At 62.5% G+C, this 53239-nt stretch carries 62 protein-coding genes and 2 pseudogenes (2 of these 64 running past the window's edge); 18 read left to right on the top strand and 46 right to left on the bottom strand.

The window, feature by feature from the left end; translation table 11 throughout:
* Together ABE459_RS04205 and ABE459_RS04200 are read right to left on the bottom strand one after the other, a co-directional pair.
* A protein-coding gene (locus ABE459_RS04205) for an efflux RND transporter permease subunit (protein ID WP_323830986.1) crosses the window boundary here: on the bottom strand, nt 1–2292 show its 5' portion. Its footprint begins 831 nt before the window's first position; only the first 2292 of its 3123 coding nucleotides appear in the window; its start codon is at nt 2290–2292; its stop codon lies off the left edge, out of view.
* Nucleotides 2293–2303: 11 nt separating this feature from the next.
* Entirely contained in the window at nt 2304–3479 is a 1176-nt protein-coding gene (locus tag ABE459_RS04200) for an efflux RND transporter periplasmic adaptor subunit (RefSeq protein ID WP_323830987.1), read from the bottom strand.
* 158 nt (nt 3480–3637) lie between these two features.
* Between ABE459_RS04200 and ABE459_RS04195 the strand changes: the two genes are divergently transcribed.
* Nucleotides 3638–4339: a response regulator transcription factor gene (locus ABE459_RS04195; protein WP_125464189.1), complete on the top strand. Its 702-nt coding sequence runs from the start codon at nt 3638–3640 to the stop codon at nt 4337–4339.
* A 6-nt stretch (nt 4340–4345) separates the two neighbouring features.
* Nucleotides 4346–5644, top strand: a complete 1299-nt coding sequence (locus tag ABE459_RS04190; RefSeq protein ID WP_125464188.1) for an ATP-binding protein — start codon at nt 4346–4348, stop codon at nt 5642–5644.
* Between the two features lie 38 nt (nt 5645–5682).
* Here ABE459_RS04190 and ABE459_RS04185 read toward each other — a convergent pair whose 3' ends face one another.
* The 5 genes from ABE459_RS04185 to wecB form a co-directional block, all read right to left on the bottom strand.
* Nucleotides 5683–6771, bottom strand: coding sequence for a GGDEF domain-containing protein (locus ABE459_RS04185; protein ID WP_125464187.1), 1089 nt, complete (start codon nt 6769–6771; stop codon nt 5683–5685).
* A gap of 159 nt (nt 6772–6930) precedes the next feature.
* Nucleotides 6931–7770, bottom strand: coding sequence for a DUF4434 family protein (locus tag ABE459_RS04180; RefSeq protein ID WP_323830988.1), 840 nt, complete (start codon nt 7768–7770; stop codon nt 6931–6933).
* Nucleotides 7770–10772: a phage receptor gene (locus ABE459_RS04175; RefSeq protein WP_323830989.1), complete on the bottom strand. Its 3003-nt coding sequence runs from the start codon at nt 10770–10772 to the stop codon at nt 7770–7772. Before ABE459_RS04175 ends, ABE459_RS04180 begins: the two co-directional genes overlap by 1 nt.
* Nucleotides 10769–12943, bottom strand: a complete 2175-nt coding sequence (nrfB, locus tag ABE459_RS04170) for a cyclic di-3',5'-guanylate-activated glycosyltransferase NrfB (RefSeq protein WP_323830990.1) — start codon at nt 12941–12943, stop codon at nt 10769–10771. The genes ABE459_RS04175 and nrfB overlap by 4 nt, the downstream gene beginning before the upstream one ends.
* A complete protein-coding gene (wecB, locus tag ABE459_RS04165; protein ID WP_323830991.1) occupies nt 12940–14094 on the bottom strand; it encodes a UDP-N-acetylglucosamine 2-epimerase (non-hydrolyzing) in 1155 nt (384 codons plus the stop codon). The genes nrfB and wecB overlap by 4 nt, the downstream gene beginning before the upstream one ends.
* Before the next feature lie 251 nt (nt 14095–14345).
* Between wecB and ABE459_RS04160 the strand changes: the two genes are divergently transcribed.
* Nucleotides 14346–14783: a PACE efflux transporter gene (locus tag ABE459_RS04160; RefSeq protein WP_110994504.1), complete on the top strand. Its 438-nt coding sequence runs from the start codon at nt 14346–14348 to the stop codon at nt 14781–14783.
* A gap of 186 nt (nt 14784–14969) precedes the next feature.
* Entirely contained in the window at nt 14970–16526 is a 1557-nt protein-coding gene (gene ilvA / locus ABE459_RS04155; protein ID WP_323830992.1) for a threonine ammonia-lyase, biosynthetic, read from the top strand.
* A gap of 18 nt (nt 16527–16544) precedes the next feature.
* Here the strand turns inward: ilvA and ABE459_RS04150 are convergent, their stop codons facing one another.
* The 10 genes from ABE459_RS04150 to ABE459_RS04105 form a co-directional block, all read right to left on the bottom strand.
* Complete coding sequence (locus ABE459_RS04150) at nt 16545–18746, bottom strand: LTA synthase family protein (protein ID WP_323830993.1); 2202 nt, start codon at nt 18744–18746, stop codon at nt 16545–16547.
* Between the two features lie 136 nt (nt 18747–18882).
* The gene (locus ABE459_RS04145; protein WP_125858763.1) at nt 18883–20160 is read right to left on the bottom strand and encodes a hypothetical protein; all 1278 of its coding nucleotides are present in this window, start codon (nt 20158–20160) and stop codon (nt 18883–18885) included.
* A gap of 46 nt (nt 20161–20206) precedes the next feature.
* On the bottom strand, nt 20207–20950 hold the full coding sequence (locus tag ABE459_RS04140) for a hypothetical protein (RefSeq protein ID WP_323830994.1): 744 nt from the start codon (nt 20948–20950) through the stop codon (nt 20207–20209).
* A 32-nt stretch (nt 20951–20982) separates the two neighbouring features.
* Entirely contained in the window at nt 20983–21663 is a 681-nt protein-coding gene (locus ABE459_RS04135) for a C39 family peptidase (RefSeq protein ID WP_125858761.1), read from the bottom strand.
* Nucleotides 21664–21729: 66 nt separating this feature from the next.
* A complete protein-coding gene (locus ABE459_RS04130; RefSeq protein WP_110994510.1) occupies nt 21730–23181 on the bottom strand; it encodes a heme utilization protein in 1452 nt (483 codons plus the stop codon).
* Between the two features lie 48 nt (nt 23182–23229).
* On the bottom strand, nt 23230–23802 hold the full coding sequence (locus tag ABE459_RS04125) for an adhesin (protein ID WP_323830995.1): 573 nt from the start codon (nt 23800–23802) through the stop codon (nt 23230–23232).
* A gap of 1 nt (nt 23803) precedes the next feature.
* Entirely contained in the window at nt 23804–24241 is a 438-nt protein-coding gene (locus ABE459_RS04120; protein ID WP_258704343.1) for a hypothetical protein, read from the bottom strand.
* 297 nt (nt 24242–24538) lie between these two features.
* Nucleotides 24539–25090 carry an AAA family ATPase gene (locus tag ABE459_RS04115; protein ID WP_125464173.1) on the bottom strand — a complete coding sequence of 184 codons (552 nt, stop codon included), beginning with the start codon at nt 25088–25090 and terminating at the stop codon, nt 24539–24541.
* On the bottom strand, nt 25087–25653 hold the full coding sequence (pnuC, locus tag ABE459_RS04110) for a nicotinamide riboside transporter PnuC (RefSeq protein ID WP_125858758.1): 567 nt from the start codon (nt 25651–25653) through the stop codon (nt 25087–25089). Before pnuC ends, ABE459_RS04115 begins: the two co-directional genes overlap by 4 nt.
* Nucleotides 25654–25895: 242 nt before the next feature.
* On the bottom strand, nt 25896–27530 hold the full coding sequence (locus ABE459_RS04105; RefSeq protein WP_323830996.1) for a methyl-accepting chemotaxis protein: 1635 nt from the start codon (nt 27528–27530) through the stop codon (nt 25896–25898).
* A gap of 297 nt (nt 27531–27827) precedes the next feature.
* Here ABE459_RS04105 and ABE459_RS04100 point away from each other — a divergent pair, with 297 nt between their 5' ends.
* Together ABE459_RS04100 and ABE459_RS04095 are read left to right on the top strand one after the other, a co-directional pair.
* A complete protein-coding gene (locus tag ABE459_RS04100) occupies nt 27828–28658 on the top strand; it encodes an undecaprenyl-diphosphate phosphatase (protein ID WP_125466206.1) in 831 nt (276 codons plus the stop codon).
* Nucleotides 28658–29080, top strand: a complete 423-nt coding sequence (locus ABE459_RS04095; protein ID WP_323830997.1) for a DUF1294 domain-containing protein — start codon at nt 28658–28660, stop codon at nt 29078–29080. Before ABE459_RS04100 ends, ABE459_RS04095 begins: the two co-directional genes overlap by 1 nt.
* Nucleotides 29081–29113: 33 nt before the next feature.
* Here ABE459_RS04095 and ABE459_RS04090 read toward each other — a convergent pair whose 3' ends face one another.
* Together ABE459_RS04090 and ABE459_RS04085 are read right to left on the bottom strand one after the other, a co-directional pair.
* Nucleotides 29114–29476, bottom strand: a complete 363-nt coding sequence (locus ABE459_RS04090; RefSeq protein WP_323830998.1) for an MmcQ/YjbR family DNA-binding protein — start codon at nt 29474–29476, stop codon at nt 29114–29116.
* A complete protein-coding gene (locus ABE459_RS04085) occupies nt 29469–30371 on the bottom strand; it encodes a LysR substrate-binding domain-containing protein (protein ID WP_125466205.1) in 903 nt (300 codons plus the stop codon). The genes ABE459_RS04090 and ABE459_RS04085 overlap by 8 nt, the downstream gene beginning before the upstream one ends.
* A gap of 132 nt (nt 30372–30503) precedes the next feature.
* Here ABE459_RS04085 and ABE459_RS04080 point away from each other — a divergent pair, with 132 nt between their 5' ends.
* The gene (locus tag ABE459_RS04080) at nt 30504–31115 is read left to right on the top strand and encodes an FMN-dependent NADH-azoreductase (protein WP_110994519.1); all 612 of its coding nucleotides are present in this window, start codon (nt 30504–30506) and stop codon (nt 31113–31115) included.
* A gap of 135 nt (nt 31116–31250) precedes the next feature.
* A complete protein-coding gene (locus ABE459_RS04075; RefSeq protein WP_125464167.1) occupies nt 31251–32309 on the top strand; it encodes a dienelactone hydrolase family protein in 1059 nt (352 codons plus the stop codon).
* Here ABE459_RS04075 and ABE459_RS04070 read toward each other — a convergent pair.
* The 5 genes from ABE459_RS04070 to ABE459_RS04050 form a co-directional block, all read right to left on the bottom strand.
* Nucleotides 32259–33449: an MFS transporter gene (locus ABE459_RS04070; RefSeq protein WP_323830999.1), complete on the bottom strand. Its 1191-nt coding sequence runs from the start codon at nt 33447–33449 to the stop codon at nt 32259–32261. The genes ABE459_RS04075 and ABE459_RS04070 overlap by 51 nt on opposite strands.
* 202 nt (nt 33450–33651) lie before the next feature.
* Nucleotides 33652–35238 carry an ABC-F family ATPase gene (locus ABE459_RS04065; RefSeq protein WP_125464165.1) on the bottom strand — a complete coding sequence of 529 codons (1587 nt, stop codon included), beginning with the start codon at nt 35236–35238 and terminating at the stop codon, nt 33652–33654.
* Between the two features lie 20 nt (nt 35239–35258).
* A complete protein-coding gene (locus ABE459_RS04060) occupies nt 35259–36383 on the bottom strand; it encodes a tyrosine-type recombinase/integrase (protein ID WP_346647981.1) in 1125 nt (374 codons plus the stop codon).
* Nucleotides 36293–36625 (bottom strand): hypothetical protein, encoded by a 333-nt coding sequence (locus tag ABE459_RS04055; RefSeq protein WP_223811820.1) that lies wholly within the window; start codon nt 36623–36625, stop codon nt 36293–36295. The genes ABE459_RS04060 and ABE459_RS04055 overlap by 91 nt, the downstream gene beginning before the upstream one ends.
* A 38-nt stretch (nt 36626–36663) precedes the next feature.
* On the bottom strand, nt 36664–36987 hold the full coding sequence (locus tag ABE459_RS04050; RefSeq protein ID WP_346647980.1) for a hypothetical protein: 324 nt from the start codon (nt 36985–36987) through the stop codon (nt 36664–36666).
* 149 nt (nt 36988–37136) lie between these two features.
* Here ABE459_RS04050 and ABE459_RS04045 point away from each other — a divergent pair, with 149 nt between their 5' ends.
* A complete protein-coding gene (locus ABE459_RS04045; protein ID WP_346647979.1) occupies nt 37137–37382 on the top strand; it encodes a hypothetical protein in 246 nt (81 codons plus the stop codon).
* A gap of 106 nt (nt 37383–37488) precedes the next feature.
* On the opposite strand, the gene ABE459_RS04040 is transcribed toward ABE459_RS04045, so the two are convergent.
* Both ABE459_RS04040 and ABE459_RS04035 read right to left on the bottom strand, forming a co-directional pair.
* Complete coding sequence (locus ABE459_RS04040; RefSeq protein ID WP_346647984.1) at nt 37489–37686, bottom strand: hypothetical protein; 198 nt, start codon at nt 37684–37686, stop codon at nt 37489–37491.
* The gene (locus ABE459_RS04035) at nt 37683–38009 is read right to left on the bottom strand and encodes a hypothetical protein (RefSeq protein ID WP_346647978.1); all 327 of its coding nucleotides are present in this window, start codon (nt 38007–38009) and stop codon (nt 37683–37685) included. The genes ABE459_RS04040 and ABE459_RS04035 overlap by 4 nt, the downstream gene beginning before the upstream one ends.
* Nucleotides 38010–38132: 123 nt before the next feature.
* On the opposite strand from ABE459_RS04035, the gene ABE459_RS04030 reads away from it, so the two are divergent.
* Together ABE459_RS04030 and ABE459_RS04025 are read left to right on the top strand one after the other, a co-directional pair.
* A complete protein-coding gene (locus ABE459_RS04030; protein WP_346647977.1) occupies nt 38133–38360 on the top strand; it encodes a hypothetical protein in 228 nt (75 codons plus the stop codon).
* A 130-nt stretch (nt 38361–38490) separates the two neighbouring features.
* Complete coding sequence (locus ABE459_RS04025) at nt 38491–38790, top strand: hypothetical protein (protein ID WP_258704330.1); 300 nt, start codon at nt 38491–38493, stop codon at nt 38788–38790.
* 466 nt (nt 38791–39256) lie between these two features.
* Here ABE459_RS04025 and ABE459_RS04020 read toward each other — a convergent pair.
* From ABE459_RS04020 to ABE459_RS04000, 5 genes and pseudogenes are all read right to left on the bottom strand, one after another.
* Nucleotides 39257–39343 (bottom strand): annotated as a pseudogene (locus tag ABE459_RS04020) (DUF2591 domain-containing protein); the annotation flags it as partial.
* Nucleotides 39340–39552, bottom strand: coding sequence for a hypothetical protein (locus ABE459_RS04015; protein WP_346647976.1), 213 nt, complete (start codon nt 39550–39552; stop codon nt 39340–39342). The pseudogene ABE459_RS04020 and the gene ABE459_RS04015, both read right to left, overlap by 4 nt.
* Nucleotides 39549–39743: pseudogene (locus tag ABE459_RS04010) on the bottom strand (hypothetical protein); the annotation flags it as partial. The pseudogene ABE459_RS04010 and the gene ABE459_RS04015, both read right to left, overlap by 4 nt.
* 170 nt (nt 39744–39913) lie before the next feature.
* Nucleotides 39914–40273, bottom strand: a complete 360-nt coding sequence (locus ABE459_RS04005) for a hypothetical protein (protein WP_346647975.1) — start codon at nt 40271–40273, stop codon at nt 39914–39916.
* Entirely contained in the window at nt 40270–40701 is a 432-nt protein-coding gene (locus ABE459_RS04000) for a hypothetical protein (RefSeq protein ID WP_346647974.1), read from the bottom strand. The genes ABE459_RS04005 and ABE459_RS04000 overlap by 4 nt, the downstream gene beginning before the upstream one ends.
* Before the next feature lie 177 nt (nt 40702–40878).
* Here ABE459_RS04000 and ABE459_RS03995 point away from each other — a divergent pair, with 177 nt between their 5' ends.
* Nucleotides 40879–41178 (top strand): hypothetical protein, encoded by a 300-nt coding sequence (locus ABE459_RS03995; RefSeq protein WP_258704328.1) that lies wholly within the window; start codon nt 40879–40881, stop codon nt 41176–41178.
* A gap of 20 nt (nt 41179–41198) precedes the next feature.
* Nucleotides 41199–41444, top strand: a complete 246-nt coding sequence (locus ABE459_RS03990) for a hypothetical protein (RefSeq protein ID WP_258704327.1) — start codon at nt 41199–41201, stop codon at nt 41442–41444.
* 24 nt (nt 41445–41468) lie between these two features.
* On the opposite strand, the gene ABE459_RS03985 is transcribed toward ABE459_RS03990, so the two are convergent.
* On the bottom strand, nt 41469–42188 hold the full coding sequence (locus ABE459_RS03985; protein ID WP_346647973.1) for a hypothetical protein: 720 nt from the start codon (nt 42186–42188) through the stop codon (nt 41469–41471).
* 75 nt (nt 42189–42263) lie between these two features.
* Between ABE459_RS03985 and ABE459_RS03980 the strand changes: the two genes are divergently transcribed.
* Entirely contained in the window at nt 42264–42512 is a 249-nt protein-coding gene (locus tag ABE459_RS03980) for a hypothetical protein (RefSeq protein WP_346647972.1), read from the top strand.
* A gap of 69 nt (nt 42513–42581) precedes the next feature.
* Here the strand turns inward: ABE459_RS03980 and ABE459_RS03975 are convergent, their stop codons facing one another.
* Nucleotides 42582–42830: a hypothetical protein gene (locus tag ABE459_RS03975; protein ID WP_346647971.1), complete on the bottom strand. Its 249-nt coding sequence runs from the start codon at nt 42828–42830 to the stop codon at nt 42582–42584.
* A gap of 281 nt (nt 42831–43111) precedes the next feature.
* Here ABE459_RS03975 and ABE459_RS03970 point away from each other — a divergent pair, with 281 nt between their 5' ends.
* A complete protein-coding gene (locus tag ABE459_RS03970) occupies nt 43112–43780 on the top strand; it encodes a hypothetical protein (RefSeq protein WP_346647970.1) in 669 nt (222 codons plus the stop codon).
* Nucleotides 43781–43822: 42 nt separating this feature from the next.
* On the opposite strand, the gene ABE459_RS03965 is transcribed toward ABE459_RS03970, so the two are convergent.
* On the bottom strand, nt 43823–44461 hold the full coding sequence (locus ABE459_RS03965; protein WP_346647969.1) for a hypothetical protein: 639 nt from the start codon (nt 44459–44461) through the stop codon (nt 43823–43825).
* A 102-nt stretch (nt 44462–44563) separates the two neighbouring features.
* Between ABE459_RS03965 and ABE459_RS03960 the strand changes: the two genes are divergently transcribed.
* On the top strand, nt 44564–44794 hold the full coding sequence (locus tag ABE459_RS03960) for a hypothetical protein (protein ID WP_346647968.1): 231 nt from the start codon (nt 44564–44566) through the stop codon (nt 44792–44794).
* A gap of 25 nt (nt 44795–44819) precedes the next feature.
* Here the strand turns inward: ABE459_RS03960 and ABE459_RS03955 are convergent, their stop codons facing one another.
* Together ABE459_RS03955 and ABE459_RS03950 are read right to left on the bottom strand one after the other, a co-directional pair.
* On the bottom strand, nt 44820–45233 hold the full coding sequence (locus tag ABE459_RS03955) for a hypothetical protein (protein ID WP_346647967.1): 414 nt from the start codon (nt 45231–45233) through the stop codon (nt 44820–44822).
* 175 nt (nt 45234–45408) lie between these two features.
* Nucleotides 45409–45960 carry a hypothetical protein gene (locus tag ABE459_RS03950; RefSeq protein ID WP_346647966.1) on the bottom strand — a complete coding sequence of 184 codons (552 nt, stop codon included), beginning with the start codon at nt 45958–45960 and terminating at the stop codon, nt 45409–45411.
* Between the two features lie 111 nt (nt 45961–46071).
* Between ABE459_RS03950 and ABE459_RS03945 the strand changes: the two genes are divergently transcribed.
* A complete protein-coding gene (locus tag ABE459_RS03945; protein ID WP_346647965.1) occupies nt 46072–46566 on the top strand; it encodes a hypothetical protein in 495 nt (164 codons plus the stop codon).
* On the opposite strand, the gene ABE459_RS03940 is transcribed toward ABE459_RS03945, so the two are convergent.
* The 7 genes from ABE459_RS03940 to ABE459_RS03910 all read right to left on the bottom strand — a co-directional run bounded on the left by ABE459_RS03940 (nt 46547) and on the right by ABE459_RS03910 (nt 50064).
* Nucleotides 46547–46915, bottom strand: a complete 369-nt coding sequence (locus ABE459_RS03940; RefSeq protein ID WP_346647964.1) for a hypothetical protein — start codon at nt 46913–46915, stop codon at nt 46547–46549. The genes ABE459_RS03945 and ABE459_RS03940 overlap by 20 nt on opposite strands.
* A gap of 81 nt (nt 46916–46996) precedes the next feature.
* Nucleotides 46997–47164: a hypothetical protein gene (locus ABE459_RS03935; protein WP_346647963.1), complete on the bottom strand. Its 168-nt coding sequence runs from the start codon at nt 47162–47164 to the stop codon at nt 46997–46999.
* A gap of 2 nt (nt 47165–47166) precedes the next feature.
* On the bottom strand, nt 47167–47652 hold the full coding sequence (locus tag ABE459_RS03930; protein ID WP_346647962.1) for a single-stranded DNA-binding protein: 486 nt from the start codon (nt 47650–47652) through the stop codon (nt 47167–47169).
* Nucleotides 47649–47987, bottom strand: a complete 339-nt coding sequence (locus ABE459_RS03925; protein WP_346647961.1) for a hypothetical protein — start codon at nt 47985–47987, stop codon at nt 47649–47651. Before ABE459_RS03925 ends, ABE459_RS03930 begins: the two co-directional genes overlap by 4 nt.
* Nucleotides 47988–48008: 21 nt before the next feature.
* Nucleotides 48009–48392: a helix-turn-helix transcriptional regulator gene (locus ABE459_RS03920; protein WP_346647960.1), complete on the bottom strand. Its 384-nt coding sequence runs from the start codon at nt 48390–48392 to the stop codon at nt 48009–48011.
* A 3-nt stretch (nt 48393–48395) separates the two neighbouring features.
* On the bottom strand, nt 48396–49244 hold the full coding sequence (locus ABE459_RS03915; protein ID WP_346647959.1) for a ParB N-terminal domain-containing protein: 849 nt from the start codon (nt 49242–49244) through the stop codon (nt 48396–48398).
* Between the two features lie 145 nt (nt 49245–49389).
* Nucleotides 49390–50064, bottom strand: coding sequence for a polysaccharide lyase family 7 protein (locus ABE459_RS03910; protein WP_346647958.1), 675 nt, complete (start codon nt 50062–50064; stop codon nt 49390–49392).
* A 486-nt stretch (nt 50065–50550) separates the two neighbouring features.
* On the opposite strand from ABE459_RS03910, the gene ABE459_RS03905 reads away from it, so the two are divergent.
* Nucleotides 50551–50856 (top strand): DUF1654 domain-containing protein, encoded by a 306-nt coding sequence (locus ABE459_RS03905; protein ID WP_346647957.1) that lies wholly within the window; start codon nt 50551–50553, stop codon nt 50854–50856.
* A gap of 14 nt (nt 50857–50870) precedes the next feature.
* Here the strand turns inward: ABE459_RS03905 and ABE459_RS03900 are convergent, their stop codons facing one another.
* The 3 genes in view from ABE459_RS03900 to ABE459_RS03890 are tightly spaced (at most 24 nt apart) and all read right to left on the bottom strand, a layout consistent with a single transcriptional unit that may run on beyond the window.
* Nucleotides 50871–51836, bottom strand: coding sequence for a RelA/SpoT domain-containing protein (locus ABE459_RS03900; protein ID WP_346647956.1), 966 nt, complete (start codon nt 51834–51836; stop codon nt 50871–50873).
* Nucleotides 51836–52912: a nucleoid-associated protein gene (locus ABE459_RS03895; RefSeq protein WP_346647955.1), complete on the bottom strand. Its 1077-nt coding sequence runs from the start codon at nt 52910–52912 to the stop codon at nt 51836–51838. Before ABE459_RS03895 ends, ABE459_RS03900 begins: the two co-directional genes overlap by 1 nt.
* A gap of 24 nt (nt 52913–52936) precedes the next feature.
* Nucleotides 52937–53239, bottom strand: partial view of a LexA family transcriptional regulator gene (locus ABE459_RS03890; RefSeq protein ID WP_346647954.1) — the 3' end only. The gene runs 585 nt beyond the window's last position; only the last 303 of its 888 coding nucleotides appear in the window; its start codon lies beyond the right edge, outside the window; it ends in the stop codon at nt 52937–52939.

Raw genomic sequence — 53239 nt, 5'->3', positions numbered from 1 at the left:
CCGCTGCATGCGGCCCTGGTTGGGGAAGTCGTTGACGTAGTTGGAGCCCACTGCGGTGTTGAGTACCTCGCCGATGGCGGCGAACGACACGCCCAGCGCGTTGGCCTGGCGGCGGTCCACTTCCAGCGCCACCTGCGGGCTTTCGGCCAGCGAGGCTTCGCGCACGTTGACCAGCAGCTTGCTCTTGCGCGCCTGTTCCAGCAGCTGGTCGCGGGCCTGCATCAGTTCGCTGTAGCCCATGCCGCCGCGGTCCTGCAGGCGGAACTCGAAGCCGCTCGACTCACCCAGGCCGTCGACCGGCGGCGGCAGCACCGAGTAGGCGATGGCGTCCTTGAGCTGGGTGAAAGCCATGGTCGCGCGGTCGGCGATGGACTGAGCGCTGTCGTCGCTGCCGCGCTCGGACCAGTCCTTGAGCGTGGTGAAGGCCAGCGCCGCGTTCTGCCCGCTACCCGAGAAACTGAAGCCCAGGATCAGCGTGGTGTTGGCCACGCCCGGCTCTTCGGCGTTGTGCGCCTCGATCTGCCGTGCCACTTCGATGGTGCGTGCCTGGCTGGCGCCCGGCGGCAACTGGATATCGGTGATGGTGTAGCCCTGGTCTTCGGTGGGCAGGAACGCACTGGGCAACTGGCTGAAGCCATACACCAGCACCCCCACCAGCGCGGCATAAACCAGCAGGTAGCGGCCACTGCGCGCCAGGGCGTGGGTGACCCAGCGCTGGTAGCCGTTGCTCATGCCGTCGAAGCGGCGGTTGAACCAGCCGAAGAAGCCTTTGCGTTGGTGGTGCTCGCCTTTGCCAATGGGCTTGAGCAGGGTGGCGCACAGCGCCGGGGTGAGGCTCAGGGCGAGGAACGCCGAGAACAGGATCGACACCGCCATCGACACCGAGAACTGCTGGTAGATGACCCCCACCGAGCCTTTCATGAAGGCCATCGGCAGGAACACCGCCACCAGCACCAGGGTGATGCCGACGATGGCGCCGCTGATCTGGCCCATGGCCTTGCGCGTGGCCTCCCTGGGCGGCAGGCCTTCCTCGGCCATGATCCGCTCGACGTTCTCCACCACCACGATGGCGTCGTCCACCAGGATGCCGATGGCCAGCACCATGCCGAACAGGGTCAGCACGTTGACCGAGAAGCCCAGTGCGTTCATCACCGCGAAGGTGCCCATCAGCGCCACCGGCACCACCAGTGTCGGGATCAGGGTGTAGCGCAAGTTCTGCAGGAACAGGAACATCACCGCGAACACCAGCACCATGGCTTCGACCAGGGTGTTGATCACTTGCTTGATCGACACTTTGACGAACGGCGAGGTGTCGTAGGGGATGTCGTATTTCACCCCGGCCGGGAAGTAGCGCGACAGTTCATCGAGCTTCTGCTTGACCAGGGTGGCGGTTTCCATGGCGTTGGCGCCTGGCGCCAGCTTGACGCTGAAGGCGCTGGTGGCCTTGCCATTGAGGCGGGTGCCGTACTGATATTCCTGGGCGCCGATCTCGACCCGGGCGACATCGCCGACGGTCACCGCCGAGCCATCGCGGTTGGCCCGCAGCACGATGGCGGCGAACTCTTCGGGGGTGCTCAGCTGGCCCTTGACCAGCACGTTGGCGGTGATTTCCTGGGTCGGCCGGGTGGGCAGGTCGCCGATGCTGCCCGGCGCCACCTGGGCGTTCTGCGCGGCAATGGCCTCGGCCACATCGTTGGGCGTGAGGCTGAAACCGACCAGCTTGGCCGGGTCGATCCAGATCCGCATGGCCCGTTCCGAGCCATACAGCTGCGCCTTGCCCACGCCCTTGACCCGGCGAATCTCGTTCATCACGTTGCGCGCGAGGATATCCGACAGGGCGATCTCGTCGAGGCTGCCGTCCTCGGAGGTCAGGGTGGCCAGCAGCAGGAAACCGGTGGACACCTTTTCCACCTGCAGGCCCTGCTGGGTGACCGGGCGCGGCAGGCGCGACTCGATCACCTTGAGGCGGTTCTGCACGTCCACCTGGGCAAGGTCCGGGTTGGTGCCGGGCTGGAAGCTGGCGGTGATGGTGGCGCTGCCCAGGCTGCTTTGCGAGGCGAAATACAGCAGGTTGTCGGCGCCATTGAGCTCCTGCTCGATGATGCTGACCACGCTTTCGTCCATGGTCGCCGCCGAGGCGCCCGGGTACACGGCGTAGATTTCCACCTGCGGCGGCGCCACATCGGGGTACTGGGCTACCGGCAACTGCGGTAGGGCCAGGCCGCCGAGCAGCAGGATGAACAGCGCGACCACCCAGGCGAAGACCGGGCGGTCAATGAAGAACTGCGGCATGGATCAGGCCCTCACTGGCCGTTGTGCTGGACGATGGGGAGTGCGTCCGGTTGTTCGTCGATCTGCACCTGGTCACCGGCCTTGACGTGCTGCAGGCCTTCGACCACGACGCGTTCGCCCGGCTTGAGGCCGTCGTTGACGATCCAGCGGTCGCCCTGGGCGCTGCCCAGTTGCACCTGGCGCTCGCTGATACGGTCCTGTTGGTCGACCACCAGCACCTTGGGAACGCCGGCGCTGTCACGCAGGATCGCCCGTTGCGGCACGCTGATGCCCTGGGGTTGCACGGCCTGGTCCAGGCGCACGCGCACGTAGCTGCCGGGCAACAGGTCGAGGTCGGGGTTGGGGAACTCGCTGCGCAGGGTGATCTGGTTGGTGCTTGGGTCCACGCTGAGGTCAGAGAACAGCAGCTTGCCGGGCAGCGGGTAGGCGCTGCCATCGTCCTGGATCAAGGTGGCCTTGACCTGGCCCTGGCCGACCTGTTGCAGCTCGCCGGCCCGCAGCGCGCGGCGCAGGGTGTTGAGCTCGCGAGTCGATTGGGTGACGTCGGCGTGGATCGGGTTCAGCTGCTGGATGGTCGCCAGTGGCGTGGTCTCGTTCTGGCCGACCAGTGCGCCTTCGGTCACCAGCGCCCGGCCAATGCGCCCGGAGATCGGCGCGGTGACGGTGGCGTAGCCGAGGTTGAGGCGGGCGCGCTCGAGGGCGGCCTTGGCTTCGGCCACCGCGGCGTCGGCCTGCAGGAAGCTGGCGCGGGCATTGTCGTACTCCTGGCGGCTGACCGCTTTGTCGTCGACCAGCTGGCGATAGCGCTGCTCTTGCAGGCGGGCCTGGTACACCGTGGCTTCGGCCTTGGCCAGGGTGGCGCGGGCGCTGTCGAGGTCGGCCTTGAACGGCGCCGGGTCGATCAGGAACAGCACATCGCCCTGCTTGACGTCGCTGCCTTCGCGGTACACCCGCTTGAGCACCACCCCGGCGACCCGGGCGCGGACCTCGGCGGTGCGCGGGGCGAGGATGCGCCCGCTGAGTTCGCTGCTGATGGCCAGCGCCTGCAACTGCAGGGTTTCGACCCGCACCTGCGACACAGGCGCCTGGTCTTCCTGCTCGGCGGCGTCATCGCAACCGGCAAGCGAGAGGGTTAACAGCGCCAATAGCGCCAAGGGGCGCAGGCGCGAAGTGCTCAGAATGGACATACGGATCTTCCAGGGTTGATCGGGCCTATGCTAAGGCAAGCGTTCGCGGGGGCGCTGTTAAGCTCTGTAGGGGGTATGTGAAAAAGTGTGAAGCAGCGGCGGCACCCGGCGCAGGATTCGATATCCTGCCTCCCTTCACTCCTTCGTCAAAGCCCTTTATGCCGAACCTTCTCCTGGTCGAGGACGACAGCGCACTGTCCGAGCTGATCGCCAGTTACCTGCAACGCAACGACTTCCATGTCCGGGTGATCGCCCGTGGCGACCATGTGCTGGATGCGTTCCGCCAGCTCAAGCCGGACTTGGTGATCCTCGACCTGATGCTGCCGGGCCTCGACGGCTTGCAGGTGTGCCGCCTGCTGCGCCAGGAGTCGCAGAGCCTGCCGATCCTCATGCTGACCGCCCGCGACGACAGCCACGACCAGGTGCTGGGCCTGGAGATGGGCGCCGACGATTACGTGACAAAACCCTGCGAGCCCCGCGTGCTGCTGGCCCGGGTGCGCACCCTGCTGCGCCGCAGCAGCATCCACGAACCACGCCTGGACAGCGAGCAGATCCTCATCGGTGGCCTGCACATCGACCTGGCCGAGCGCACGGTCAGCTGGCGTGGCGAAGAAGTGGAGCTGTCCAGCGGCGAGTACAACCTGCTGGTGGTGCTGGCGCGCAACGCCGGCGAGGTGCTCAGCCGCGACCGCATCCTGCAGCAGCTGCGCGGTATCGAGTTCAACGGCACCGACCGATCGGTGGACGTGGCCATCTCCAAGCTGCGCCGCAAGTTCGACGACAGCGCTGGCGAAGCGCGCAAGATCAAGACCGTGTGGGGCAAGGGCTACCTGTTCAGCCGCGTCGAGTGGGAGTGCTGATACGCCATGCTGAAGATCCTGGTGCGCCTGTACCTGGTGATCATCGTCGCCTATGCCGGCGCCTTGCTGCTGATCCCCGATGCCATCGTCGGCGCCTTCCACGGGCGCTTCATGGCTTACAACCTGGACCAGACCAAGGGCGTGCAGTCGTTGATCGTGCGTCAGTTCCAGCAGGCGCCGCGCGAGCTGTGGCCCGCGGTGGAGCAGGAGCTGGCCAAGGCCTTTGCGCCATTGGAGGTGCAGCTGCTGACGATGGACCAGGCCGACCTCGACCAGGAAGAGCGGGGCCGCCTGGAGCACGGCCAGCACGCGGTGCGGATCGCCGACTGGGGTTACTACGAAACGGTGCTGGCCCCCTTGGACAAGCAGTGGCTGGTGCGCCTGCACTCACCGCCCGACCCGCTGGACATCAACGTGCTGTCGTGGGGCGTGACGGTGCTGATCGGCGCCGCCATGCTCGGTTGCCTGCTGCTGTGGGTATGGCCGCACTGGCGCGACCTGGAGCGGCTGAAGGAGACCGCGAGGCGCCTGGGCCAGGGTGACCTGGCCGAGCGCACGCACATCCCGCCGCGTTCGAACATCGGCGAGCTGGCCGGGGTGTTCGATACCATGGCCGGCGACCTGGAGCGCCACCTCAACCAGCAGCGCGAGCTGCTCAATGCCGTGTCCCATGAGTTGCGCACACCGCTGACGCGGCTGGATTTCGGCCTGGTGCTGCTGTACGACGAAGTGCCGCCGGCCAGCCGCAAGCGCCTGCTGGAACTGGTCGGCCATGTGCGCGAGCTGGATGAACTGGTGCTTGAGCTGCTGTCCTACAGCCGCCTGGAGAATGCCAATCAGGCCCGCGAGCGGGTCGAGGTGTCGCTGCTGGAGCTGGTCGACAGCGTGCTCGGCAGTTTTGCCGAAGAGCTCGATGGCCGGGGTATCCAGTGGGAAGTGCGCAGCGAGGGCGACTTGCCGCGCTTCGTGCTCGACCCCAGGCTGACCGCCCGCGCGGTACAGAACCTGGTGCGCAATGCCATGCGCTACTGCGACGAGAGCCTGCTGCTGCGCCTGCGCCTGGAGGACGACGGCGCCTGCCTGCTGACGGTGGAGGATGACGGCATTGGCATCCCGGTGGAGGAGCGCGAGCGGATCTTCCAACCGTTCTACCGCCTGGACCGTAGCCGTGATCGCAATACCGGCGGGTTCGGGCTGGGGCTGGCGATCAGCCGGCGAGCCATCGAGGGGCAGGGCGGGACCTTGACCGTGGCGCAGTCGGCGCTGGGTGGGGCGCAGTTCAGGATTCGATTGCCGGCGGGGTGATGGGTTACCCGGTCCGGCCCTATCGCTGGTACAGGTTGTCATTGCCCTGCCAAGGGCGCGCTCCACAATACGAACCGATCCTTGCCGCTGTGCTTGGCCGCGTACAACGCCTGGTCCGCGCGGATCAGCGCCATGGTCAGGGTGTCGCCACTGGCCACCGCGGTCAGGCCGATGCTGATGGTCACCGGGTACTCGGCGCTGTCTTCGCGCACCCGGCGGCACAGGGCGACCACCTGCTGCTCGGCGGCCTGCTGGTCCAGCCCCTGGAAGAAGATGGCGAATTCCTCGCCGCCCAGGCGGGCGAACTCGAAGGCACCCATCGAGGCGCGGATATGCCTGGCCACGCGTTTGAGCACCTCGTCGCCGATGTCATGGCCGTACTGGTCGTTGACCTTCTTGAAGTTGTCGATGTCGATCATCGCCAGGTACTGCCCGGGGCCGGCCATTTGCAGCTGGCGTTCGGCCTTGGCCATGAACGAGCGGCGGTTGGGGATTTCGGTGAGCACATCCACATAGGCCTGGTCGAGCAGCACCTTGGACAGGTAGAAGTTGTGCAGCTTGGCCTGGCGGATGCGCAGGTAGCTATAGATCACCAGGCCGCTGAGGCATACCGCGTAGCTCAGCAGCATGGCGCCTTCGAGCTCCAGGACCTGGATGTGGGTATGGTAGAAGGGGTTGAGTATCAGCCAGGTGATGGCCATGGCGGTGAAGAACGACCAGCGCCGTATCGGCAGGATCGACACGGTATAGAGCACGGTAGCCACCACCAGGATCAGCCAGACCGGACGCAGGGCGATGGGGATGCCGTCGATCACCAGGCGCATGCCCAAGGTGAGCACGCCGAGAAACAGCAGGTGCAGCACGTCGAAATGGCGGCTCCGGCGGGTGAAGCCGAGCACCACGGTGAGGCTGCACAGCACGGCGATGAAGGCGCCGGAAATCCAGGTGAAGCCCTGGCCGCCGAGGTAGCTGATGATCAGGTCGAAGACCAGCCAGATGGCGATACCGACGCAGAAGATCAGCAGGCAGAAGCGGTGCATGGCCTCGTATTCGTGCTGGCGGAACTCGGCGCGCAGAGCGGCCGGGGCGACCTGTTGGCGGATGTGGGCTTCGAGGGTTTTGTACATGTTCAGGGTTGCCAGCAGTTGATGTGTTGTTGTCTCGGGCCTCTCGCGGGGCAAGCCCGCTCCCACGCTGATGGACTGCACCAAGAAGCTGGGCTGGCGCAATTCTTCAGCGTGGGAGCGGGCTTGCCCCGCGAAGACACTCATTGCAAATGGCATGGTTCAATCTTGCGACAGCACGCCTTTTGCCCACGGCCTGTAACGCAAGGCAAACACCGCTTCGGCATGGCATCCCCCGGTCAGCATGGGCTGCGCGGGCTCGGCGCGAAACGGCTGCCCCGGTGCACTGACCTGGCGGAAGGCCTCGCGCACGATACCTACCCGACAGGGCAGGGCCTGTTCGTAGCTTTGGCGCACCAGTGACGGCAAGCGCCCGGTGCCGGCGCCATCCTGCCACCACACGCTCAGTCCAAGCCCGGCGAGCTCCTCCAGCCAGGCGCCGTTGACCCCTGGCGACAACTGCCCGGCACTGAACGTGCTTATGTGCAGCGGCTTGTCCAGTTGCCGGTTGAATGCCTGCAGCTGAGCATGCAGCGCCGCGCGGCGCTCGGCATCGCGAAAGTGCAGGTCGTCCAGCTCCAGCGGCAGGTACCAGCCTTCCACAGGCAGCGCCCAGTCATTGCGCAGCTTCTGGTATTGGCTGAGCGAACGGCCGAGCTGGGCCTTGAAGTAGTTGTTCAGGCCCTCGTTGTCGAGCTCTTCCAGGCGCTGGTAGTAGGCCGGGTCCATGTACAGGCCCAGCACCAGTTGCAGGCCCTGGGCCCGGGCTTCACGCAGGCTGTTGGCGAGCCAGCCGTCGGCGCCGCCGAAGTCGCTGTCGCCATAGGCGCTCCATTGCACGATCAGGGTCTTGCCGCCTTGGGCCACGGTGGCGTGCCATAGCTGCTGCCATTGGCCTGGCGTGACCGTGGCATCGCGGTTGAGCGGCTGGTAGAACAGGCGCTGGTCGGCCTGCGCGGGCAGGCACAGGGCAAGCAGGCAGGCCAGTAGCAGCGTACGCATCAGAAGTTCATCTCCACACCCAGCAGCACACCGTTGGCCCGCTCATAGAGGTTGCCCCCCAGCGATTGCTGGTACTCGGCACGGACCTTGAGGGAGCCTGGATAGGCGTTGTAGCGGTCGTCGTCGAACCACCATTGCCAGCGCACGCCCACGCCCGTGCGGGCATCCTGGCGCCAGTCGTTGCTCGGGTCCTGGCTGGAAAACTCGAGGAAGCCGTAAGGCATGATGGTCTGCGGCGAGTCACCGCGCAGCTTCCAGGCATGCCCTTGCTGGAAGCGCGACAGCCAGGCGTGGTCGCCTGCGCGGGTCCACCAGGCGGCGTCGAGGTACAGGAAGCGCTCGTCCCAGTCGTCCTCATCGATACGCCAGTCGTTGCGGTAGCGGCCCTGGTCGAGGAACGAGGCAGTGGCACGCAGCAGCAGGTCGTTGCTTGACTCGGCGTGGTGGCGCAGGTCGCCCCAGTTGCCGCCGACCTTGGCCGGGCTGAGCAGCTCGCCCAGGCTCAGGCCGTTGTAGTGGTCGCTGTCGATCTGGCGCTGGTGATAGAGCTCGGCGTACAGGTTGAGGTTGGCCTGGCCGATGGGTTTGTAGCGCAGGCCCACGCCGGTGCCCATGCTTTGCGCGTAGTCGGTGCGGCTCTGGCCGCCGAACAGCACCCGGCCGTATACCGACAGGGTGCTGCCGTTGCGGCTGGGCTCTTCGCCCAGGGCGTGGTCCCACATGGCCAACTGCACGTTCTGCGACTGGGCGCGACGCGAACTGCCGCTGCGCTGGCCGTTGTCGAGGAACTTGTCGTTGGTCGAGGTGCCGGCGGGCGACCAGGTACTTGCCAGGGTGATGCTGTCGCGCCGTGACAGGGTTTCGTGGGCGCGGCGCTGGCGGTACTTGCGCGCCTCCAGGCTGCCGTACTCGTCGTCGCCGTCGACCAGGTTCTGCTCGACGTCCAGCACCCGACGCAGTTCGCGGCGGGCCGAGGCGCTGTCCTCGGCTTCGTCGTAGCGCAGGGCCAGGGTTTCGCCCAGGCGGTAGTCCTCGGGGAAATCGCGGGTGGCGCGTTCCAGGTAGGGGATCGCCTGGCGGCGTTGCTGTTTGTCCGCGGAACCGGCCAGGCGCATGCCGTAGTCGGCGCGGTAGCGCGGTTGGTCCGGGGCCAGGCGTACGGCTTCAGCCAGCCAGGCGGTGCTCTGGGCGCTGTCGCCGGCCTGCTGGGCAGTGTTGGCGGCGGCGTAGTAGTGGTCGGCGCGGGGCGCGTGGCGCAGGGCTTCGCGTTGGAACGCCAGCGCTTGCGCGGTATCTCCCTGGCGCTGGGCGATGGCAGCACCCAGTGCCCAGTCGTCGGAGCTGTTGTGCGCTGCGGCGTCCCAATGGCGGCGTGCGGCGTTGGCGTCGCCGGCATTCAAGGCGCTGCGGGCGGCGGTGAGGCGGGCGTTGTCGGTCCAGGCACTGGCCGGCAGGCTGTTCCAGATCGCCAGGGCCGCCTGGGAATCCCCCGAGGCCTCCAGGGCGTAGGCCAGGGGCAGCCGGCTGCTGGTGTCGCCCAGGCGCTCGGCGGCCTGGTAGTAGACCACCGCTTCACCGGGCCGGTCGGGCATGGCACAGCGGCCCAGGGCGCGGTACTGGCCGGCCTCGCTGGGGTTGGCCGGGATCGCCCGGCGCACGGCATCGCACTGGCCGTTCTCGGCCAGGCGGCCGAGCAGTTGCCCGCGTGTGGCGGCATCCACCCGTGGCACCAGGGCAAGCATGCGTTGGCTGTTCAGCGGGCCGTCGTTGCGGGCGTAGAGGTTGCCCAGGCGTTGCAACAGTGCAGGTGTGAGGCGGCCCTGGCGGCGGTCGTAGGCCTGCTCGAGCAGTTGCCGGGCGCGCTCTACCTGGCCTTGTTCCAGCCACATGAAACTGGCTTGTTCCAGCGCGGCAAGGTCGCCGGTCTGGCGGTAACGCTGCTCCCATTGCGCAGGCGTGTGTGGTTGCGGTGGGCGAGGCGGGTCGCCATACAAGCGCTGTTTGAGGATGGCGTAAGCACGTTCATCGCCATTGGCCTGGCATTGGCCCAGCTGCTCGCGGGCCAGCGCCGGGTCCTTGCGCGACAGCCAATCGACGGTTTCCAGGCAGGGGCGCTGCAACTGGTTGCTCAGGCTGCGTACCAGTGCGGCGTCGTTGCCTGCGCGGGCCAGCTCCCACAATTGCTGACGCTGTTCGGGCTGCTGCAATTGTTCGGCGGGCAGGCTCTGCAACCAGCGCTGGGCTTGCTGGTTATGGCCCATGGCGATAGCTCGTTCGGCCATGGCCAGGCGTGCCTGGGTGGCAGCCTGGGGTGATGGGGCGCTGGCCAGCAGTTTGGTCAGGCCCTGTTCGTCGACCTGCTGGATGTAGGCATTGGCCAGCCGCTGCCAGTCTGCCGGTGGCAGTTGGCCCTTGGCGGCCAAGGGTTGCAACTGTTCGATGGTTTCCCCCCAGTTGCGCAACTGTTCGGCGAACGTGCCCCGGGCCAGGCGCAGCACTGCGCCGTCGTCCCGTGGCGGCAACTGGTTGAGCCAGTCCAGGGCGCGGCGTGCGCCACCGAACTTGGCCAGGCTCAGGCTGTAGGCCTGCCACAGGCGGATGCGCTGGTTGGCGTCGCTGCTGGCCAGCCAGCCCTCCACCTGGCTGGCGGGCGGCGGGTCCTGCTCGATCCAGGTCAGGCGCAGCTCCAGCAGGGCGTTGGCATGTTCGGGGTTGTCGTCGAGGTCATCGGCGATGGCCTCGGCTTCCTTGTAGCGGCGCTGGTGGGCGAGGGCCTCGGCCAGCAGGGCGCGGGCCTCGTTGTTGTTGGGCACGCGTTTGAGCACGTGGCGGGTAAGCCGCTCGACCTCGGCCCAGTTGTCCCGTTGCGCTTCACGGTAGCCACGCTCCATGAACGGGTAGCTGGTGAAGCGCTGGAAGTCGCTCATGGGTGCCGTGGGTGCGGCCAGGGCAGAGGTGCACAGCAACAGGCTGGCCACACTCAGGGAAAAACGCGGCGTCATGCCACCTCCCGGGTCAGTTCATAGGCGGCCTGCTGTTCGCTGGCCTGTTCGTCGAGCGCCTGCTGCAACACCGCCTCGGTGATGATCCCGCGTTCGATCAGGTGCTCGCCAAGGCTCTGCCGTTCGGGGTCGAAGTCGATCAGTGCCTGGTTGAACAGGGTGGTTGGGACCATGCCACGTACTTGCAGCAGGGTGCCGAGCATGACCTGGTGGGTGCAGACCTTCTCGATCAGCTCGGCATCGTCCTGGTGGCGCTCCAGCACCTTGAGCATCTGGCGGGTCTCAGGCTGCTGCCAGGGGCTCGGGTAGTGGTAGCGCAGGCCGAGCGTGACCCGGCCCTGGGGAGCCAGACGGGCCCGCACCGGGCGCTTGAGCTGGCGGCTGATGACCCCCAGCGAAACCTGGCTGACCGGGCTTTCGCTGGCCAGCACCAGGGTGTCGCCGTCTTCCTCTACCGGTAACACGCCGTAGTGGGTGGCGAGCTTGCGCGGCAGCTTGTCGATCAGTTGCCGGTCGATCTTGAAGGGGTTGAGGGGCGCCCACGGCAGGTCGAGCTGCTCGGCCAGGGTCTGAACCAACTGTTCGCTGGTGAGCCAGCCGCGCAACAACAGTTCGCGGCCCAGGCGTCGGCGCACCGGGCTGGTGATCGCCTGCTCCAGTTGCTGCTCGGTGATCAGGCCCTTTTCCATCAGGCGATGCCCCAGCGGCGTGCGTGCCGGGGTGGCGAGGGCAGGGAACTCATGGGTGGTCTTGTCCCAGGCCACGCGCCGTGAGTCGCCCATCTCCATGACCTGGCGCAGGGCGCGCAGGTTGGCGAAGAAGTTGACGAAGTTGCTCCACATCATCCGAGGTGCCGACAGCAACCCCTCGAAGATGCCGTAGTAGCGGGTGACGAACCAGAACCGCTGGAACAGCCGGTTGACCAGCAGCAGGCCGTTGAGCCAAAGCAGCAGGCTGAGCAGCTTGCTGTCGCTGAGGATCGACATGAAACGCCACGACTCCGGCGCAATCACCGTGACCAGCCACATGGCCAGCAGCACCAGCAGCAACAGGTTGACCAAAAAACTCAGCAGGTAGGCGAACAGGCCGCGGCGATCGCGCCAGAGGAAGTAGTTGAGCGCGCCGGTGCGGCTCCAGCCGAGGTTGCTGGTGCCCTGGAACACGATGCCGACGATCCACCGCGACTTCTGCCGAATGGCATGCTGCCAGTCGCGGGGAAAGTGCTCGCGCACGCAGATCACCTGGGCGAATGCGCGGCTCATGCCGGGGCGCCACTCCTGCTTGAGGGCCAGGGCCGGGTCGGTGATGGAGTAGCGGGCGAAGATGCATTTCATGCCCTTTTGCTTGAGCCGGAAACCGATGTCGTAGTCCTCGGTCAGCGATTGCACGTCGAAGGCGATGCCGTCGCCGTCTTCGAGCAGGGCGCTGATCGCCCGGCGGCTGAAGCAGGTGCCCACGCCGGCGCTGGGTACCTGGCCGGTGAGCGCCTCGCGCACGATCACGTCCTTGCCGTGGTTCTCGGCGAACTCGTCGACATAGTGCCCGGCGGTGAAGCCTTTCCATTCCGGGGCATAGGGGTACACCGGGATCTGGATCATGTCCTTGTTCGGCAGCAGGTAGTTGAACAGGCGCAGTTCCATGGGCGAGATGACGTCTTCGGCGTCATGCAGGATGAAGCCGGCGAACTCGATGCGCGCGTCCTGCTGGAAGCGCAGGATGGCGTCGATGATGTTGTTCAGACAGTCGGCCTTGCTGGTGGGGCCGGGGCGGGCGCATACCACCTTGTGCACGTTGGGGTAGTGCAGGCACACGGCATCGACGTCGGCCTGGGTTTGCGGATCGTTGGGGTAGGTGCCGACGAAGATCTGGTAGTTCTCGTAGTCGATGGTCGAAGCCGCCAGGCGGGCCATCTCGCCGACCACGCCGACTTCGTTCCAGGCCGGGACCATGATCGCCAGGGGTTTTTCCGGCATCTCGAACAGGCGTTTTTCGTCGGCCTTGTCGTGCTTGTCGTAGATGCGAAAGCGCCGGATCAGCGTGCGGCCCCAGTAGCACAGGTCGATGAACAGGTCGTCCAGGCCCAGCAGGAACATCAGCGTGGCCAGGATGATGGCAACGATCTTCAGGCCGAACAGCACGTAGGTAAGGAAGTCGACGAAGGCCAGGCTCATGCGTTGTCCCGTGCGGCATGTTGTTCGGCGAACCAGCGGCTCAGGCGCTCGGCAATACGCTCGCTGGCATGGCCGTCACCGAACGGGGTGTAGACCCGGGCCATGCGCGCGTAGGCGTCGGGGTCGTCGAGCAGTTGGCTGGTTTCGTGGACGATGCGTTCGGTCAGGGTGCCGACCAGCTTGACCGTGCCGCCCTTGAGCACGGCGGGGCGCTCGGTGACCTTGCGCAGTACCAGCACCGGCTTGCCCAGGGCGGGGGCTTCTTCCTGCACACCGCCGGAGTCGGTGAGGATCAGGTGGGCACGGTTCATCAGCCAGACGAAGTGCGGATAGTCCTGGGGGGCGACCAGGTGGATGTTATCGCGGCCGGACAGCACGCTGTACACGGCATGCTGCACCTGCGGATTGAGGTGCACCGGGTACAGGAACTGGACGTCCGGGTAGCGCAGGGCGAGCTCGGCCAGGGCCAGGCAGATACGCTCGAAACCGCTGCCGAAGTTTTCTCGACGATGGCCGGTGATCAGCACCATGCGCTGGTCATCGCGCAGCACGTTCAGCGGCGATTCGGCGGCCGGGCGCCAGTTTTCTTTCTGCAACTTGTCGCGCATCCACAGCAAGGCGTCGATCACCGTGTTGCCGGTGACCTCGATGTGCTCCGGGGGCACGCCTTCACGGATCAGGTTGGCGTCGGAGTCGCGGGTGGGGGTGAAGTGCAGGTCGGCGAGCACCCCGGTCAGGCGCCGGTTGGCTTCCTCGGGCCAGGGTTGCTGCAGGTTGCCGGTGCGCAGGCCGGCCTCGACGTGGCCGATGGGGATGTGCCGGTGGAAGGCGGCCAGGGAGGCGATGAAACTGGTGGTGGTGTCGCCATGCACCAGCACGATGTCGGGCCTGGTCTGCTCATAGGCCCTGTCGAGTTTGTCCAGCAGGTCGCGGGCCAGGCCGTTGAGGGTCTGGTTCTGGGTCATCACCTTGAGGTCCTGGTCGACCCGCAGGCCGAAGGCGGTGAGCACTTGCTCGAGCATCTCGCGGTGCTGGCCGGTGGAGCAGATATGCAGGTCGACTTCGGGCCAGTTGCGCAGCACCCGGGCCAGTGGGGCCATCTTGATTGCTTCAGGGCGGGTACCGAATACCATCATGACGGTGTAGGCCATGGTCTAACTCCTCGTTCGATTCCCTGGACGAAGTTGTAGGACAAAGCACTCCTTGCGAATGATTGATAGAAGCAGCCGGAGGCGCGGTTGTCCAATGGATGAGTGGGTGCAAGCGATCCAGGTCAACGCCATGGCTTTGCACGGCAACCTGTGGAGCTGTGCGGGCCGCCGAGGGTTCAAAATTTATTGCAGGCTTTTTCCAGGACCCCATATTTTGTTATGTTGTAGCTCTTTGTTTTCGGGAGCAGCACATGCAAGGCAAGGCCCGCAAGATCGTCCAGGCCATCCTCTACGAGGCCATCGCCGTGGCCTGCGTGGCGCCGGCGCTGGAGCTGGCGTTCGGCGCCGGCATGGCCGAATCGGCGGTGTTGTCGATGCTCATGTCGGCGATCGCCATGAGCTGGAACATGGCCTTCAACTGGGCCTTCGAGCGCTGGGAAGCACGCCAGCCCCAGCGCAGCCGCACCTTCCTGCGCCGGCTGCTGCATGCCTTGGGTTTCGAGGGCGGGCTGGTACTGATCCTGCTGCCGCTGGTGGCGTACTGGCTGGGCATCAGCTTGTGGGCGGCGCTGGTCACCAACCTGGCGTTGTTCGCCTTCTTTTTTGTGTATGCCTTTGTCTTCCAGTGGGGGTTCGACAAGGTGTTCGATGTGCCGCTATCGGCGCAGGACGCCGCGAAAGGGTGTTGACTTGCGAGAACTGCGCAGGATAAGTTCCCGACCCATGAACACATTCCCGCACCTGCGCACCGCGAGCATTATTATTACCGCCATTATCGGATTGGCGGGCTAGCGCGTACGTGCACCGAACCCGCCCTGGAGGCGGGTTTCTTCTCTCTGACTCCTGGGCAACATCAAGAAAACCAGGAGTCATCGATGACCAATCTGAGCGTCAGCCCCCGTACCACGCCCCAGCAACTGCTGTCCGAGCAGGTGCGCCGCATTCTTGGCGCGCCGGTATACGACCTGGCCATCGAGACCCCGCTGCAACCAGCTCCGGCGCTGTCGGCCGCGCTTGGCAACCCGGTACTGCTCAAGCGTGAAGACCTGCAGCCGACGTTCTCGTTCAAGATTCGCGGCGCCTACACCCGCCTGTCACGCCTGACCGACGCCCAGCGTGCGCGCGGGGTGATCACCGCGTCAGCGGGCAACCACGCCCAGGGCGTGGCCATGGCGGCCTCGCACCTGGGCATCAAGGCCACCATCGTCATGCCCACCACCACGCCTTCGCTGAAGGTCGAGGGCGTGCGCTCGCGGGGCGGCCATGTGGTGCTGCACGGCGAGAGCTTCCCCCATGCACTGGCCCATGCGCTGGCCCTGGCCGACCAGGACGGCGCCACCTTCGTGCCGCCGTTCGACGACCCGGACGTGATCGCCGGGCAAGGCACCGTGGCCATGGAGATCCTGCGCCAGCATCCTGGCCCGTTGCACGCGATCTTCGTGCCGGTGGGCGGCGGCGGGCTGATCGCCGGCATTGCCGCCTATGTGAAGTACCTGCGCCCGGAGGTGAAGGTGATCGGTGTGGAACCGGCCGACTCCAACTGCCTGCAGGCCGCCCTGGCGGCCGGTGAGCGGGTGATCCTGCCGCAGGTGGGGACCTTTGCCGACGGCGTCGCGGTGGCGCAGATCGGTGCCCACTGCTTCGAACTGTGCCGGCACTTCGTCGACGAGGTGGTGACGGTGGGCAACGATGAGCTGTGCGCGGCCATCAAGGACATCTACGACGATACCCGCTCGATCACCGAGCCCTCCGGTGCCCTGGCGGTCGCCGGGATCAAGAAATACGTGGCCCGTGAAGGGCTGCAGGGGCAAGTGCTGGTGGCCATCGATTCGGGTGCCAACGTCAATTTCGATCGTCTGCGCCATGTGGCCGAGCGGGCTGAGCTGGGTGAGCAGCGCGAGGCGGTGATCGCCGTGACCATCCCCGAGCAGCCAGGCAGTTTCCGGGCGTTCTGCCAGGCCCTGGGCAAACGCCAGATCACCGAGTTCAACTACCGCTACTACCCGGGCAAGGAGGCGCGGCTGTTCGTTGGCGTACAGACCCACCCGCAGCACGATCCGCGCGAGCAACTGCTGGCGAGCCTGGCCGGGCAGGGTTACCAGGTGCTCGATCTGACCGACAACGAACTGGCCAAGTTGCACGTGCGCCACACCGTTGGCGGGCATGCCGCGCCAGGGGTGAACGAGAGGGTGCTGCGCTTCGAGTTCCCCGAACGGCCGGGGGCGTTGCTGGGCTTCCTTGAGCGCCTGGGCAAGCGCTGGAACATCAGCCTGTTCCATTACCGCAATCACGGCGCGGCCGAAGCGCGGGTGTTTGCCGCGCTGGAGGTACCGGATGACGAGTTGCAGGGGCTGCCGGCGGCGCTCGACGCGATGGGCTACCGCTACTGGGACGAGACCGACAACCCGGCCTACCGCCTGTTCCTGGGGTAAGGCCCAGGCGGTTGCAGCTCAGCTGGAATGGGCGATATGCCCTTCGACCAGTTCGTCCGCAGGTTCTTCCTCACCCGGCAGGGCGGTGATGACACTGAAGTCGCTGACTTCGACTTCACCACCGCCGTACCCCAGCAAGTGGAAGGAAAACGCCTTGCGCTGGGTCGGGTTGTCGAAGTCGAACTCCATCTCAAGCGGCTGGCCTGCGGTCACCAGCACTTCTTCGGGCAGGCCAAGCTGCACGTCCTGCTCGCTTTCCTTGGCCTTGAGGCGGATGTAGGCGTCGTGCTGCGGGTCGAGCGCGCGGACCTTGATACGCACCTTGGTGCGCGAACCCTCGGGCATCTCCAGGTATTGGGCGCCGATCAGGTTGTCGGCCCAGTCGTCGCGGATGCGCTCATGCAGGGCGATGGGCGCCGGCCCGCCAAACTGGTAGCGCAGGTTGAGCGGGGTTTGCAGCAGCGACTGGTCGAGGGTGGTTGCCAGCAGATTGATCTGCGGCCCGAGGCTGTCTTCGCCACGGCCAAGGAACTTGGCCTGCTCGGCGATGAAACCTGCGCTGGCGTAACGCCGGCAGCGTTGCTGGAAGTCGCACTCGCTGAGGGTGCCCTGGCCATCGTGGTAACGCAGCACGCCGTTGGTGTAGGCGATCATCTCGCGGCCGGTATCGTAGTCGCGGTACAGCGAGCGCCCGGCCAGGGCCGCGGGGATCGGCAGGGCATAGTAGTCGAGCAGCGAGGTGGCCAGGTCGATATGGCCGTAGGTGCCGCGCTTGAGCCGTGGCAGCTGTGCCTGCTCGGGGGCGAGGGTCAGGTTGAAGCCCCAGGATGACGCCAGGCGCACGCCGTCTATGCCGTGGGATTCGTCCGAGGTGATCACCACCAGGGTGTCCTTGAGCACACCCTGGCGTTCCAGGTTGTCGAGGAAGCTGCCCAGGGCGTCGTCGAGGTAGGCAACTGCGGCCTGCTTGGCGGTGTCGTAGCGCTGCAGGTAGTCCTCCGGCGCCGAATAAGGCTGGTGGGTGCCAACGGTGAGCAGGGTGAGCATCCAGGGTTGGCGTTGCTTGCGCAGCTCGCCGACATAACCCAGGGCCCCTTCGAAGAAGGCGCGGTCGTCCTTGCCCCAGGGGAACTCCAGGTAGTTGTCGTTCTTGAACCATTCCAGGCCATGCATCGCGTCGAAGCCGATGTGCGGCATGATCCGGTCCTTGGCCATGAAACGCAGCCCGGCGCCCTGCAGGTAGTGGGTGGAAAAGCCGGCCTGGCGCAGTTGCGCCGGCAGGCAGGCCTGGTTGCGCAGGTCCTGGGTCAGCAGCTCGACGCCCTTGGGCGTGCCGTTGGCCAGCTTGTCGTAGTCGCCGCAGAGCATGGCGTACAGGCCGCGAATGGTCTGGTGGGTGTGCAGCACGTAGTCCGGCGTGTTCATGCCGCGCTCGGCCCAGCGGCTGAGGTTGGGCATCAGGTCCTGGTCGAAGTGGCTGCCGATGGCTTCACGGTTGGCGCGGATGTAGGCGCCGGGGATGCCTTCCAGGGTGATGACCAGCAGGTTGCGGGCGCTGCCAGGGCCGGCCAGCAGCTTCTGGCCGTTGAGGTCGGCCTGGGTCAGCCCGGCGCTGGGCAGTGGCGTTACCGGGGTTTCGCCCATGGCCAGTACCCGTGCGCGATGCTGCAGGTTGCCAGTGGCCGCCGACAACAGCTGGTGCGGCAGGTTGTACTGGCGCCACTGATCGGCGTCGGAGGGGAACAGCTGCTCGCTGCCCCAATGGCTTGCCAGCAGCACCACGGGCAGCGCCCAGGCTGCCCGTGGCAGTGGCGTGCCGCGCTGGCCACGGCTGTACCAGCTGCTGGCCAACAGCACCAGCAGCGCACTGGCCAGCAGCCAGGGCAGCCAGGGGTGGGCGAGGGCGCCGCCGGTGGAGTTCTCCATGAACTGCGGGTCGAACAGGTAGTGCAGGTCGGTCTGGTTGGGCAGGCGGCCGACGGCGCTGACCAGCTCGGCCGAAGCGATCAGCAGGGCGCCCCAGGCCAGCAGTACGGGCAGGGCCAGCCAGGTTGGCCAGCGGCGCAGCAACATCACCAGCAAGCTGCCGATGGCCAGGTCCGAGAGGTAGCCCAGGGGGTCGGACCAGCCCAGCAGGGCACGAACCGCCAGGGGAATGACCAGCACCAGTGTCACCAGGGCAAACAGCCGGGCGCGGGGGTGGCCGAGCAGGTTTCTCACGTAAGCGTTCCTCTTGCCATGAAACCGTCACACAAATGTGCGTGATGATATCAGGCCGGAGGTAGGAAGGTGCCGTAGGACAAGGCTGGTTACCAAAACGCGGGCTCGTCAGGCGAGCCCTGTTCTGCTGCCAAGCTCAGAAGTAGTACGGGAATTTCAGGCTGAACGAGAAGTCCGGCGCATCTTCGGTCAGGCCAATGGCCAGGTTCGGCACGATGGTCAGGTTGTCGGTGGCGGCGAAGGTCAGGCCGACGTTGAAGTTGGCCGCGTTGTAGTCGCTGTTGGAGATCGACTGCCAGTCGCCACCGTCGGGTCTGATCTTGCTTTTGCTGGCGAACTGGTCAGTGACCGAGAACGACATGCTCATACGCTCGTTCAGGGCGAAGGCGATACCGCCGCCGATTTGCCAGGAGTCGCCGAGCTTCACGTCACCTTTGACCTTGCTGTTGACCTGGGGGCTGATGTCACTGAACGAATCCTGCACGTTATAGGTGTAGGACAGGCTGCCGAACAGCACGGCCGGGTCGAAGGTCTTGACCAGCGAGATACCCGGGGTGATCGACCACACGCCATTGCCAGTCGGCAGGTCTTCGGGGATCGCCAGGTTGTCGTTGCCGGGGTCCTGCCGGAGCTTGATCCCGTAAGGGTCCTTGCCGGTCGGTGCCTTGATGCGCAGCGTGGCGACCGCGTCAGGCCAGTTTTCCGACTCATCGATGAACTTGTAGGCCACCCCGACGTTGACGTCGCCGAGGGTGGGGTCGCGCGTGACAGTGCCTTCGGAGTTAGCCGCGGCGGCCCCACCCGCGCCCCCGGAGGAATAGGTGGATTCGCGATACACGATGGGTGCGTTGATGTCGAACTGCCAACGCTGGTCGACGTTGTAGCGTGCCGTCAGGTCCAGAGTCCAGTTGTCCGCCTTGATGCGGTCGATGTTGATGTTGCCAAGGAAAATCGCGTCCAGCGCCAGAAAGCCGTTGAGGGTCAGCGCACGGGTATCGTAGTGGGTGTAGGTCAGGCCGGTTTCGACGCTGAACTTGCCGCCACCGAAGAAGCCACTGGCTTCGTCGTACAGGTTGGAGACGCTTTGCGCGGGTTGGGAGTCGTCCTGCAGCGACTGGCCGTAGGAGCTCCCGGTCGTACCTGGCGCGCCAGTGGCCACGGTTTTAGCGCCCTTGACCCCTTCGGCGGGCGACTTGACCAGGCGTTTCGGGGCAGGTGCTGGCGGGGCTTCCTCGACTTGCCGCAGGCGTTGTTCCAGCACCATCAGGGCATTTTGTTGCGCTTCATAGCGTTGCTTCAGTTGGACCAGCTCCTGTTTCAGCGCTTCGACCTGTGGGTCCGATGCGGCCAGCAAGGTGGCCGGGGCCAGGGTACTCAAACAGACGATAGTTCTGAACGTCAACAAACGATGCATGGATTAGCCGTCCCTTCTGACTGCAAACGATGAGACTCAGCGTAGATCAGTATCCGAGATTGCGAAGGCCTTTGAGTTGGTCCAGGTTGGCGTTCATCGGCCCGGCTGCGGCGTTGTCGCGCAGCACCACATTGAGCGAGGTGATGTTGCGCACCTGATTGCTGGAACCGAGCAGGGTGGTGCTCTGCATCAGCCCACCCTGGCCCAGGCGCTGCAGGGTATTGCCCTGGTTGTTGCCGGCGATGATGTTCATCTGCACGCCGTTGCCGGCCGCAGAAACACTCAGCGAACCTGCACCGTTGGCCCCGGTCAGGGGCGTGCCTGCAGCCAGTGCCTGGCCTTGTGGTTGGTTGGCCTGTGGCTGGTTGCCCCTGGCAACGGTGATCTGGACATCGTTGTAGGCGCTGTTGTAGTCGCCCGCCGCGCGTACCACTTGGGTGACCCCCTGGGTGGTATTGAGGCCAGCGCCCCCGCTGACAGTACCGGTACCGGCGCTTTGGACCTGCGACGAGCCGTTGCCTTTTTCATTGATGATCGACACATAGAACTGTGGCTTGATGGTCGATTGTTGAATCTGCATCGAGGAGGTAGCGCCGATCACTTCACCGTTGGCGTTCTGCCAGGTGCTGGACATGACGATGCCGAAACTGACGATCCGCCCCGGCATCACGTAACGCCCGCGTAGATTCGCCAGTTCCTGGTCCTTGAGTTCGATGGGTTTGAACGTTTCTGCCTGGGTTGGCAGGCTGGCGGCCAGGCAAGCCGCAATCAGCCAGATCGGAGTCTTCATGGGAGGTTCCCCTGGGCGTCATGCCCGATTGGTTAGAAGAAGTCGCTTCTGATGAAACCGAAATCCAGCAACTCCGCGTCCTTTACCGGGGTGAATTGGTTGAGGCGGTTCTTGGCGCTGAGCGGAAGGGGTGGCGCGAGCAGCGCATTGCCCTTGTCGTAGCCTTGGCCGATGACGGCGAAGATGATGCCGTTCCAGCCCTTGACGAAATCGTCGATCTTGAAGCGTTTGTGGCCCAGCACCGGGTCACCGATGTAGACCCAGCCCCTGTCGACCCGCTGCATGACCACGAAATGCTTGTAGCCACGGATATCCATCAGCACCACTACCGGGATGCGGATGTCATGCAGGGACTCGGGGGCTACCCGGTAGCCACGGGCACGCATGCCCAGGCTTTCCACGTAGCGCTTCATGTCGAGCATCGAGAAACCCTGGGTGCGGACCAGGTCCTGGTCGGCATTGGCCAGCATGCCCTCGATCACATGTTGTTCATCCACGTCCAGCCAATAGGCTTGGCGCAGGATGGTTGCCAGCGATGCGGCGCCGCAACTGAAGTCGGTTTTCTGCTGCACAAGGTCGGCGAACTTGCGTTCGCGGATGCTCTGGATCGGTTTGTAGATGACCGCGCCACCCGGCAGGACGGACAACGGCATCTGGGCGGCTTCGATCACACTGGCCAGGCACAGCAGTAACGCCAAGGCAAAAATTCGCATGTTCGATGCCCCCATCGGTCCAGTTCGAAGGAAGGCCCCCCGAAGGGGGCCTCCTGGCTACAGCGATCAGAACGAGGTGTTGGAGATGGCCAGCGAGTTGCTTTGCTGGTTGCCCACACCGGCGGCCACGTTGACGCCCAGGTTGCCACTGCCACCGTTCAACGAACCACTCATGGTGGCGTTGTTGGTTACAGGGTTGGCCCAGCCGGTCGGGGTCAGCACTTGGAAGGACACAGTGTTGCTCAGCGAGTACTCGCTAGCTTCGCTCCAGCTCTTCGAGATGCTGTCCGACGATTGCGAAGCTTTTTCGCCGGATTTCTCGTAGGCCGAGGCGTTGGCTTTTTCCCATGCCGACTCGTGTGCCTTCTCGTATGCGTTGTTGCGAGACTTGTCATACGACGAGTCATGGTTGCTGGCATACGCGGAGTCATACGCCTTCTCGAACGACGAGTTGCGCGTCTTGTCGAAGGCCGAGTCGCTGGACGAGCTGTGCGCCTTGTCGATCGACGCGTCGAGCGAGGCGGTCAGCGAAGCATCGAACTCACCACTGCTGGAGCGGGTGTGGTTGCCGAAGGTCTGCGACTGCGAGGCACTGCCCGCAGCGCTGGCATCCAGCGAAGCAGTCACCGAAGCGCTCGAGGTCGAGTTGTGGTTGCTGCTGGCGGTGCCGTTGACATTCGAGCTGTGCGAGCCGCTGGCATTCATGCTGTTGGAGCCGCTGGAGCTGTTGCTGTTCGAACCGCTGGCAGTCATGCTGCTCGAACCGCTCGAGCTGCTGCTGTTGGAGCCGCTGGCGCTGCTGCTTTGCGAGCCAGACGCGCTATAGCTGGAGCTGGAGCTCTTGTCGATGCTGGCATCGAACGAACCGCTGCTAGAGGACGAACCACTCTTGGTGGTGGTGAGCGTGATCGTATCGATGGTGTAGCTGCGATCGGCTCTGTTTTCGACGGTCAGGCCAGGTCCATTCTGGTTGGCCGAAGCAGTGGCGGTGGAATTGCCGACGGGCGCACTGTTGTTGGCAATGGCCATGGTGTTTTTCTGCTGGTTCAGATCGCCGGCCGCGACGTTGATACCCACGTTGCCGCTGGTGTTGTCAGCCGAGCCGCTCATGACTGCGGAGTTCTGGGTTGACCAGTTGTACACGCGGTTGCCGTTGCTGTACTGGTCGACCTTGGCGGTGGCGGTTGCGGTGCCGAACACGAAGTCGTTGTCGGACGCGGTGTTGGCGATGGCCGCTGCGTTGTCCTGCTGGTTGCCATTACCGGCCGCCACGTTGATGCCGACGTTACCGCTGGCGCCACCGGCGGAACTGCTCATCTCGGCATTGTTGATGGTGCCTTCGTTGAGGATCTTGTTACCAGTGCTTCTTTGCACATCGGTCGCTTTGGCCGTGGCGTTGGTGTAGACCGTTCTGTCGTGATTGTGACCACGCCGGTTGTTCTGATCCGCTTGTGCAGCAACAGCCATGACCGCAGCAATTGCGAAAACCAGAGGCTTGATTGCCATCGAGGGTTTCATGGTGTTTCTCCGTCTTTTTAGGTTAAGTGTTGTGCTTACCTTTTTGGGTCATTCCGCGACCCGGACGCTTAGGGTGTTGGCCATGCGGTTTCCCACCCCGGCGCTCTGATTCAACTGAATCACCCCACGGCTACCGGTGAATGCCTGGTCGCTGGTGTTGACCTGGCGATAGCCGGGTGCGGAGTCAGTTGCATCGGAGGTGTTGCGCAGCGCCACGTTCTGTTGCAACAGGACGCTGTCATCGAGACTTTGCGGTTGGGCACTGATGCTGATGCGCAGTGCGTTGGCTTGCTGAGTACCGGCGCCGGCGCTCTGGTTCACGCCCAGTACGCCGCTGCCACGGCTGAAGGCATCGCCCTGGATGCTGGCGCGGCTATCCCTGGCAGGGTCGACCGTGGTCTGCAGGCGCTGGCGGATCTGCGTCGTCGCGTTGGCCGAATGGCCGTTGGCCAGGGCACGGGCGTTGGCTTGTTGCTGGAAGTCGCCGGCCGCCTGGTTGACCGCCATGTTGCCCAGGTACTTGCTGGCGGAACTGTCGATGATGGCGGTGTCGACTACTGGGGATTGGGCGAACGCCGGTGCACTGCAAAGGGTGGCCAGAATCAGCAGCGAATGCCTCATGTCATTGGCCTCGGGTTAGGGCTTGCAGGGGCGCAAGGCCGCGCTGCACGCTGGAGTTGACCATGTTGCCGATGCCGCTGCCGGAGCCGCTGCCACGCCCGGCGGCGAGGTTGGGCAGCTGGCTCTGGGTACTGATGTTGCCGCCCATGTTGTTGGTCTGCTGGTTGACCAGGGATGAGATGCCCGCGCCACTGCTGATACTGGCGAAGTCACCATCACTGAGCTCATGGGTCTGTCTGATGATCTGTGCTGAGGGGTTGGCATTGGCCGTGGTCGGGGACGGGTCTGGTATCACCGGGAGGCGCGTTGCGTTGCGCACCTGCACATCACGGGTGATGACGATGAGGCCGTTATCGGCTTGGGCCTCGAGGCTCAGGCTTGCTCCCAGGGTGAAACCGACCAGCAGGAGGCAGGACACGCCTCTGTCGAATTTCCTCACGATGGCTACTCCCTCAATCGGGCGCTGGTCGTTCAGCGTTGCGAGTACAGAGAGCAGAAGCTGTGCCGCTTTTTGTTTTCCTTTGTGAATCAGAGGCTTGCTCGAGCTAGCTCGAAAAGCACCACGAATACTGTGTCAGCGCTGAAACAGCGCCCTCTGCACAGGTGCCGCAGGCCGCGTAGTACGGGGGATGTGAAGAGATTGTCGGGCAGTGTCTCAGTGCTGACACACTTCCCTCACTTCTGGGCGGCGGCCCCCATTTGCGGGGGCTGCGGGGTGGTGGGGTGTATCAGTGCATTAACATTCGGTAGCACAGGCTGGCACCTGGCCATCGAGCAGCCGCGCCACGGCGGCGAGGGCGGCAGCACTGCGCTGGGGCCAATCGCCCTCGATCACTTGATAGGGTCGTTGCTGTGCCTGTAGCCAATCCAGGCTGTCGGCAAAGAACTGCTGGCGCTGGGCAAGCTCAGGCTGGCAGCGCATGCCATCGCCCACCCAGGCCACACCCTCGGGCCTCAGCAGCAGGTGCAGGTCGTAGTGGCGTGCGTTGAGCGCCTGCTCTATCCAGGGCGGGCAATCTGCGAACAGCGCGCGGCTCCAGAGGATGTTGCTGAGCAGATGGGTGTCGAGAATCAGCAGGGACGGCGCCAGCTGGCGCGCCTGATCCTCCCACTGCAACTGGCCGCGGGCGATGGCGGGGATGTCGGCATAGCAGGTGTCGCGCTGCTCCTGCTCGATGAAATGGCGCACGTACTCACCTACCAGCACGCCACCGAAGTGCGCCTGGATCTCACCGCCGAGCCAACTCTTGCCGCTGGATTCCGGGCCACACAGCACCAGCGTCTTCATGCGGCCGCCAGTGCCGGGTCGCGGCGCCACTCAAGCCAGCCACGCACGGCGATCAGGGTGAACAGGGCGTACAGTGCGGCAGTGAGGTACAGGCCCTTGTACAGGAACAGGCCAACGAAGATTACGTCCAGCACCATCCACAGCACCCAGCATTGCAGGCGCTTCTGTGCCATCCACAGCTGCGCTACCAGGCTGAAGCCGGTGAGTGCCGCATCGAGCCAAGGCTGGGCGGCATCGGTGTAGTGGGCCATGGTCGCACCGAGCACAAGGCTGGCGACTAGGCCGGTGCCAAGGCCTTTGAGCATTGGCGCCAGGCCCAGACTCGACACCTGGCGCGCGTCTTCCACGCGGTCCGGACGGGTCCATTGCCACCAGCCGTAGAGCTGCAGGACCGCATAGACCAGTTGCAGCAGCATGTCCGAGTAGAGCTTCACTTCATAGAAGATCCAGCTGTACAGCACCACCATGACCAGGCCGATCGGCCAGCACCAGGGGTTCTGCCGTACAGTGAGCCAGACGGCGATGACGCCGAGCGCGGCGGCGAAGAGTTCGAGGCCGGACATCGGCGATCCTTCAAAGCGGGGAAGGGCGCGATGCTACAAGCAAGGGGCGGCAGGCTTCAAGCGATCGCGGATGTTTCGCTGGTGTCGGGGGCTTGGAGGATTGGGTGTGGTTTGCGGTGTGTTCGCCGAATGAGATGCGGCGCCTATCAGATCGAGCGCCGCCCGCGCGGCGCTCGATCTGATAGGCGCCATCAATCCCGCGCCATACCCTTGCGGCCTCAAACCGCTGAGACGGCCTACCCCTAAACCCTGAACTGGCGCAGCAACTGCTCCAGATCCTCACTCAACCGTGCCAGGGCAGTCCCTGCATCACTGGACTGACGCGCGGCCTCGGCGGTCTGTTGGGAAAGCCCGGCGGTTTCGGTCACGTTTCGGTTGATCTCTTCCACCACATGGGACTGCTGCAGAGTGGCGCTGGCGATCGAGGCGTTGAGTGCGCCCAGGTTGTTCAGTGCCTGGCTGATGGCATCCAGGCTGGTGCCCGCCTCGCGGGCCTGGTCGACGGTCTGGCGCGAGGCCTCGCTGCTGGTGTCGATGGCCCTGACCGCGGCCTCGGACTGCCCCTGCAGGTGCTCGATCATGGTCTGGATTTCGGCGGTCGACTGGGCGGTGCGTTGGGCCAGCAGGCGCACCTCGTCGGCGACCACGGCGAAACCACGGCCCTGCTCGCCGGCACGGGCGGCCTCGATGGCGGCGTTGAGGGCAAGCAGGTTGGTCTGCTCGGCGATGGCGCGGATCACTTCCAGCACGCCGCCGATCTTGGTGCTGTGGCTGGCCAGCTCGCGGATCACCTGGACCGCCTGCTCGATGGTCGCCGAGAGCCGGTCGATCTGCTGCAGGCTGCCGTGGATCGCCTGCTGGCCATGGCCGACCTGCTGCTGCGCGTCGCGCATCTCGCTGGCAGCCTGTTCGGCGTGCTTGGCCACGTCGTGCACGGCGTAGCTGACTTCGTTGATCGCCGTGGCCACCTGGTCCATCTGCAGCGACTGCTGGGTGCTGCGCGCCTGGGCGGCGCCTGCGTTGTCGCCGACATGCCCCGCCGACTCGGCGAGGGCGTGGGCGGCGCCCTGCAACTGGCCGATCACGCCCTGCAGCTTGCCGTTGAAACGGTTGAAGTGCTCGCCCAGATGGGTGATCTCGTCGCGGCCGTGGGTGTCCAGGCGCCGGGTCAGGTCGCTTTCGCCGCTGGCGATGTTGCCCATGGCCTGCACCGCCTCCTGCAGCGGGCGGGCGATGCTGCGGGCAATCAGCATTACCACCAGGGCCATCAACAGGGCGATGCCCAGGCCGACCAGGGACGCGTCGCGCAGCTGGCGGGCGAATTCGGCCTGCACGTCGTCGATGTAGACGCCCGAGCCGATGACCCAGCCCCATGGCTCGAACAGTTGTATATAGGAGGTCTTGGCCACCGGCTCGCTGGCGCCGGGCTTGGGCCAGCGGTAGTCGACCGGGCCGGCGCCCTGGGCACGGGCCAGCTTGACCATTTCGTTGAACACGGCAAACCCGTCGGGATCGCGGATGGCCGAGAGGTCCTGGCCGTCGAGCTTGGGGTTGGCCGGGTGCATGATCATCTTCGGTTGCAGGTCGTTGATCCAGAAGTAGTCGCTCTGGTCGTAACGCAGCCCGCGCACCACTTGCAGGGCCTGCTGCTGGGCGGCTTCGCGGCTGAGTGTGCCGGCGGCCTCCAGGCCCTGGTAATGCGCCAGCACGCCTGCGGCGGTCTGCACCACATGGCGGGTCTTCTCGGCCTTGGCCTGGTACAGGTCGCCATGGATCTGGCGCAGCATCAGCAACCCCAGCACCACCAGCATAGCCACGGCCACCAACAGGATCAGCCACAGGCGGCGGCTGATCGACATCGACCTCAGGGTCTTCATGATGCGTTACTCCGGTCTTGTTCTTTTTATCGAAAGCATCCAAGCATGCTTTGCCGCCAGGCCCCACACGACCAACGGCTAAGTGCGCAGTGCGCGCGATCCGTGTTGCAGGTAACGCAAGCCTTGAACCAAGGGCTCTGCTAGGATTTCGGCCGTGCCAGATGAAACCTTTAGGCCGCTGGGCATTTATGCTGGCGTTGCCACTGCTGTCGCTGTAAAACAGCCGCGCCGCGTGCGGCAACTACGTGCAAATCACTACAAGCGGCCCGCCAGGAGCGGTGCTGCATCGGGGGAATGATGGATTTTTGGAGTGCCTTGCAGGCAATCATCTTGGGCGTTGTCGAGGGCCTGACGGAGTTCTTGCCGATTTCAAGCACCGGGCACCAGATCATTGTCGCTGACCTGATCGGTTTTGGCGGTGAGCGGGCCATGGCGTTCAACATCATCATCCAGTTGGGCGCAATCCTCGCGGTGGTCTGGGAATTCCGGCGCAAGATCTTCGACGTGGTGCTGGGCCTGCCCACTCAAGCACCGGCGCGGCGCTTCACCGCCAACCTGCTGATCGCCTTCATGCCGGCGGTGGTGCTGGGGGTGCTGTTCGCCGACTTGATCCACGAGTACCTGTTCAACCCCATTACCGTGGCTGCGGCCCTGGTGGTCGGTGGGGTGATCATGCTCTGGGCCGAACGTCGCCAGCACCGTATCGAGGTGGACCATGTCGATGACATGAGCTGGCACCATGCCCTTAAGATCGGTTTCGTCCAGTGCCTGGCGATGATCCCAGGCACCTCGCGTTCCGGCTCGACCATCATCGGCGGCCTGCTGTTCGGCCTGTCGCGCAAGGCGGCCACCGAGTTCTCGTTCTTCCTGGCCATGCCGACCATGGTCGGTGCGGCGGTGTATTCGGGCTACAAGTACCGCGAGCTGTTCCAGCCCGGCGACCTGCCGGTGTTTGCCCTGGGCTTCGTGGTGTCGTTCATCTTCGCCATGATCGCGGTGCGCGCGCTGCTCAAGTTCATCGCCAATCACAGCTACGCCGCGTTCGCCTGGTACCGCATCGTCTTTGGTCTGCTGATCCTGGCCACCTGGGAGTTCGGCTGGGTCGACTGGTCGACGGCGCACGGCTGATGGCGCGCCCGCAAACCGCTGCCCGTGGCGAGGCCCAGGGCGTACGCAATCCACGCCTGAAGCTGCTCGCTCTGGCCATGCTTTGTTTGCTGCCGATATTGGGCGGCCTGCAGATGGGCTTGAGCGGGCAGTCGTGGCTGCCATTGGCGCTGTACCCGCTGGTGAGCCTGGTGAGCCTGCTGCTGTACTGGCAGGACAAGCAGCAGGCGAGCAACCAGGCCTGGCGCACCCCAGAGAAAGTGCTGCATGCCAGCGAGCTGCTCGGTGGCTGGCCTGGGGCGCTGCTGGCCCAGCAGTTGTTCCGGCACAAGACCCGCAAGCTGTCCTATCAGCTGGTGTTCTGGGGCATCGTCGCGCTGCACCAGGTGTTCTGGTTCGATCACCTGCTGTTGAATGGACGCGGGTTGGGCCAGCTGCTGTAGGTGGCCAGCGCGGGCCTGCCCCGCAATGCAGAGTCAATCCAGCAACAACCCCACCTGCGTGCGCTTGGGCAAGCGCCGCACCACCAACTGGTGCGAGCGGCGCAGCAGGTCACACAGCTCGTCACGGCCCACGGGGTAGGGCGCAACCATGCTGACCCACTTCGCCCGTGCCAGATAAGGCGCCGGGCGAATGCCCGGGCGGTCGCAGTAGCCCAGGAACAGGTCGTCGGCCACCTTGAACGACAAGCCGGCACCGCCCAGGTCGGCGATGGCAAACATCTTGTTGCCGGCCACCGAAAACACCCGGATCCCGCCCCACTTGTAATCCTCGCGCGCCCCTGGCAATGCCAGGCAGAACTGCGCGATCTGTTCCTCTGTCATCCTTTTCTCAGACATAGCGCTCTCCACAGGCCTCGAACGAAATCGCCAGGTGATCGATCCACGCCCGCACCGCCGGCAGCAGGCCGCGTCGGTGCGGATACACCGCCTGCAGGAAGCCGCCGGGCAGCGACCAGTCCGGCAGCAGGCGCACCAGTTCTCCACGTGCCAGCTCTTCCTCGCAGAACATGCTCGGCAGCGCGGTGAAGCCCAGGCCGGCGCGCACAGCGGCGTTGCGCACGACGAAGTCATCGATGGCCAGGCGTGGCTCCAGGGCCACTTCCTCCTGGCGGCCGTCCGGCCCGTGCAGGCGCAGGTGCACCAGCCGGTCCGCCTCGGCGGCGCCCAGCACCGGCAGGCTGGCAAGCTCGGCGGGCTCGCGGATATGGTCGGCAAAACCCGGTGCGGCCACCAGTTGCATCTGCGCCTGGCGCAGGCGACGGGTGACCAGGGCCGGGTCTTCGTCACCCAGGTCACGCACGCGCAAGGCCACGTCGATGCCTTCGGAAATCAGGTCGACCCGACGGTTGAGTAGCACCATGTCCAGCTGCACCAGCGGGTACTGGGCCAGGAAGCGGCTGATCACCTCGGGCAGGAAGGCATGGGCCAGGGCCACCGGGCAGGACACCCGCAGCCGCCCACGGGGTTCGCTGGACATGCTGGCCACCACTTCATCGGCCATCTCTGCCTCCAGCAGCATTGCCTGGCAATGGTGCAGGTAGCGTTCGCCCACGGCGGTCAGCTTCAATTGCCGCGTGGTGCGTTGCAGCAGGCGGGTGCCGAGGCGTTCTTCCAGTTCGGCGATACGCCGTGACAGGCGCGACTTGGGGATGCCCAGCTGGCGACCGGCCGCGGCGAAACCGCCGGCTTCGACCACCTGGGCGAAATAGAAGAGGTCGTTGAGGTCTTGCATGGGCATTCTCACTGTTCTACCAGTGGGACAAACTAACGCATTTTTGCTGCCTTATCAGCCATTCACTGCTTCGATAGGATTCTCCCCATCGTGATCGCCCACCACCGCGGTCTTCATTCACAGGAGAGTCCCATGAAACTGTTGCACATCGATTCGAGCATTCTGGGCGACAATTCCGCCTCCCGTCAGCTGAGCCGCGAAGTGGTCGACGCCTGGAAAGCCGCCGACCCGAGCATCGAAGTGGTCTACCGTGACCTGGCTGCCGACGCCATCAGCCACTTCTCCGCCGCCACCCTGGTGGCTGCCGGTACCCCGCAGGACCTGCGCGATGCCGCCCAGGCCCACGAAGCCCAACTCAGCGCCGAAACCCTGGAAGAGTTCCTTGCCGCCGACGCGGTGGTGATCGGTGCACCGATGTACAACTTCAGCGTGCCGACCCAGCTCAAGGCCTGGATCGACCGCATCGCCGTGGCCGGCAAGACTTTCCGCTACACCGAAGCCGGCCCTGAAGGCCTGTGCGGCGACAAGAAAGTGATCCTGGTGTCCACCGCCGGCGGCCTGCACCAGGGCCAGCCAACCGGTGTTGGCCATGAAGATTTCCTCAACGTCTTCCTTGGCTTCATCGGCATCACCGATGTCGAGACCGTCCGTGCCCACGGCCTGGCCTACGGCCCTGAGCACCGCGCCAAGGCCATCGACGCGGCCCAGGCGCAGATTGCCGGCGAGCTGTTCGCTGCCGCCTGATCAGCCGAGTCACGACAAAGCCGATCGTCGCCCTGAGCGCCGATCGGCTTTTTTTCATTCAGTTTTCATGTAGCTGTGCTTGGCCGGGTTCTATGCTGGCGAAACACGTCCGCCCGGTCACGGGAGCGCCTCTGCATGACTCCGTTTCGTACCCTGTTGGCCATCGCCCTGTTCGCTGGCCTGCTGGCCCAGGCCAACGCGGCAACCTGGGTGGCCGGCCTGCACCGGCTCACCCTGGCCGACCCGGTGGACCGCAGGCCCATGCAGGCGCTGGTGTTCTACCCCTCCAGCGGTGAGGCGCGACCTGTGCGTATCGAGGGCTATCAGACCCGCGTTGCCCAGGACGCACCTGTGGCCATGGGGCGCTTCCCGTTGTTGGTGATTTCCCACGGCAATACCGGCAGCCCCATGGCCCTGCACGACCTGGCCAACGGCCTGGCACGTCAGGGCTTCGTGGTGGTGGCGGTGATCCACCCCGGCGACAACAGCCGCGATCGGAGCCGCCTCGGGACGCTCAGCAACCTCTATGGTCGGCCGCTGCAGGTCAGCGCTGCGATCACGGCCGCACGCGCCGATACACTGGTCGGCCCCTATCTGAACGACGGCAAAGTCGGGGTGATCGGCTATTCGGCCGGCGGCGAGACGGCGCTGATCCTGTCTGGCGCGCAACCCGACCTTGATCGCCTGCGCCGCTATTGTCAGCAGCGCCCCAACGACGCCGACGCCTGCAAGACCCATGGTGTGCTGATCGCCGACCACAGCGAACTGGGGCCACGGGCCGATGCGCGGGTAGGCGCGGTGATGCTGATGGCCCCCCTGAGCCTGATGTTCGGCCGCCACGCCCTGGCCGGGGTGCATGTGCCGGCGTTGATCTACAGCGGCGACTCGGACCAGTTGCTGGCCCTGGAGCACAATGCCGATGCCCTGGCGCGCAAGTTGCCGCAGACGCCGGACTACCGGTTGCTCGCCGGGGCCGGGCATTTCGTGTTCATGGCGCCGTGCGACGACGAGCAACACCAGCGCATGCCGGTGCTGTGCAAGGATGCCGACGGTGTCGACCGCCGGCATATCCACCGCTCGCTGCGCAGCGAAACCACGGCCTTCTTCAGCCAGGCACTGGGGGCGCCCGAGCCTGCCGAGCGCTCAGCCGCGCTGGGCGCGTCGGGCCAGCAGCAGGGTCAGGCCAACCCCTGACAAGGCGAGCAGGGCGGCGACGGCGAAGATCGAGGCGTAGCCCAGTTGTATCGCCACCGCGCCCATCAGCGGGCCGGCAATGGCCAGCGCCAGGTCGAAGAACACCGCATAGGCACCCAGCCCGGCACCTCGGCTACTGCTGGGCACCTGCCTGATCGCCTCGACGCCCAGGGCCGGGTACACCAGCGACAGGCCGAAGCCGGTCAGCCCTGCGCCGACCATTGCCCACAGCGGGGAAGGCGCCTGCCACAGCAGGGCCAGCCCCAGCACCTCGGTGGCCATGCAGGCAATCGCCACGTTGTAGCCACCGAAGCGGTTGACCGCGTTGACGAACAGCAGCCGTGAAACGATGAAGCACAGGCCGAACGCGCTCAGGCACAACGCAGCGCCCGTCCAGCCGCGCTCCAGGTAATAAAGGGTGACGAAGGTGGTCAGGGTGCCGTAGCCGATCGACGCCAGGGTCAAGCCCAGGCCACAGGGCGCCACACGGCCGAACGCCGACCAGAAGGGCAGGCGCTCGCCGCGCACCACCACCACGTCCGGGCGCTTGCGCAGCGCCAGCAACGCGCTCAGTGCCAGCACCAGCAGCGCCGGCCCCAATATCCAGAACCCCTGCATATCCACCAGCAGCACACCGACCGGCGCACCGATGGCGATGGCGCCGTAGGAGGCGATGCCGTTCCACGAGATCACCCGCGCGGTATGCTCCGGTCCCACCTGGCCAATCCCCCAGCTCAACGTCGCCACCCCGATCAAGCCTTGGGCGATGCCCAGCAGCAGGCGCCCGCCGAGCAACAACAGCAGGCTCAGCCAGGGCAGGGTGAGGGTCCAGGCCGAGAACAGCGTGAGCACGCCGCAGCCGGCAATGCCATACAACCCGAAGCGAATCGCCCGCTTGCCGCCCAGGGTGTCGGCGACCCGCCCGGCAAAGGGCCGGCTGAGCAGGGTGGCGAGGTATTGCAGGCCGATGGTCAGGCCGGCGACCACTGCGCCGTAGTCAAGTTGGTCGTGGACATGGCTGGGCAGCACTGCGATCGGAAGGCCGATGCAGAGGAAGGCGATGAAGGTATAGAAGACGATGGCGAGGATTTGCAGGGTGATGCTTGAGGTGTCGCCAGGGGCGGGCTGTTGCGCGGTCATGGGCACGTTCGCGGGTAGGCGGTTGGGCGTACCGGCATCATGGCCGTTGTGCGGGGGAAAAGAAAGCAGGCTAACGAATTATTCGTTGAGCGATGCGCACAGGAACATCGCGGGGCAAGTCGCAGCGGCGCACCGCCGCTCCCACGCTGGTAGCACGTGGGAGCGGGCTTGCCCCGCGATGATTCAGCTAACGGTGTTCAGCTCAGACCACCACGCCCTGGCTACGCAGGTAGTCGTCGTAGGTACCGCTGAAGTCCACGGTACCTTCGGGCGTCAGCTCGATGATGCGGGTGGCCAACGACGACACGAACTCACGGTCGTGGCTGACGAACAGCAGGGTGCCCGGGTAGTTTTCCAGCGCCAGGTTCAGCGCCTCGATCGATTCCATGTCCAGGTGGTTGGTCGGCTCGTCCATCACCAGCACGTTGGGCTTTTGCAGGATCAGCTTGCCGAACAGCATGCGGCCCTGTTCACCACCGGAAATCACCTTCACCGACTTGAGGATCTCGTCGTTGGAGAACAGCATGCGGCCGAGGGTGCCGCGGATCACCTGTTCACCGCTGGTCCACTGGCCCATCCAGTCGAACAGGCTCACGTCCTCTTCGAAGTCGTGGGCGTGGTCCTGGGCGTAGTAGCCCACTTCGGCGCTGTCGGTCCACTTCACTTCGCCCTTGTCCGGGGTCAGTTCACCGACCAGGGTGCGCAGCAGGGTGGTCTTGCCGATACCGTTGGGGCCGATGATCGCCACGCGCTCGCCGGCTTCGATGGTGAAGCTGAAGTCTTTGAACAGCACCTTGTCGTCGAAGGCCTTGGCCATTTTCTCGACGATCACCGCCTGGCGGTGCAGTTTCTTCGTTTGATCGAAGCGGATGAACGGGCTCACGCGGCTCGACGGCTTGACCTCGGCCAGCTGGATCTTGTCGATCTGCTTGGCCCGCGAGGTGGCCTGCTTGGCTTTCGAGGCGTTGGCCGAGAAGCGGCTGACGAAGCTCTGCAGTTCGGCGATCTGGGCTTTCTTCTTGGCGTTGTCCGACAGCAGCTGCTCGCGCGACTGAGTGGCGGCAGTCATGTACTCGTCGTAGTTGCCCGGGAACAGGCGCAGCTCACCGTAGTCCAGGTCGGCCATGTGGGTGCAGACGCTGTTGAGGAAGTGACGGTCGTGGGAAATGATGATCATGGTGCTGTTACGCGCCGTGAGGATCGTTTCCAGCCAGCGGATGGTGTTGATGTCCAGGTGGTTGGTCGGTTCGTCCAGCAGCAGCACGTCCGGGTCCGAGAACAGCGCCTGGGCCAGCAGCACGCGCAGCTTCCAGCCCGGCGCCACTTCGCTCATCGGGCCGAAGTGCTGTTCCAGCGGGATACCCAGGCCCAGCAGCAGCTCACCGGCGCGGGATTCGGCAGTGTAGCCGTCCATCTCGGCGAATTCGGTTTCCAGCTCGGCGACGGCCATGCCGTCTTCTTCGGTCATTTCTGCCAGCGAGTAGATGCGATCGCGCTCGGCCTTGACCTTCCACAGCTGCTCGTGGCCCATGATCACGGTGTCGATCACGGTGAATTCTTCGTAGGCGAACTGGTCCTGGCGCAGTTTACCCAGGCGGGTGTTCGGCTCGAGCATCACCTGGCCGCCGGACGGATCCAGGTCACCGCCGAGGATCTTCATGAAGGTCGACTTGCCGCAGCCGTTGGCGCCGATCAGGCCGTAGCGGTTGCCGTTGTTGAATTTGACCGAGACGTTTTCGAACAGCGGCTTGGCGCCGAATTGCATGGTGATGTTAGCGGTGGAGATCAAGGAGCTTACCTATCAATAACTTACGTGGCTTCGTCGCAGCTACGGACCAATTTCGGACCAATCTGGAGCTTTTGCAGCTCCTGCCAGTCGTTGGACGAGTTGATCCAACGTGCATACGTCGATAAGAGCATCTGCACGCTGTGCCCGAGCTGTTGGGCGATAAATGCGGGGTTGAGACCAGACATTAAGCATATTGTCGCATAGGTGTGGCGGCAGTTATACGGGGGGCGATATCTGACCCCCAAACCCTTGAGAATTGGGCGCCACTGGTGGTGCAGATCCGAGGTCTGCTTGACGTGCTCCCCATTTTTACCGGGCGGGAAGACGAACGGCGACTCGGTGAACTGCCCTTTGCCCTGTTTCCGGCGCTCCGCATACTGCTTGGCGAACTCCAGCGCGTGCAGTGCTCGTTCGTTGAGCAGTACGAAGCGATCCTTTCCGGTCTTCGTCCGCTCCTCAACCACCCCTAGCGCAATCGTCCGCCGCACATGAATGGTCTTATTCACCGTGTCGACCGTGTCCCAGCGCAATGCCAGACCTTCGGACAGCCGCAGGCCGGTGAAGAACATGAACTCGAAGAACGCAGCGTAGATCTGGCTAGGCCAGTGCTTGTGCTTGTATAGCTCGGCAATGATCGTGTTGGCCTCTTCCAGGGTGAACGGGTCAACCTCTTTTCGTGAGCGTGCTGGCAGCTGGATGGCTTCAGCCGGGTTTCGGGTGATCAATCCGTCTAGCACCGCAGAGCGGAGGATGGTCGACAGCTTGATCATCGCGTTGCGCTTCACTGAGGGCGAGGCCCATTCGGTCGAGGCGACGATCCGGCGGAGAAGTGTGGAGGTGATCAGGTCGATGCGCACCAAGGCGAGATGCGGAACCCAATAAAGGTTGAGTGTGCCCTTGTAGTTCAACCTGGTACCCGCGGCGATCTCCCGGCTATCCAGCCACAGCTGCGCGTATTCACCGAACGTAGGAACACCGCCCACGACAGCGGCGGAGCTTGGGAACAGTTCCGCATACTTGTCGTGGTCGAGTAGGTTGAGCTTGATCAGGCTGTTTATTTTATCGCGAAGCTGGGATGCAGCCTTGATGCCTTTTTGTGTCGGGGGGTAGGGAAGGGTTTCACTTCGGCGAGTACCTTCCCACATGAACCTGAGCCGGAGCGAGCCATAGTGGACGTCGATGCCAGGGGGTAAATCCATTGGCTTTCCAGCCATTCGTCGTACCTCTTCTTGCTGTAGATGATCCGGCCGCCATGCTTCATCCAGACGCCTTCGGGGATCGCTCCGCGCAGGCGCCGGCCTTCCAGGGCGCGCTTGGTGCAGCCGAGCAGGTCGGCCATTCGTTTCTCGGTGACCTTGTCGACGTCACCGGTGCTTTCGGTTTCCATGGGATGGTCTCCACGCCGCCGGTGGCGGCAGGCTGAGGTCAATCGACCTGGTAGTAGACGTAGCAGTTGACGCCCTGGTCTTTCAGCGACTTGTGCATGGCTTGCACGCCGGCACTGTGCTGGTTTCCCTGGCCTGGCCAAGGCGTGTCCAGGTGGATGCCCTGCTGGTGGTAGCGACTCTTCTTCTGCACGTACCCTGGCAGGCTTGGCATCTGGTTAGGGCGTAGGCCAGGCACAGGGATCACCACCCGATCAAGGTTGGCGCTGCCGCCATCATCGGTGCTGGCGGCGGCTGCAGCCTTGCCGGCCTCAGTGGCGATGCGCACTTTTGCCGGCAGGCCGGCCAGTTCTTCTTTAGTCATGGCAATAGCTCTCCATGCCCGAGCTAGGCGGGCTTGAGTTGTTAAAAGGGGAGGGAGAAAAGCGCGATACTTCGTTGTCACTATCAGGTAGTGCCACTAGCCTCTGATCTGGGCACCACTTTTTGCGTTACGGGTTGAGGGAGTGAAAAATGCCTTATAGCGATCAAAGGTACCGGGCATACCAGCTACTCAGAGAGCTGGATGCATCGACTTCAATAGTCATGAATGAAGTTGCTTATGGCCGGATCGGCGGACCTTGCTGGGGAGAAGCCGTGCTGCAGCAGCAGAAGGCATTCAAAGACTGGATTGACTACGCAGAGACGTTGGTAATGCCTGAAATCCAGCCATGCAGTCTGATGCAATCAGAGGATCAAGGATTGCAAGATCAGGTGTGAGCCGAATCTAGTTAGGTCGAGGATGACCATCCAAATGAATGGCTATGGTGATGCTGGCCATCACCTTTGGATATTTTTATTGATGTTTTCTATCCCTCGGACGTGCTCACAGCGAATACCTCTCTTCACTCCATGGCGCAGGCGCGCCCGCAGGTGTTGGTCCGTTCTGCTGTTCGTGCGGGGAGAGCTGGCGCTCGTTGCCAGCTTGCGGCTGGCAAGCCTTGATCTCGCGGCTGACGAACATGCTCACGATGAAGACCTCCGTCAGGACCAGCACCCCGATCACGACCTGGTAGCTCTTCATGGCTTTGCCTCGCGGCGACCCCACCAGCACACCGGGCCGTCGTCGGTGCCGTGGATGGCCAGGCAGAACCAGTCACCTCCGGTAGGCCGTTCTGGCTCCCAGTAGCTGCAATCTGGGTCATGGCTTTCGAAGTACCGGTTGGCGATCGCCTCGTCGGCGTATTCCAGGCTGACCATGCAAACTTCCAGGCCCTGCTCGGCAATCCAGGCCTTGCACTTGTCGCCATCACCCTCATCGAAATCGGGAAGGTCCGGATGCTGGAACATCCCATTTTCGTCGCGCACGACCGGCGCCCGCCAGATCAGCTTGATTTCTTCAGGCATGACACACTCCTACCCACTGATCGGCATTCATTGATATGGAAAGGACTTACAAGAGGCGGTAGGTGTCAACCGTATGAGCCGTTGAACCTGATAGCTCACTCATCCACCTGTGAGGTGAGCTAAATGCCTGACGCAAGAGAAGGCCGCTACCAGGCCTATGCGCTATTGAATGAGCTCAATGTGCAAATTTCCGCCACGATGAATCAGATCGCCTACGGGCGAATGAGCGGTATCGAATGGGAGAAAACCTGTCGATCTCATCGTCTTGCGTTTGAGGAGTGGATGAAGTTCGCAGACCGGCAGGCAGGCGAGATCAGTGATCCACGCGAAGATGATCCTAATGGCTCATGATCGCTTGCGGCAGTGAATAGAGAGGAATGCGCACGAACCGATAGCGAAACAGTTCAGGCCAACTGCCCAGCGGTAACGTGCGCTAAAGGTTTGTGTGCGTTACTAGAGAGAACTGAAGAGGGTAAGAAAAATGAGAACAAGAGGCAGTAAATACTGGGCGTGGGCAGACCCGATGCTGCACTCCAGGTGTCATGAGGAGGTCTGCAGCGACGGAAACATAATCGATGTGCAAGTCAGGCTGTCATGCACTGGCTTGACTCAGTTGTTCATCGGTGTGTATTCCCCCTCGGGCGATGCTCTGTTTGAGGATGCTTACTACGCACGTCCGGATGAATCGATGAGTACAGCGTTGGCGTGGGGTATTGAGAGAGCCCGCAGCGTCGCAACCAAAGGCTCTTCCGTTGATGAGCTTCTCGCCACCTCGCGGTAGATGTTACGTGCTGAATATCTGCGATCTGTTTTCTCTGTGAGGAGCTGACGAGAGTCGGTTATTGATTTTTTCGTTTGTACCCATCGGTCTGATATAAAACTTCTCTAGTCTCTGGAGGCGCACACTCAATTTAGCTCAGGACTTCTGAGCTTTGAGAGGTGCGTATGACCAGAGATAGGGATAACGGCCAAGGTGGAAAGTCAGATCGTGAGGGCGGTTTGCCGACCGGTCCAGATCATGATTCCAAGAGGGCCCGCCCAGAGGATCGCGACGATTACTTCGAAAACCGGCCCTTTCGAGGCGGGCAGAGACAGGGCCCGCCGGACCCGTCGCGGGCATCCAACGCCGAGCGCTATAGCCATCACAAGCTCCCACTGGAATAACTGCCAAGTCTAAAGGCTTATTGAGTCTAGGCGAGCACATTGACTAGAGGCCCCGCCCCGCGCAGGGCTTCTTGCTACTTCAACAGGTCCAGTCCTTCGGCGGTGCCTGCTGCCCACCCCAGAGTTTTACCGGACAGGTCTGCCGTCTTCACTTCGATCAGGTCGGTCATGGCGCCACCTTTAGCGCTGCTTCGCGCTTATCGAATTGCTCCCGGATATATCGCTCGCGCGCTGCATAGACCCGCAGGCACTTCTTGCAGGTGACCTCTTTCGGTCGATCCGACCCGTTCATGTCTTCACCAGCCTGGCCGCATGCGATCTGGCAGTCGTGGTCATCGAAGCAGCCGAAATGGGAAATGAGGTGCACGATCTTGCTCACAGCGAATACCTCTCTTCGATCCAATGCGCCTGGGCGCCGGCCGGTGTTGGCCTGTTGTCTTGTTGCTCGTGCGGGGAGAGCTGGCGCTCGTTGCCGGCCTGGCTCTGACCGCGAAGCATCCAGTCGGGCAAGCAGCTGAGGCCTGCAGAGGTCGACCAGCAGGTAACAGACCTCTGATCGTCGTGGTACACATAGAACCCGCCGCGCATAGGCAGGAGCTCAAGCTGGTTTGCGCTGGAGTCGGCTGCTTGGGTTATCGCCTGATGGCGCTCGGCGATGCATTGGCTGGGATCGCTACTCCAGCAGTCCGGCTGGCAGCCGGCCAGGGTGGCCAGCAGCAGGAGGCAGAGGGGGAGGCGGGTCATTTGTGTGCCTCCTTGTGGCTTCGCTCGCAGTCGGCCGCGAGCTTCAGCAGGTTGATTGTGGTAGGCCGAAACCCTTCTGTGTTCGGGTAGCCTTCATGGCGGTGCCCACCTGGGTAAACCTCGAAAGGACCGTGCCAGCACCAGTTCATCTTCCAGATTTCCCAGACGGTGTAGGCATCGCAGCCTTCACCCCAGTAGTCCACGCCGCCGCCCACGCTCCAGATGTGGCTGACCCGCGTCCCCTGCTCGTAGGCCAGTTCAGTCGGCTCGCCCTTGTCGATCCATGCACCGTGAAACTGCGATGGGGCTATTTCCAGCAAGCGCTTGCTCAGCTTCTTCTCTATCCGCGCCTTCATGCCTTCACCTCGCGGCGCGCCCACTGCACATGCGGGCCTTCCTCCGTGTCGAAAATGCCCATCAGGAACCACTCAGGGCCAGGCGACTGCGGTTCCCAGCCGTTGCAATGGCAGGCACCAATGAAGTACGGATGCTCAGCCAGGTCCGAATCCATATCCCACGTCTTCAGCTCCAGGCCTTGCTCAGCAGCCCAGGCCTTGAAGGGCCCCGGGTCTTCGGTTCCGCCAAAGTCAGGGATGTCTGGGTGGCACCACCAGCCGTCCTTATCGCGCTTAACTTCCACGGGGCCGAAGGCGGCGCCACTGTGTTTCGGGCATGGGTCGATGTAGTGGACCTCGGAATACATCCCATCACCGCTGTGGTAGTCCATCTTGCAGCCGCATTTGGCCTGGTAGTTCACGAAGGCGATTCGGTTTTCTTCAGGCATGACGCTTCCTTGGCCGCCTTATCGCGGCAAAAAGTTATACAAGGTTAAGTTTTTGTATAGAAAAACTAGCCAATTGTCGGGATCAGTTCTCAATCCGCCTGAACGGCCTTGATCACCGCTGCAGTTTGGCTAATTTGGGATTAATGCTTACCAACCAGTCGGCTGCAGGAGGGCTGTATGAGATTCCGTGGCGATATCTTTTGGGAGTGGTCGGACCCATCACTCCACCATCGAACTCACGAAGAAACCCTTGATGATGGCACCTTCATTGATGTGGAGGTGAGGCTGTCGCGAACGGGTGCCACGCAGATGTTCATCGGCGTATATGCCCCAACTGGCATGGCATTACACGAAGAAGCCTTTGATTCGCGACCACGTGAGTCAATGACCAGGGCGATGGCATGGGGCGTAGGCTATGCGAGAAAGCTGGCCTCCAAAACATATGAAGCGGATGTATTGGCAGCATCCGGGCACTGAATGTGATGGGGTTGAAACCCATGACGCTTACGCAAGAAACTGACATTCAGCTTCGTCAGGCCCTTATATCGCTGATGGCCTCAGCTGAGCAGTTGGGTATAAATCCCGAATTGCTCAGGCTGACGGCCGTCGGCATTCTTACAAAAGAAACGCCTGACTGGTGGGTGGATACCACGCAGGTGGAAGGTTCAATACGGGCACTCAACGTATCGGTTGAATGCTTCATGAGTTCCACCGTCGGAAAGCACGTGCCCACAGCGAAATAATGCAGGAGTACGAATGTGCTCCTATCAGGATTCTGCTTTGTGCGGCGCCTGGATAATCGGCTTGCTGCAGTAGCAGCAGAACTTCATGCAGTTCTCTTTCGGGCCGTCGTCCATCAGCAAGAAGCTTTCGCTGCAGGTGGTGTCCCAGGCGAACGAGTCATCGTTGTAGGTCCAGGTGCAACTGGCTGGCGCGCTCGGCTCTGCGCTGGCGGACAGGGCGGCGGAAATTCTCCGCTTTTCGGGCCAGGACAAGATCGTCTTGCCTTCAAGGTCGCGCAGCAGCGCATCGCGCTCGGCCATCTGGGCACGCAGGGTGTCGTTCTGCCGCGCTACCGCTGAATACGCTGATTCGTCTGATTGACGGCGGAATACCTCTTTCTGCAGGTCAGAGCGCAGCCGCTCATCCTCGCCAGTCATCCAGTTGGCCAAGGCAAAGGCGAAGTCTCCGGCCAGGCGCTCGCGAATGTATTTATCGAAGTCATGGCGCCGCAGCCTGGTGATGAACAGATCGGCTATGTACGCTCGAGCGTCAATGCAATTCTTGAAGGGCGCCGCCTGCTCGCCATGGCGCTGCTCGGCTGGCTGGGCCAGGATGGCGCGCAGCTTCTCCTGCGCATGGCGCTGTTGTTTCTTCTGCTCAGTCAGGTTCTTGTGCCCGTGAGTCTTGAAGCCGACGGCGAATTCAATGAGCTCGCGTGGCGCGCTGACCATCTCGGTATTGCTGGATCGGTTTTCTGTGGGCATGGGGATACCTGGGATCCTGGATAAGTTGAGTGCTGATGTGCTTTTCTAGCGGTTCTAAATCACGGAGCAATACTCATGAGCACGAAGTTTTTCGGGGGCGCAGCAGTTTGGGCGGGCGCTTCGCAACTGGATGGTGGCTATTACGCGACTCTTGGCGTTCAGCGCGGAGAGGATCGGTCCCTCCATGCAGTGATTCGGCATCCGAGCCACCCAACTCTCGAGCGCGCTTTTGAGGCGGCTCTCGATGCAGTTGAAACCGTTGAGGCAGTGAGCGCTGAAAACTTGATCACGCTCGCAGGAGGCCAAGAGATTCAAGCTAACTGAATGCCGCCGCTCTAGGCGGTACGCCATGGTCGCTGCATAGGAGAAGGCACTGATGGGGGCGCTAGGGGGTCATGCGGCTTTGTGGATCTCAGGCTTCCAGTCCGCCCATCCGATAACGGGCATCTTGGTCTTGGGGCTGATGATCGTGCGGCCCTTCTCGTCGAGCAGGGCGGCCTTGCAGCGGATGCGCAGGTCGCGGCATGCGCCGGCGCGCTTGGCCAGCTCGATGAACTGCTGAGCATGCTGCGGGGTGTCGAAGAGGGCGCTGAGCTGCTTCACCTTCTCGCCGGCCATGATGGCGTCGGCATTGCGCTGCACTGCCTCAGTCCATTCGGTGAGCGTCAGCTCTATGGGGGGCAATTCACCTTGCCGCTGGGCCTGGTGTTCTTGGTCTGCTTCCTGGCATCGGCAAGCGCTGCGCTCGCGGTCATGCCGAACACTGCGAATGTGCTCATGGTGAACTCCATGTAGGCGCCGCCCTCGCCGGGGGGGCTTAGTTCATTGAGGTGAAATTGTGCTTGCATTATGCAATGTGTAAGATATGAAGCGCGTCCTTTTAAGTTTCAGCTACATATTAGGTTTCTTATTTGGGGTACTTTGTGAGTCTGCCTAAGAACTTTGAGCTTAATGCCAATGACTTGAAATACGATGCCGGCATGCTGTATCGGCAAGAAATTGGTAGTGTTGAGGTCGGTGTCAAAGAGGCTCCTATTTACTTGCACGTTGACTCCGATACGGACTGGGCGACAGTGGTTCCTGCTGGGGCGGGAGTTGTGGTTGCACTGCTTGTGGCGTGGCTTACTGTTAGTGTCCAGAAAAACCAAATCAAAGGTAATGTTAGTAATTTTCGCCATCATTGGATGTCAGAGCTAAGAGACACTGCTGCTGAGCTAATCGGATTGTTGACCTATTTGATTAATATGAACTCAAAGGAGCAGGGGTTTAAAAAGTCTGAAGATTACTATGAGGCCTGTTCACGCGCCTCCCAGCTTAAGGCTAAGGTCGAGCTTTTGTTGAGTCGAGATGATGATGAGTCACGCGCTTTGATAGCGTCTGGCACTGAAGCTCTTCGAGTGTCCATTCAAGTTAAGTATAAGGAAGCTGCAAGCCCGGCGCTAATCAAGGTTAAGGATTATCGTACGCTTCTTCGGAGAGAGCTTGAGCAGGCGTGGATAGATACAAAAAACGACTTAGGTATGAGTAGTAAGATAATTTTCCCTCGACTATTAAAAAGAAGGAAGAAACAGCCTAGCGATGGAAGGTTATAATTACAGACGAAGTCCAAGGCCGTAGTAAGCAGTGCCAAAGGGTCAGGCGATGGCTTGTTCTGCGATGAAGTAGTCCCATGCGGCTTTGTCGCCCTGGGCCACGTACCACTTCAGGCCCTGGCCATCCTCGGCTTCGCTGACCGAGCCGCCGTACCGGGCGCCGGGGAAGGTGAATCTCGCGCTGTCGCCGCAGCGCGGGTAGCCGCCGATGAACTCGGTGAAGGTGACGCCAGGCTGAGCAGCAACCACCCGCTCCTTGAACCCTTCGAACCTGGCATTGCGGGCAGCCACTTCGGCTTCATGGCCTTCCTTGCACTCCGCCGAGCAATAGACGACGCGCCCGTCGAACACCAGGTCCAGAGGGATATCGGTTTCAGCTTCTTCGTCCCAGCGACTGGCATCGCTGTCGCATTTGGTGCCGCAGTGGTTGCAGTCGAACCACCAGCCGGCGTCGATGTAGGCCTGGGCAGGGATGAAGCGCTGGCCGGCGTACTGGTCGGCCCACTGAGCGCGTCGGCACGATACGGCGCCGAAGTCAGTACCGATCTCATCCGCGCCTTGGCGCCTGGCCGCGGCGTTCGATGTGGCGAACTGGATCGTGGATTCTTCAGGGTCGTTGGTTTCGACGGTGTAGGCCAGCACCTTGCGTGACACAGGATCGGCTTTTGGCTTTCTGCTCATGGCAATCTCCATTGCAGGTGCCGCCCTCGCCGGGGTGGCGTGATTCGTTTGAATGAGTTATTCATTCCCAGTCAGCAGAGGGGCTGAGTTAGGGAGCGGTTGATGGACATAGCGGAACGGAACCGGATCGTCGCAAAAGCTCTGGGGCTAACAATGGATCAGGTCTGCACCTACTTGACTGCGATGGTTGCGCGTCCGGATGGATCATGGCTTGCTTATTTCGCCAATGAGGTCGAGCGCGCGCCTGAGGTTTGCAGCAAGCTCCCGGCATGGAGAGTTGCTTTAATCCCGCAGTCGGAAATCCGTAGCGGCAACGATCACGGAAACAGCTGAGGCGCTGACATGCAGAGCCAGAGGGTCAAACGGCGCGAACTCTGAAGGTCAGCATGGCAGTAGCGTCGTCGTTGAAGCACTCGGCCAGCTCTTGATAGGCCCGGTACTTGGCCTGGCTGCGAGTGGCTGCCCACACGCGCTGCACATAGTGGCGCGCATCGCCCAGCATGTACTTCACGTCATCCCAGTCATACATGCTGTTGGTGAGCACTTCCCACTGCTTGAGCGGAAGCGTCTCGGCCATCTCGCCGTACTGCATCTCCCAGGTCGGGTGGTAGTTGCGGATGCGCTTCTTCGGGTCGCTGTCGAGGATGACGCCGATGTACTGGCCACGGTCGGCCATGATCACACCTGGCTCGCCGTTGGCGATGACGCGACGCCCGACCTCTGCCGGGACGTTGTAGGTGCGGCGAACGTAGTCGCAGTTGTAGTTGCTCATGGCTTTCTCCATGCATGCGCCGCCCTCCGTGGCCGGATGCGGAATGGTGGCAATATGATTTCAAATTTGGTTAAATCACCGAGCCGGTGAGGGGCCCTCTCCCCTCGTAATCCGGCATAAGGCATCTGCATTGCAGGTGCCTTTTTTGTTGGTGCGGCAGGCATGCTCTTGATGGTCAGGCGGCCTTGTGCGCGTTCAGCACGCGCTGACGCGCTGCCTCGTATTCGCTGCTCACTATCTCGACCAGGCCATCGACCTCTTTGCTGTCTGCCTGGCAGCCCAGGTTCATGAAGGCCTTGCCCTCATGTTCAAAGCACACGCCGCCGGCCAGCCAGACGCCACCGGTGTTCACACCGATTGCCGTCCACATCTCGTCCTGGTCGATGCTCGGCGGGCAGTGTTCGGCCCACAGATCGCGAAGGCGCTGATGCTCGGACTTCTCGTTTGCCCGAGCCTCCTTGTCGGTACCCTTGGCGTGTTTCGGCGAGGTGCGCAGGGCGCGGTAGCCATACTGATCCGGCTGGCACCAGTGCACATCCAGCGAGGTATGGGCGCTGAGCTTGATCCCGCCGACGTAGCTGCGGGTTCCGCTGAACATCGGCGAGGCGGCGCCGCCGAATGCCTGGCCGAGCTTCTCGCGCTGGGCACTCCAGGCGGCTTTCTTCTCATCCCAGGCGCGCACGGCGGCCAGGACTTTCGGTGAGTCGGTCTTGTAGAAGTAGCTCATGGCTTTCTCCATGCATGCGCCGCCCTCCGTGGCCGGATGCGGCATAGTGGCAATTTGATTTGGGATGGGGTATTACGGGTGACCGGCATTGGGGCCGGCAGGGAGCCTGTCTTGAAAAAGCTTTTTCTGATTGCCGCGTCATTGGCCATTGCCACCTCTGCGTCCGCTGAAATCCTGAGCCCAGAGCCTTCAAAGGCTTGTGCACTGCTCGCGGATTCAGGCTTGAAAGGGCGGAAGTGGGTTGAAGACTACGGCGATGGATCGTCAGGTTGCGCCAGTGACTATAAGGACATCGGCAGCAGTTCAGCGGGCCTGGCAAATAACCTCGCCTATTACGTCACCGGAGCTGGCCCTTACGCGATGGAAGTCAAACTGGTTCTGAACTACAACCAGCCATCCCATGCATCCTCGGCAACAGCGGCGCTTCTCGCGGCCTCGAAAAAACTCTCCCAGCGCGCTCTTGGGGTCGGTCTTCCAGATTCCGTGGCGTCACTCATCAAACGCGGGGAATACGGATCTGAGAAGGTAGGCAAGGGCGTAGTTGAGGTGGTCCGTGAAGATTGGCCGACCGGCAAAGGCTACGAAGTTAAGGTGATGATGCGCTGAGGCTCGGATACTCTATTTCGTCGCCAGGATATCTTCGGATCTCGGCCTGACTGGCCGCTTCAAACTCACGCGCTAGTTTTGGCGAGATGTAAAAAGCTGGCGCGTCAGGCCGTTCAAGTCGGCGCGCCCGCTCTTCAGGTTCCTGCGCAATCCACGATAAGGCCAGGTCCTGCCAGAGTTCCTGCACTTGGTCGTAGCCATGGCGCTCGATCTCGGCTGCCATGGCAGTCTTGATCCCTTCCGGCATGTTGAAGTGCACCTTCTCGATGCCAAGCTTCGCGGCTTTCTTCTTCTGCCGATCTCGGTAGTCCGCTGAGTGCTTCGCCGCCCCGGTCTTCTGCTCGGCCATGGCCGATACCTCCCAAGCCGCTGGGCGGCAGATTGATGTGTTGCTGACGCCGGCCGTGCCGGACGCGTGCGGTGATGCGGCTCATGGCCGGCACACCTCCACCAGGTCTGTTTGCTTGCCCCGGTACGGGTTGGCCACCAGCCTTTTGCCCTGCTGCATGTAGACGGCCCATGGCTGCCTGCTGCAAGCGGCCATCATCGCGGCGTACTTGATGACGGTCAGAGGGTCCATCGATTCGCGGCAGTGCATGGCTATGCCCCCGCAAGGTGGTGAAGAGGGGCGAACGGTATGTCGTCGTCGAAGTCTGGCGGCGCTGACTGCTGGCTCTGCTGGGGCGCCGGGCGCTGCTGTCGGGGCTGCCGATCAGGCATCTGCCCTGCCTGCTGGCCCGGTGGCTTGCTGCCGAGCAGCTGCATCGTGCCGCGCATGTCGACGTGCACCTCAGTGGTGTAGCGCTTGATGCCGTCCTTCTCCCACTCGCGGGTCTGCAGCTTGCCTTCGATGTAGATCTGCGAGCCCTTGCGGGCGTACTCGCCGGCGATCTCCGCGATCTTCCCGAACAGCACAACGCGGTGCCACTCGGTCCGTTCCACCTTTTCGCCCGAGCGCTTGTCGGTCCATTGCTCGCTGGTGGCCAGGCTGATGTTGGTCACGGCGTTGCCGTTGGGCAGGTAGCGCACCTCCGGGTCCTGGCCGAGCGTGCCGACCAGAATGACCTTGTTTACCCCGCGACTCATGCCGAGGCCGCCCCGGCCAGCACGATCAGCAGCAGCGCAAACAGCGTGACCCAGCGCGTCGCGATTTCACCGATGTGCTTAACCTTCACCATCGCCACGACAGGCAGCACCTTTGCGTCGATAGCGCGCTCCAGGCTTTGGGCATAACGCACTGCCTGCGGGTAGTCGGTGTTGCGGCCGTAGACGCGGTTGTCACTGGACGACACGACGACCCAGCCGGTACCGCGCTGCGTGACGTAGAAGCGGGACTTGCTGCGGAATGCCTCGGTGGCGGTGATCACTTCTTGGCGAAGCGATTCCAGCCCGTCCTGGCTCTGCTTGATGGCTACTTGCATGGTGATGGTCCTCGTTGGGAATCAGGCGTGGTATTCGAAGGCCTCAGCCTTGCGAACAATGCGAACTTGGGCGGTGCGCCGCTCGGGTGCTCGGCGATCGCGGCGAAGCGGGTCGCTGTCGTCGATCACCGCATGCATGGCGATCAGGCCGGCGAGGGCGATGCACAGCGGGCTGATGATCTGCTGTCGCATGGCTTTGGTGACCGCCTCGATGCGCCGGCCGGCCTCCAGCTTGAAGAGCGCCGCCTCGATGCGGTTGGCCACGGTGCCCGGCGTGACTTCCATCTGCCGGGCTATTTCTTTGGTGGTCAAGCCTTGGGCCACCCAAAGCAGCGCTTCCAGCTCGCGGGGAGCCAGCGCCTTGCCGAGCTGGCCAATCCATGAGCCGCAGGTGATCGTGTCCATGATTTATCTCGGTATGGCGCCGTCCAGGGCTTTGCGCAGCTCAAGGACAAGCGCGGTAGGGATGGTGAGGGATCGGCTGTCTTCGTCGATGGAGTCCAGCGCCGCAATCAAATTGCGCGAGGCGGTGTGCACGGCTTCAAGTCGAGGCTTCGGGATCGCCGGACCCTTCATCGTGCCCGCCGTCACCTTCTTCTTGCCGATGGCCTGGGCCTTCTCAAGCTCAGCGCCCAGCACCTTGCCTGCGCCGTCGCCGTGCTCGCGGACAACCTGAGCGGCTGTCGTGGCTGACACGTGGCCAGCTGCAACCAAGTTCTGCACATCGGTGTTCGCGTTGCCAACCGTGAGCACCTGCTCGACGTGCTGTCGGGTCCTGCCAACCTTCTTTGCGATTTGCTCGGGGAACCACCCGAAAGCCCGCAACCTCTTGTAGCCCTCGGCCAGCTCAAGAGGGGACAGCTTTTCGTTCTCCTGGCTTGAGATGATCCGAGCCACGCGGTCGGCATCGCTGCCTTCGAATGCCACAACGGGCACCCAGGCCTCGAGGATGTTCGGGTTTTCCTTGTTGGGTGTGCGTGGCAGGCGACCTGCCTTGTCGAGCTTGAGCATGGCCCGACGACGACGGTGGCCGTCAACGACCCACACACCACCCTCAGCTCGTGGGCGAACTTCAAGGGCCGGGATCTGGCCGCCATTGGCGATGAATTCGGCCAAGGCGTCGATGCTCGCTTCGAGAGCCTCACCCTCGGTGCGCAGGTTGAAGCCGGGTTCCTCATGGAGGTCTTCGAGCTTCACCTTCATGGCGTCTGCGCGGCGCACATCGCCATCCTTGATCATTTGCTTGAATGACTTCATCGCAATTCACTTCCGTTGGGGCTGCATTGGAGAGCCGATCCCGCCTGTCTCCCTGAACACGCTTGTGTAGGGTCGGGAAGGCTCTCCGATGCAGCCTGGTGCTGGGGAGTACCAGGTGATCGGGCCGCTGTTCGGCTGCCAAGGTTTACGTGTGGGTAAGGGAGAGTTTGCTCAGAATGCAGACTGAGCCATCGCTTGTTGGAGTCGTGCCGGTGTAGTCGATCTGGTTGTACACGCCGCCATGGAAGTTCAGCAGCGACGAGCGCCAGGAGCTATCCAGGTCCAGTCGGCCGGACGACTCTGCGTCACCATTGCACTCGGCGGTCACGGTCAAAGCGCCGGAGGCCAGTACCCGAATGGTGACCTTGAACCTTGAACCGAGCGGCACACCTTTGAGGAGCGTGGTGTTCACCGGGCTCACCTGATTGAACGTCTTGCGGAAGCCGAGAGTGATGCTCCCTTTGCTCCAGAAGACTTTTACCGGCGGGCTGTCGTCATCCTTCACATGAAGCTGCGCGATAACGACCTTCTGCGCGGAGTTGACCTTCGTCAGCGTCATCTCCTGCAGGCTGATGTGCTCGTCAGCGCTTGCGAGCGACCAGTACACCGGCTCTTTCCACTCGCACCGCGTGCGGTGAGTGCTTTTGCTTGAGGCGCCCTTGGTCGGTGCCGTGAGCTGGACCGAACCATCGGACAGAACAGTCACGACGTTCGGAAGCTGTGCGATCGCTTGCGCGCCACTGAGCTCAAGGGCTACAGGGTTTGTGGAGGAAGTAGCTACGGGGGTCGTGATTGTCAGGTTGTTGATGTTTACGGTCATGGGCACTTCTCCTGCTGGTGGGAGGGGTGAAGGTGGCAGTCCAGGCCGGACTGCGGCTCAGTGGCCGTCTAACCGTGCAGCTTCTTCGGTTGCGAGATAGGTAGCTCGCAATCAGGTGATTTCCCGTCTGGCCCTGTCGCCAAGGCCAGCCAGTGAAATCGGTTTCTCGGGGGATCTGTGATCCCGACAGCTGACCGCGAAGTAGTCCATGGCATGGCATCCCACCCGTCAGCACTCTTTGATCAAGGGCCATCTACGCTGCTGGCCACGGGGTGAGGCGCCCCTGTACCGAACTTGAAGGCGTTCGGCTCGCTGCCTTGTTGCTGGCCGGTGTCGATCCGGCGATGAGGTAAAGTTAACCGGCGGTAATTTTCACGTCAATACCGGCGGTTAATTATTTTTTCGAGCGAGCGCGCTAAGATCGCCGTAATCTGTACGGATATACAGTATTGGAGGTAGGGAATGGGAGCGGCACAAGGATTCGCGATGTCGGCGCCTCGCGAGGAGCTGACTGGTCTGGAGAAACTGGGGTTGAGGGTTTCAGCGATGATCAACTCGCCGCTTGCCCAGTATGGGAGGAAGGTTCTGATCCATCAGTTGGACACGGACAGAGATCAGGACTGGGACGCGATCATGGAGCTGCTATCAGAGACAGACGGCCTGGACATGACGTTCTGTGACGACGGATCAGTGATCCTGCAGTGGGATGCACCGACGGATGAAGATCGGGTGATCGAGAGGGAAGTGGACCTTAACGTAGTCCGGCATGAAGAGGAAGAGGCGCCTTTCTGAGTGGCGTGATCTAATTAATGATTATGGTATTTTTTTCCTAAGTCGCTATAGATAAGTTCAAGTGAGTCTTCTGACTCTGCGTAGGGCCAGAGCTCTTTAAGCGAAGAAGGGTGCTCGACAGCTAAGAGATATGCAAGTATCGATACAGGCTGGGACCAGAAGGCGTTGGAGTCTAGACGAGCCTTCACCTTTTCTTGAATAAAACTGCGCTCATTTAGAAGGTGGCGAATCTTATCCGGTGTGTCTTGGTGGATAACGCCGGATAGCTGATCAAGAACAAGCATGTTAAACTTTTGATCTTTAAACTTAGAAATTCCCACCTTGGAGTCGTAGATGTCCGTGAGCTCCTCAAGTAGCTCGCCTCGGACTTTCGATTCAGACTCTAAAATGTTCATGGTTTCACAAAAAAGATGGTCCGCCGTTTCGATTAATGCAGCACTGCTTGATACAAATCTTACCGCGCGGCTAGGCACTTTCCAAGAGCTTTTATAAATACTATCGTGAACCACCTCAGCATAGGCGTGCTGCATCAGTGTTCTGATCTGCAACTCGCAACATGTATCGGCGGTGATCGTAGTGCCCGCAATTGTTAAGTCACTTTTAGGGCGTATCTCGAAGTGATGGGACTGATAGCCAAATTTATCCGGTGCTTCCTCGTACTCCTTGGATGTGTCCCTGGATATTTGTATAACCCAAGCGGGCAGCATCATCGCTTGGCATAATTTTTCTACATCAGGCGATAAGAGACAGACAGCTCGGACCCCGACCAAGTCGGTCATGTCTTTCAGAGGATTGGCATACGATTTTCGCGATAGTTTGCCTATTGCTGAGTCGATCTCTTTCACTCTGGATGAAAGTATCTGCAGGTTTATGCCGTTATCTTTAGATATCTTCTTGACGTTCTTTTCTACGAAACTCCCCCATAACTTGAGGCTGGGCTGAGCAGCCAAAAGATAATCTTTGAACTGCTCGATGTTCATTACTCTTGACTCTCCACCACGCCTTTGATGCGGACGTCTGTGTATCCGCCTTCCTGTCGCAACGTCTGCACGTGGTCCTGGAAATTTAAATCGGCAGGTACTTGTATTTTTACACCCGTGCTGAAATCTACTCTACGGGGTCTTCGAAGTTTGGCTTTGATGTATGCAAGGTCCTTCACCATGGCTGTATCTGGAAGCCCCTTTGCAGTCATGGTGGCGATGTAGTTTTGTCTTGAATCGGCCGGCAAGTGCTCCTCGGCGAAAGCTGGAACGGACATAGTTCCTTTGTTGCTTCTAAGCTCGGAGCGCAACGCCTCAAGTAGTTCGCTTTTTGCCGGCTGGTCAAGAGCCAAGCCTGAAATATAGGTCTTTGTTTCTTCGTAGAATTTTCTGGTCTGGAACTTTGAGGATTTGAGGATGTTCATGCCAAGGAAAGCGTTGTAGAAATACGCTGCGGCTGCTTTTGTTTCGGTTGTCGTGAGCAGGTGGTCAAACAGGAAGAACCTGTAGTTTTCGGGCTGATGAGTGCCTGCTACGGGCGCGGCATAGGAAATCTCAACACTGACCCCTATCTTGTAAAGGCGCTGGGTTTGGGAGAGCAGCATCTTTTTTATGAGGGTTAAGCTAACGGACCCGTTTACTTCAACGATATTAAAGCCTTTGTCTGTCTCTGCTTTAATCGCCGCAAGGAAGGGGTGTTGGTTATTGCCAACACGGCCGGACAGGACAATTAGAACACCACCCGGCCACTTAGGATTGGTCTGCGCATCCGCCAGATCCTCAGCGATTACTCTCGAAAGTTCGATGAAGCGCGCTTCGTCGGCCCTAAGAGCTTCTGCAGATTTCTGCATGAAAGATGACGCATCGGTTTTTTCTGCGTTGATCTCAATCCCGTGCGAGTTGCTCCCCAGTGCATCGGTTATGCGCACCTGGAGCAAGTCTTTAGAGTCAACATCGAGAGTGATTACTTCCTCGGACAGCTGGGGCGGTACTAGCACGCCTTCCTTGGTTCGGGGGAAGATTGTATGCGCAATCATTCTCTCTATTGATAGCGCCTCAAAAATGAATTTATCCATGGCGTCCTAACTGTCGGCTAAGTTCTATATTTTCTTTGCATTCCAAACCAGCAGTACTTTCGCGTGAATTGTTACGTCTTCAATGCGAGCTGACTGCTTTTCGTAATTTTTGTTGTCAGATATCAGCCAAACGTGATCCCCATCTCTTCGCTGGAGGCGCTTTATGAGAAGATCTCCGTGCCAAGTGAGCACATAAACGCCTTCCCCCTGATAGTCATTAACACCTCGATCAACGATCACCGGATCTTTATCGTTGATCGTCCCCTCCATGCTCTGCCCCCACCCCGTGATCATCGACAGCGCCTGAGCAGAGGTGTAGGTCACACC

It is taken from the genome of Pseudomonas sp. TWI923, assembly GCF_039673365.1.
GTDB lineage: Bacteria > Pseudomonadota > Gammaproteobacteria > Pseudomonadales > Pseudomonadaceae > Aquipseudomonas > Aquipseudomonas sichuanensis.
This window is presented reverse-complemented; position numbering and strand designations above follow the sequence as displayed.

Excerpts from the sequence above, each read along its gene's own strand:
- ABE459_RS04070 (WP_323830999.1), bottom strand. The coding sequence starts at position 33,449 with ATGACCGCGCAACAGCCCGCCCCTGGCGACACCTCAAGCATCACCCTG.
- ABE459_RS03965 (WP_346647969.1), bottom strand. The coding sequence starts at position 44,461 with ATGAGCAGAAAGCCAAAAGCCGATCCTGTGTCACGCAAGGTGCTGGCC.
- ABE459_RS04030 (WP_346647977.1), top strand. The coding sequence starts at position 38,133 with ATGCCTGACGCAAGAGAAGGCCGCTACCAGGCCTATGCGCTATTGAAT.
- ABE459_RS03940 (WP_346647964.1), bottom strand. The coding sequence starts at position 46,915 with ATGGCCGAGCAGAAGACCGGGGCGGCGAAGCACTCAGCGGACTACCGA.
- ABE459_RS03995 (WP_258704328.1), top strand. The coding sequence starts at position 40,879 with ATGAGATTCCGTGGCGATATCTTTTGGGAGTGGTCGGACCCATCACTC.
- ABE459_RS04095 (WP_323830997.1), top strand. The coding sequence starts at position 28,658 with ATGGCGCGCCCGCAAACCGCTGCCCGTGGCGAGGCCCAGGGCGTACGC.
- ABE459_RS03915 (WP_346647959.1), bottom strand. The coding sequence starts at position 49,244 with ATGAAGTCATTCAAGCAAATGATCAAGGATGGCGATGTGCGCCGCGCA.
- ABE459_RS04105 (WP_323830996.1), bottom strand. The coding sequence starts at position 27,530 with ATGAAGACCCTGAGGTCGATGTCGATCAGCCGCCGCCTGTGGCTGATC.
- ABE459_RS03980 (WP_346647972.1), top strand. The coding sequence starts at position 42,264 with ATGAGCACGAAGTTTTTCGGGGGCGCAGCAGTTTGGGCGGGCGCTTCG.
- ABE459_RS04100 (WP_125466206.1), top strand. The coding sequence starts at position 27,828 with ATGGATTTTTGGAGTGCCTTGCAGGCAATCATCTTGGGCGTTGTCGAG.
- ABE459_RS04025 (WP_258704330.1), top strand. The coding sequence starts at position 38,491 with ATGAGAACAAGAGGCAGTAAATACTGGGCGTGGGCAGACCCGATGCTG.
- pnuC (WP_125858758.1), bottom strand. The coding sequence starts at position 25,653 with ATGTCCGGCCTCGAACTCTTCGCCGCCGCGCTCGGCGTCATCGCCGTC.
- ABE459_RS03905 (WP_346647957.1), top strand. The coding sequence starts at position 50,551 with ATGTCGGCGCCTCGCGAGGAGCTGACTGGTCTGGAGAAACTGGGGTTG.
- ABE459_RS04160 (WP_110994504.1), top strand. The coding sequence starts at position 14,346 with ATGCAAGGCAAGGCCCGCAAGATCGTCCAGGCCATCCTCTACGAGGCC.
- ABE459_RS04075 (WP_125464167.1), top strand. The coding sequence starts at position 31,251 with ATGACTCCGTTTCGTACCCTGTTGGCCATCGCCCTGTTCGCTGGCCTG.
- ABE459_RS04055 (WP_223811820.1), bottom strand. The coding sequence starts at position 36,625 with ATGGAAACCGAAAGCACCGGTGACGTCGACAAGGTCACCGAGAAACGA.
- ABE459_RS03950 (WP_346647966.1), bottom strand. The coding sequence starts at position 45,960 with ATGAGCTACTTCTACAAGACCGACTCACCGAAAGTCCTGGCCGCCGTG.
- nrfB (WP_323830990.1), bottom strand. The coding sequence starts at position 12,943 with ATGAGCCTGGCCTTCGTCGACTTCCTTACCTACGTGCTGTTCGGCCTG.
- ABE459_RS03900 (WP_346647956.1), bottom strand. The coding sequence starts at position 51,836 with ATGAACATCGAGCAGTTCAAAGATTATCTTTTGGCTGCTCAGCCCAGC.
- ABE459_RS04180 (WP_323830988.1), bottom strand. The coding sequence starts at position 7,770 with ATGCGTACGCTGCTACTGGCCTGCCTGCTTGCCCTGTGCCTGCCCGCG.
- ABE459_RS04200 (WP_323830987.1), bottom strand. The coding sequence starts at position 3,479 with ATGTCCATTCTGAGCACTTCGCGCCTGCGCCCCTTGGCGCTATTGGCG.
- wecB (WP_323830991.1), bottom strand. The coding sequence starts at position 14,094 with ATGGCCTACACCGTCATGATGGTATTCGGTACCCGCCCTGAAGCAATC.
- ABE459_RS04085 (WP_125466205.1), bottom strand. The coding sequence starts at position 30,371 with ATGCAAGACCTCAACGACCTCTTCTATTTCGCCCAGGTGGTCGAAGCC.
- ABE459_RS04060 (WP_346647981.1), bottom strand. The coding sequence starts at position 36,383 with ATGTGGGAAGGTACTCGCCGAAGTGAAACCCTTCCCTACCCCCCGACA.
- ABE459_RS04185 (WP_125464187.1), bottom strand. The coding sequence starts at position 6,771 with ATGTACAAAACCCTCGAAGCCCACATCCGCCAACAGGTCGCCCCGGCC.
- ABE459_RS04090 (WP_323830998.1), bottom strand. The coding sequence starts at position 29,476 with ATGTCTGAGAAAAGGATGACAGAGGAACAGATCGCGCAGTTCTGCCTG.
- ABE459_RS03910 (WP_346647958.1), bottom strand. The coding sequence starts at position 50,064 with ATGACCGTAAACATCAACAACCTGACAATCACGACCCCCGTAGCTACT.
- ABE459_RS03920 (WP_346647960.1), bottom strand. The coding sequence starts at position 48,392 with ATGGACACGATCACCTGCGGCTCATGGATTGGCCAGCTCGGCAAGGCG.
- ABE459_RS04175 (WP_323830989.1), bottom strand. The coding sequence starts at position 10,772 with ATGACGCCGCGTTTTTCCCTGAGTGTGGCCAGCCTGTTGCTGTGCACC.
- ABE459_RS04000 (WP_346647974.1), bottom strand. The coding sequence starts at position 40,701 with ATGCCTGAAGAAAACCGAATCGCCTTCGTGAACTACCAGGCCAAATGC.
- ABE459_RS03935 (WP_346647963.1), bottom strand. The coding sequence starts at position 47,164 with ATGCACTGCCGCGAATCGATGGACCCTCTGACCGTCATCAAGTACGCC.
- ABE459_RS03955 (WP_346647967.1), bottom strand. The coding sequence starts at position 45,233 with ATGAGCAACTACAACTGCGACTACGTTCGCCGCACCTACAACGTCCCG.
- ABE459_RS04035 (WP_346647978.1), bottom strand. The coding sequence starts at position 38,009 with ATGCCTGAAGAAATCAAGCTGATCTGGCGGGCGCCGGTCGTGCGCGAC.
- ABE459_RS04145 (WP_125858763.1), bottom strand. The coding sequence starts at position 20,160 with ATGCATCGTTTGTTGACGTTCAGAACTATCGTCTGTTTGAGTACCCTG.
- ABE459_RS04045 (WP_346647979.1), top strand. The coding sequence starts at position 37,137 with ATGCCTTATAGCGATCAAAGGTACCGGGCATACCAGCTACTCAGAGAG.
- ABE459_RS03990 (WP_258704327.1), top strand. The coding sequence starts at position 41,199 with ATGACGCTTACGCAAGAAACTGACATTCAGCTTCGTCAGGCCCTTATA.
- ABE459_RS04005 (WP_346647975.1), bottom strand. The coding sequence starts at position 40,273 with ATGAAGGCGCGGATAGAGAAGAAGCTGAGCAAGCGCTTGCTGGAAATA.
- ABE459_RS04135 (WP_125858761.1), bottom strand. The coding sequence starts at position 21,663 with ATGCGAATTTTTGCCTTGGCGTTACTGCTGTGCCTGGCCAGTGTGATC.
- ABE459_RS04040 (WP_346647984.1), bottom strand. The coding sequence starts at position 37,686 with ATGAAGAGCTACCAGGTCGTGATCGGGGTGCTGGTCCTGACGGAGGTC.
- ABE459_RS04115 (WP_125464173.1), bottom strand. The coding sequence starts at position 25,090 with ATGAAGACGCTGGTGCTGTGTGGCCCGGAATCCAGCGGCAAGAGTTGG.
- ABE459_RS04130 (WP_110994510.1), bottom strand. The coding sequence starts at position 23,181 with ATGAAACCCTCGATGGCAATCAAGCCTCTGGTTTTCGCAATTGCTGCG.
- ABE459_RS03895 (WP_346647955.1), bottom strand. The coding sequence starts at position 52,912 with ATGGATAAATTCATTTTTGAGGCGCTATCAATAGAGAGAATGATTGCG.
- ABE459_RS04050 (WP_346647980.1), bottom strand. The coding sequence starts at position 36,987 with ATGACTAAAGAAGAACTGGCCGGCCTGCCGGCAAAAGTGCGCATCGCC.
- ABE459_RS03985 (WP_346647973.1), bottom strand. The coding sequence starts at position 42,188 with ATGCCCACAGAAAACCGATCCAGCAATACCGAGATGGTCAGCGCGCCA.
- ABE459_RS04140 (WP_323830994.1), bottom strand. The coding sequence starts at position 20,950 with ATGAAGACTCCGATCTGGCTGATTGCGGCTTGCCTGGCCGCCAGCCTG.
- ABE459_RS04195 (WP_125464189.1), top strand. The coding sequence starts at position 3,638 with ATGCCGAACCTTCTCCTGGTCGAGGACGACAGCGCACTGTCCGAGCTG.
- ABE459_RS04125 (WP_323830995.1), bottom strand. The coding sequence starts at position 23,802 with ATGAGGCATTCGCTGCTGATTCTGGCCACCCTTTGCAGTGCACCGGCG.
- ABE459_RS03960 (WP_346647968.1), top strand. The coding sequence starts at position 44,564 with ATGGACATAGCGGAACGGAACCGGATCGTCGCAAAAGCTCTGGGGCTA.
- ABE459_RS04080 (WP_110994519.1), top strand. The coding sequence starts at position 30,504 with ATGAAACTGTTGCACATCGATTCGAGCATTCTGGGCGACAATTCCGCC.
- ABE459_RS03925 (WP_346647961.1), bottom strand. The coding sequence starts at position 47,987 with ATGCAAGTAGCCATCAAGCAGAGCCAGGACGGGCTGGAATCGCTTCGC.
- ilvA (WP_323830992.1), top strand. The coding sequence starts at position 14,970 with ATGACCAATCTGAGCGTCAGCCCCCGTACCACGCCCCAGCAACTGCTG.
- ABE459_RS03930 (WP_346647962.1), bottom strand. The coding sequence starts at position 47,652 with ATGAGTCGCGGGGTAAACAAGGTCATTCTGGTCGGCACGCTCGGCCAG.
- ABE459_RS04190 (WP_125464188.1), top strand. The coding sequence starts at position 4,346 with ATGCTGAAGATCCTGGTGCGCCTGTACCTGGTGATCATCGTCGCCTAT.